Source organism: Bifidobacterium sp. UTBIF-68 (assembly GCF_006408855.1).
GTDB lineage: Bacteria > Actinomycetota > Actinomycetes > Actinomycetales > Bifidobacteriaceae > Bifidobacterium > Bifidobacterium reuteri.
Genome location: NZ_JFAN01000030.1, coordinates 1 through 55,449 on the forward strand (window position 1 = coordinate 1; position 55,449 = coordinate 55,449).

General features: G+C 60.9%; 42 protein-coding genes, 4 tRNA genes and 1 pseudogene. 40 read left to right on the forward strand and 7 right to left on the reverse strand.

Features of this window, described 5'->3' with window-relative positions; translation table 11 throughout:
* Positions 1 to 45 precede the first annotated feature (45 nt).
* Complete coding sequence (gene rsmD / locus BW14_RS08940; protein ID WP_181162363.1) at positions 46 to 672, forward strand: 16S rRNA (guanine(966)-N(2))-methyltransferase RsmD; 627 nt, start codon at positions 46 to 48, stop codon at positions 670 to 672.
* 18 nt (positions 673 to 690) lie between these two features.
* Here rsmD and BW14_RS08945 read toward each other — a convergent pair whose 3' ends face one another.
* The gene (locus tag BW14_RS08945) at positions 691 to 1,695 is read right to left on the reverse strand and encodes a tRNA (guanine(37)-N(1))-methyltransferase (RefSeq protein ID WP_044089182.1); all 1,005 of its coding nucleotides are present in this window, start codon (positions 1,693 to 1,695) and stop codon (positions 691 to 693) included.
* An 84-nt stretch (positions 1,696 to 1,779) separates the two neighbouring features.
* Between BW14_RS08945 and BW14_RS08950 the strand changes: the two genes are divergently transcribed.
* The 17 genes and pseudogenes from BW14_RS08950 to BW14_RS09030 all read left to right on the forward strand — a co-directional run bounded on the left by BW14_RS08950 (position 1,780) and on the right by BW14_RS09030 (position 23,795).
* Positions 1,780 to 3,405 carry a U32 family peptidase gene (locus BW14_RS08950; RefSeq protein ID WP_181162365.1) on the forward strand — a complete coding sequence of 542 codons (1,626 nt, stop codon included), beginning with the start codon at positions 1,780 to 1,782 and terminating at the stop codon, positions 3,403 to 3,405.
* A 2-nt stretch (positions 3,406 to 3,407) separates the two neighbouring features.
* Positions 3,408 to 4,445 carry a polyphenol oxidase family protein gene (locus BW14_RS08955; protein WP_140462816.1) on the forward strand — a complete coding sequence of 346 codons (1,038 nt, stop codon included), beginning with the start codon at positions 3,408 to 3,410 and terminating at the stop codon, positions 4,443 to 4,445.
* A 164-nt stretch (positions 4,446 to 4,609) separates the two neighbouring features.
* Positions 4,610 to 5,476, forward strand: a complete 867-nt coding sequence (locus BW14_RS08960) for an IspD/TarI family cytidylyltransferase (protein ID WP_140464595.1) — start codon at positions 4,610 to 4,612, stop codon at positions 5,474 to 5,476.
* A 24-nt stretch (positions 5,477 to 5,500) separates the two neighbouring features.
* Positions 5,501 to 6,178: a pyroglutamyl-peptidase I gene (locus BW14_RS08965; protein WP_140464589.1), complete on the forward strand. Its 678-nt coding sequence runs from the start codon at positions 5,501 to 5,503 to the stop codon at positions 6,176 to 6,178.
* Between the two features lie 178 nt (positions 6,179 to 6,356).
* Positions 6,357 to 7,829, forward strand: a complete 1,473-nt coding sequence (locus BW14_RS08970; protein WP_140464587.1) for a cell division protein — start codon at positions 6,357 to 6,359, stop codon at positions 7,827 to 7,829.
* A 545-nt stretch (positions 7,830 to 8,374) separates the two neighbouring features.
* The gene (locus BW14_RS08975) at positions 8,375 to 9,724 is read left to right on the forward strand and encodes a C1 family peptidase (RefSeq protein WP_140464585.1); all 1,350 of its coding nucleotides are present in this window, start codon (positions 8,375 to 8,377) and stop codon (positions 9,722 to 9,724) included.
* 720 nt (positions 9,725 to 10,444) lie between these two features.
* Complete coding sequence (locus tag BW14_RS08980; protein WP_044089156.1) at positions 10,445 to 11,581, forward strand: 3-deoxy-7-phosphoheptulonate synthase; 1,137 nt, start codon at positions 10,445 to 10,447, stop codon at positions 11,579 to 11,581.
* Between the two features lie 162 nt (positions 11,582 to 11,743).
* The gene (locus tag BW14_RS08985) at positions 11,744 to 12,976 is read left to right on the forward strand and encodes a 3-deoxy-7-phosphoheptulonate synthase (protein ID WP_044089155.1); all 1,233 of its coding nucleotides are present in this window, start codon (positions 11,744 to 11,746) and stop codon (positions 12,974 to 12,976) included.
* 101 nt (positions 12,977 to 13,077) lie between these two features.
* Complete coding sequence (gene mtnN / locus BW14_RS08990) at positions 13,078 to 13,791, forward strand: 5'-methylthioadenosine/S-adenosylhomocysteine nucleosidase (RefSeq protein WP_081886464.1); 714 nt, start codon at positions 13,078 to 13,080, stop codon at positions 13,789 to 13,791.
* Between the two features lie 373 nt (positions 13,792 to 14,164).
* Positions 14,165 to 15,478: an MFS transporter gene (locus BW14_RS08995; protein ID WP_044089154.1), complete on the forward strand. Its 1,314-nt coding sequence runs from the start codon at positions 14,165 to 14,167 to the stop codon at positions 15,476 to 15,478.
* Positions 15,479 to 15,780: 302 nt separating this feature from the next.
* Positions 15,781 to 17,079, forward strand: a pseudogene (locus tag BW14_RS09000) (sensor histidine kinase); the annotation flags it as partial.
* A gap of 490 nt (positions 17,080 to 17,569) precedes the next feature.
* On the forward strand, positions 17,570 to 18,274 hold the full coding sequence (locus tag BW14_RS09005; protein ID WP_044089153.1) for a response regulator transcription factor: 705 nt from the start codon (positions 17,570 to 17,572) through the stop codon (positions 18,272 to 18,274).
* A 178-nt stretch (positions 18,275 to 18,452) separates the two neighbouring features.
* On the forward strand, positions 18,453 to 19,586 hold the full coding sequence (gene pstS, locus BW14_RS09010; RefSeq protein ID WP_140490349.1) for a phosphate ABC transporter substrate-binding protein PstS: 1,134 nt from the start codon (positions 18,453 to 18,455) through the stop codon (positions 19,584 to 19,586).
* 187 nt (positions 19,587 to 19,773) lie between these two features.
* Positions 19,774 to 20,727 carry a phosphate ABC transporter permease subunit PstC gene (pstC, locus tag BW14_RS09015; protein ID WP_044089151.1) on the forward strand — a complete coding sequence of 318 codons (954 nt, stop codon included), beginning with the start codon at positions 19,774 to 19,776 and terminating at the stop codon, positions 20,725 to 20,727.
* A complete protein-coding gene (gene pstA, locus BW14_RS09020) occupies positions 20,727 to 21,719 on the forward strand; it encodes a phosphate ABC transporter permease PstA (RefSeq protein WP_140490352.1) in 993 nt (330 codons plus the stop codon). The genes pstC and pstA overlap by 1 nt, the downstream gene beginning before the upstream one ends.
* A 31-nt stretch (positions 21,720 to 21,750) precedes the next feature.
* Entirely contained in the window at positions 21,751 to 22,530 is a 780-nt protein-coding gene (gene pstB, locus BW14_RS09025) for a phosphate ABC transporter ATP-binding protein PstB (RefSeq protein ID WP_044089148.1), read from the forward strand.
* A 431-nt stretch (positions 22,531 to 22,961) separates the two neighbouring features.
* Positions 22,962 to 23,795, forward strand: coding sequence for a hypothetical protein (locus BW14_RS09030; protein WP_140490355.1), 834 nt, complete (start codon positions 22,962 to 22,964; stop codon positions 23,793 to 23,795).
* Between the two features lie 396 nt (positions 23,796 to 24,191).
* Here BW14_RS09030 and BW14_RS09035 read toward each other — a convergent pair whose 3' ends face one another.
* On the reverse strand, positions 24,192 to 24,947 hold the full coding sequence (locus BW14_RS09035) for a hypothetical protein (RefSeq protein ID WP_140490357.1): 756 nt from the start codon (positions 24,945 to 24,947) through the stop codon (positions 24,192 to 24,194).
* A 327-nt stretch (positions 24,948 to 25,274) separates the two neighbouring features.
* On the opposite strand from BW14_RS09035, the gene BW14_RS09040 reads away from it, so the two are divergent.
* The 6 genes from BW14_RS09040 (at position 25,275) to BW14_RS09070 (ending at position 34,151) form a co-directional block, all read left to right on the forward strand.
* Complete coding sequence (locus tag BW14_RS09040; RefSeq protein ID WP_140490359.1) at positions 25,275 to 26,669, forward strand: NCS2 family permease; 1,395 nt, start codon at positions 25,275 to 25,277, stop codon at positions 26,667 to 26,669.
* 520 nt (positions 26,670 to 27,189) lie between these two features.
* Complete coding sequence (rplJ, locus tag BW14_RS09050; RefSeq protein WP_044089145.1) at positions 27,190 to 27,711, forward strand: 50S ribosomal protein L10; 522 nt, start codon at positions 27,190 to 27,192, stop codon at positions 27,709 to 27,711.
* Positions 27,712 to 27,816: 105 nt separating this feature from the next.
* Positions 27,817 to 28,200 carry a 50S ribosomal protein L7/L12 gene (rplL, locus tag BW14_RS09055; RefSeq protein WP_044089143.1) on the forward strand — a complete coding sequence of 128 codons (384 nt, stop codon included), beginning with the start codon at positions 27,817 to 27,819 and terminating at the stop codon, positions 28,198 to 28,200.
* A gap of 433 nt (positions 28,201 to 28,633) precedes the next feature.
* Positions 28,634 to 30,250 (forward strand): FHA domain-containing protein, encoded by a 1,617-nt coding sequence (locus BW14_RS09060; RefSeq protein ID WP_044089170.1) that lies wholly within the window; start codon positions 28,634 to 28,636, stop codon positions 30,248 to 30,250.
* Between the two features lie 107 nt (positions 30,251 to 30,357).
* Positions 30,358 to 33,948 (forward strand): helicase, encoded by a 3,591-nt coding sequence (locus tag BW14_RS09065; protein ID WP_140490367.1) that lies wholly within the window; start codon positions 30,358 to 30,360, stop codon positions 33,946 to 33,948.
* Positions 33,949 to 33,950: 2 nt separating this feature from the next.
* Positions 33,951 to 34,151: a hypothetical protein gene (locus BW14_RS09070; protein WP_140462812.1), complete on the forward strand. Its 201-nt coding sequence runs from the start codon at positions 33,951 to 33,953 to the stop codon at positions 34,149 to 34,151.
* Between the two features lie 52 nt (positions 34,152 to 34,203).
* Here the strand turns inward: BW14_RS09070 and BW14_RS09075 are convergent, their stop codons facing one another.
* From BW14_RS09075 to BW14_RS09085, 3 genes are all read right to left on the reverse strand, one after another.
* Entirely contained in the window at positions 34,204 to 34,920 is a 717-nt protein-coding gene (locus BW14_RS09075; protein WP_081886467.1) for an SAF domain-containing protein, read from the reverse strand.
* A 98-nt stretch (positions 34,921 to 35,018) separates the two neighbouring features.
* On the reverse strand, positions 35,019 to 35,204 hold the full coding sequence (locus BW14_RS09080; RefSeq protein WP_044089141.1) for an FmdB family zinc ribbon protein: 186 nt from the start codon (positions 35,202 to 35,204) through the stop codon (positions 35,019 to 35,021).
* Positions 35,205 to 35,394: 190 nt separating this feature from the next.
* The gene (locus BW14_RS09085) at positions 35,395 to 36,036 is read right to left on the reverse strand and encodes a 5-formyltetrahydrofolate cyclo-ligase (protein WP_258186104.1); all 642 of its coding nucleotides are present in this window, start codon (positions 36,034 to 36,036) and stop codon (positions 35,395 to 35,397) included.
* 36 nt (positions 36,037 to 36,072) lie between these two features.
* Between BW14_RS09085 and BW14_RS09090 the strand changes: the two genes are divergently transcribed.
* From BW14_RS09090 to BW14_RS09110, 5 genes are all read left to right on the forward strand, one after another.
* Positions 36,073 to 36,774, forward strand: a complete 702-nt coding sequence (locus tag BW14_RS09090; protein ID WP_140490363.1) for a GNAT family N-acetyltransferase — start codon at positions 36,073 to 36,075, stop codon at positions 36,772 to 36,774.
* A 43-nt stretch (positions 36,775 to 36,817) separates the two neighbouring features.
* Positions 36,818 to 38,215 (forward strand): magnesium transporter, encoded by a 1,398-nt coding sequence (locus tag BW14_RS09095; RefSeq protein ID WP_140462810.1) that lies wholly within the window; start codon positions 36,818 to 36,820, stop codon positions 38,213 to 38,215.
* Between the two features lie 168 nt (positions 38,216 to 38,383).
* Positions 38,384 to 38,677, forward strand: coding sequence for a co-chaperone GroES (groES, locus tag BW14_RS09100; protein WP_044089138.1), 294 nt, complete (start codon positions 38,384 to 38,386; stop codon positions 38,675 to 38,677).
* Positions 38,678 to 38,961: 284 nt separating this feature from the next.
* Positions 38,962 to 39,918, forward strand: coding sequence for a MoxR family ATPase (locus tag BW14_RS09105; RefSeq protein ID WP_044089166.1), 957 nt, complete (start codon positions 38,962 to 38,964; stop codon positions 39,916 to 39,918).
* A 20-nt stretch (positions 39,919 to 39,938) separates the two neighbouring features.
* Positions 39,939 to 44,270: a transglutaminase domain-containing protein gene (locus tag BW14_RS09110; RefSeq protein WP_181161724.1), complete on the forward strand. Its 4,332-nt coding sequence runs from the start codon at positions 39,939 to 39,941 to the stop codon at positions 44,268 to 44,270.
* A gap of 136 nt (positions 44,271 to 44,406) precedes the next feature.
* Here BW14_RS09110 and BW14_RS09115 read toward each other — a convergent pair whose 3' ends face one another.
* Entirely contained in the window at positions 44,407 to 45,654 is a 1,248-nt protein-coding gene (locus BW14_RS09115) for a PLP-dependent aspartate aminotransferase family protein (RefSeq protein ID WP_044089135.1), read from the reverse strand.
* 112 nt (positions 45,655 to 45,766) lie between these two features.
* Between BW14_RS09115 and BW14_RS09120 the strand changes: the two genes are divergently transcribed.
* The 9 genes from BW14_RS09120 to dapC all read left to right on the forward strand — a co-directional run bounded on the left by BW14_RS09120 (position 45,767) and on the right by dapC (position 52,414).
* Positions 45,767 to 46,846, forward strand: a complete 1,080-nt coding sequence (locus tag BW14_RS09120; RefSeq protein WP_044089134.1) for a histidinol-phosphate transaminase — start codon at positions 45,767 to 45,769, stop codon at positions 46,844 to 46,846.
* Between the two features lie 275 nt (positions 46,847 to 47,121).
* Positions 47,122 to 47,203: transfer RNA gene (locus BW14_RS09125), tRNA-Tyr, on the forward strand.
* 1 nt (position 47,204) lies between these two features.
* A tRNA-Thr gene (locus BW14_RS09130) sits at positions 47,205 to 47,276 on the forward strand.
* Positions 47,277 to 47,280: 4 nt separating this feature from the next.
* Positions 47,281 to 47,354, forward strand: a tRNA-Met gene (locus BW14_RS09135).
* 61 nt (positions 47,355 to 47,415) lie between these two features.
* Positions 47,416 to 47,583, forward strand: a complete 168-nt coding sequence (gene rpmG / locus BW14_RS09140; protein ID WP_007053013.1) for a 50S ribosomal protein L33 — start codon at positions 47,416 to 47,418, stop codon at positions 47,581 to 47,583.
* A gap of 141 nt (positions 47,584 to 47,724) precedes the next feature.
* Positions 47,725 to 48,951: a UDP-N-acetylmuramate dehydrogenase gene (locus tag BW14_RS09145; protein ID WP_044089133.1), complete on the forward strand. Its 1,227-nt coding sequence runs from the start codon at positions 47,725 to 47,727 to the stop codon at positions 48,949 to 48,951.
* A 178-nt stretch (positions 48,952 to 49,129) separates the two neighbouring features.
* Positions 49,130 to 50,656 carry an amino acid permease gene (locus BW14_RS09150; protein WP_044089132.1) on the forward strand — a complete coding sequence of 509 codons (1,527 nt, stop codon included), beginning with the start codon at positions 49,130 to 49,132 and terminating at the stop codon, positions 50,654 to 50,656.
* A 93-nt stretch (positions 50,657 to 50,749) separates the two neighbouring features.
* Positions 50,750 to 51,070 (forward strand): ferredoxin, encoded by a 321-nt coding sequence (fdxA, locus tag BW14_RS09155; protein WP_044089131.1) that lies wholly within the window; start codon positions 50,750 to 50,752, stop codon positions 51,068 to 51,070.
* A gap of 141 nt (positions 51,071 to 51,211) precedes the next feature.
* Complete coding sequence (dapC, locus tag BW14_RS09160) at positions 51,212 to 52,414, forward strand: succinyldiaminopimelate transaminase (protein ID WP_044089130.1); 1,203 nt, start codon at positions 51,212 to 51,214, stop codon at positions 52,412 to 52,414.
* A 243-nt stretch (positions 52,415 to 52,657) separates the two neighbouring features.
* On the opposite strand, the gene dinB is transcribed toward dapC, so the two are convergent.
* Positions 52,658 to 53,932: a DNA polymerase IV gene (gene dinB / locus BW14_RS09165; RefSeq protein WP_044089129.1), complete on the reverse strand. Its 1,275-nt coding sequence runs from the start codon at positions 53,930 to 53,932 to the stop codon at positions 52,658 to 52,660.
* Between the two features lie 143 nt (positions 53,933 to 54,075).
* Between dinB and BW14_RS09170 the strand changes: the two genes are divergently transcribed.
* Both BW14_RS09170 and BW14_RS09175 read left to right on the forward strand, forming a co-directional pair.
* Entirely contained in the window at positions 54,076 to 55,023 is a 948-nt protein-coding gene (locus tag BW14_RS09170; RefSeq protein WP_044089128.1) for a DMT family transporter, read from the forward strand.
* A gap of 84 nt (positions 55,024 to 55,107) precedes the next feature.
* Positions 55,108 to 55,197 (forward strand) — tRNA-Ser (locus tag BW14_RS09175).
* The last annotated feature ends 252 nt before the right edge of the window (positions 55,198 to 55,449 follow it).

The window sequence follows — 55,449 nt, forward strand, 5'->3', positions numbered from 1 at the left end:
TTGTTTCACCTGCAGCTTGTTGTTGACTGGGCTAAGCTGGTGAACATGCGCGTAATTTCAGGACGATTCAAAGGCGTGGCCCTGGCCACCCCGAAAACCGGCACCCGCCCCACCACCGATCGGACCAAGGAGGCCATCTTCTCCCATCTCGACTCGTGGGGAGTTCTGGATGACGCCCGCGTGCTCGACCTGTTCGCCGGTACGGGCGCGCTCGGCATCGAGGCGCTGAGCCGCGGCGCTCGCGAACTGGTGGCGGTGGAAAGCTCGCGCCCGGCTGCCGCGCTGATCTCGAAGACCCTCGCCGACCTGAAGCGCAACCGTTCGTGGAGCGCCGATCTGAACGCCCGTGTGCTGGTGAAGAAGGCCGAAACGGTGGCCGGAGGCTTCGGGGAGCCGTTCGGTGTGATTTTCATCGACCCGCCCTACGCCTATGGAACCGACGAATGCAACCAGTTGCTCGCCGATCTGGCCACCGGAGATGCCACCAACGAGCGCACGGTCATCATGCTGGAACGTTCGATCCGCTCCGACGATCCCGCAGCGCCTGAGGGCTGGGCGATCACCGAGCGCCGCAACTACGGCGAAACCGCCGTGTTCTACATCGAGCCGATCGCAGAGTCCGCCGACACCGCCGAGCAAGCTACTGAGGCCTCGGTGGTCGCCGAATCCTAGACGCGGTTCGCCAGACAATCAGCCCAGTCGCCGCGGGTGGGCGGCGGAAACCTCCCAGCCCAGCGACATCAGTGTTTTACGGTCGGCCTTGTCCAGCGCCTTGCAATCCAGGGCTTCGATAAGGTCCGGCCGTATGTCGTTGGTGCGGGCCAGCGCCTCATCGCGACGGAACCGGTCGACTTTGCCGTGGTCGCCGGACAGTAGGATCTCCGGTACGGATATGCCTCGCCACACCGCGGGCTTCGTGTACTGATGGTGCTCCAGCAGTGCGCCTTCGCCGGTATAGGATTCCTCCACAATCGATTCGGGGTTGCCCATGAACCCCGGCATCAGGCGGGTGATCGCCTCCAGCATCACGGAGACGGCCACCTCGCCGCCGTTCAGCACATAGTCGCCGATCGAATACTCGCGCACATCGATGCCCTGCGCGCGGTAGTACTCGGGGATGCGGGCATCATAGCCTTCATAGCGTCCGCAGCCGAACAGCAGATGGCCGGCATGGCTGAGCTCGGTGGCATCACGCTGGGTAAACAGCGGAGCGGACGGATTCGGGAAGATCAGCACTGGGGCGGATTCCTGAGTCGGTGCCATGTCGGTGCCGTTCGTTGCGCCATTGTCACTGCCTCCGTCGGGCTCGACGGTGGCATCACGATCCATCACATCCGCAGCGTCCTCATCCAGAAGCGCATCGTCGCGAATTTCCGAGAAGTCAAGTATCGCTTCATCAGGTGAATCCTCGGCTTCCGAGGAGGGGAATGCGAGTTCCTCCGCCGGGCCGTTTTCCGAGGGAGGCTCCAGTTCCAGCAGGTCGTCCAGGCATTCCGCCCATACCTCGGGCTTCATCACCATGCCGGCACCGCCGCCCACCGGGGTGTCGTCCACCGAATGATGCACGTCATGCGTCCAGTCGCGCAGGTTATGGGCGGTGATCTCCAGAAGGCCCTTGCTTTGCGCCTTGCCCATCAGGCTCAAGTTCAGTACCTCGAAGTACTCGGGGAATACGCTCACGATATCAATCTTCATGTCACACAGCCTATCGGTACCCGTCCATAAGAAGCTCGCGCATTACAGACCCGTCGTTACACTATTGCGATGATGAACACGACGATGACCATTCCCACACGCAAGAAGCCCGAAGTGCTGGCGCCAGCCGGCAATCTGAGGGGGCTCAAGACCGCGGTCGATTACGGTGCCGACGCCGTCTACTGCGGCGGCAAGGCGTTCGGCATGCGCTCCGCCCCCAAGAACCTGAGCCTCGAGGACTTTGAGGAGGGCTCGCGCTACGCCCATGCGCGCGGCGCCCGCGTGTACGTGACCTGCAACGTACTGCCGCGCAACAACGAGATCGAGGCGATGCGCGAGTACGTGGGCCAGCTCAAGGACACCGGTGTGGACGCGTTGATCGTCTCCGACATCGGCGTGATGATGATGGCCCGTCAGGTGGCGCCGAACCTGGAGCTGCACGTCTCCACGCAGGCTGGCGTGACCAATTATCAGGCTGCGAACGCCTTCTATGAGCTGGGTGCCCGCCGTGTGGTGCTGGCCCGCGAGATGGATCTGCAGGCCGTGCGCGACATCCGCGCCAACATCCCCGACGACCTCGACATCGAGTGCTTCGTCCATGGCGCGATGTGCATGGCCTTCTCCGGCCGCTGCCTGTTCTCCAACTATCTGACCGGGCGCGACGGCAATCATGGCGAATGCGCGCAGCCATGCCGTTGGAAGTATTCGATCGTGGAGGAGAAGCGCCCCGGCAAGTACTATCCGATCGAGCAGACCAAGGACGGCGCCTACCTGTTCAATTCGCAGGACATGAACATGCTCGATCACCTGGATGACCTGATCGACTCCGGCGCCACCAGCCTCAAGATCGAAGGCCGCGCCAAAAGCGCGTATTACATCGCCGCGATGACCAACGCCTATAAGACCGCGGTCAACGAATACATGGTGCAGCGCGGGTTCGAATCGGCGGACGGCACGGTTTTGCAGCCGTTCCACGACCGCGTGGTCCGCCCGTCCGATCCCGATTATGCCGAGGTGATGGCCGCGTTCGGCTCGGATGATGCCGGCGATCAGGTGATGCGCAACGCCGACAAGGCGTTCGCCGGTGTGGCGGACGACGGCTACGAGCGTCCGGGCATCACCGTGATAGGACAGTCCGGTGCCGGTGCCGGTGCCGGTGCCGGTGCAGATGTCGTCGCCGTCGCCGAGCCCGACGGCATGAGCGCGCACGCCCGCTCCACCCGGCGCAAATCCAACACGGCGGTGGAAGTCATCGAGAGCGATTGGAAGCATGCCGCGGTCCGTCCCGCCCCGCACGTGACGTTGCCCGGATGGCTGCTTGAGGAGACCGACAAAGTCGCCCATCGCGACTACTCCACTGGGTTCTACTATCCCGAACACAAGGTGACGCAGAACATCGACCGCTCCGCCTACTTCCGCTCGTGGATGGTGGTAGGCGAGGTGCTGAGCTGGAGCGCCGACGAAGGCGGTCGCGTCACGCTGATGAGCCGCAACAAGATCGAGCCGGGCCAGGAAGTCGAATTCCTGCTGCCCGGTGAACAGCCGCTGGTGTTCACCGTGCCGGACGCAGGTCTGCGGGATGCCGATGGCCAGCCCGTCCCCGCCATCAACAATCCCGCGCACGTGTTCTCGATGCCCTGCCCGCACCAGGTGCCGATTAACGCCGCCATCCGCTCCCGCACCAAGAAACCCACGTTGAAAGCCGAATGACCATGACCGAATACAGTGACGAAATCCTTGACTCCAACGCCATCAGCTCCACCGACCGTGAAGGGCGTCCGATTCCGGTGACCATCCCGATTGCATTGGCGCCCGGCGTCAAGGTGGTCTACACCACCAGGCTCGGCGGCCTCAGTACAGGCGATTGGGGCAACCTCAACCTCGGTGGCAAATCCGGCGACGAGCCGGAGGCCGTGCTGTCCAACCGCATCGCGCTCGCCGAAGCGGTCGGCGCGCCGCTGTCCTTGGTGTCCCAAGTGCATTCCGGCGTCGCGGTGGACGTCGATACCGACGAATACGCCGTGAACACCGATTTCGGTTTCGACGGTTCCGGTACGCGTCATGCGCTGTCTGCCGCGGGACTTGTTGCCGACGAGGCGACCGGAAACACCGATGCCGAACACGGCGGTGCCGTGGTCATTGACGCCGACGGTCAGGTCTCCGCCCGGCGAGGCATCGCGTTGGGCATGTTCGCCGCTGACTGCCTGCCGGTATTGATGGCCGACCCGGTGGCCGGCATCATCGGCGCCGCGCATTGCGGACGCCGCGGTCTGGAACGCGGCATCATCGGCGCCACGGTGGAATTGATGAAGCTCAAAGGTGCCGAGCCGAGCCGCATCGTGGCCACATTGGGCCCGCGCATCTGCGGCGACTGCTATGAGGTGGGCGATGACATCGCCGATCAGTTCGTCAAGAGATTCCCCCTGACCAAGACCCAAACCCGCTTCGGTGGAGCGGGCATCGACATAGCCGAGGCCGCGATGATCGATCTGGCGTTCGCGGGCGTTCATCAGGTCGTCGATTCGATGCCGCGCGTGCACGCCGCCACCGAATATCTGGAAGAAGACACCGAACTGGCCGAACTGTGCCGTACTGATGGCGAGGGACCGGCGGCGCTCGCCGAACGCATCGCCCATATCAACCGCAGCATGTGCACGCTCGAAAACCCGCTCTGGTATTCGCATCGCCGCGCCTCGCTGGCGGGCAAGTCCCACGAAGGCCGCATGCTTGCTCTCGTCGTGCGCGAATAGTGCACGGACGATGCACGAATAGCACATGCGCAATGTGTGGATAGTGCACGAATCACGAGCACATTCGGTAAAGAATGTAAAGAATAGAGTGACGCAGGTCACGAACGGGTATCCCTCACCCTACGGTGGTGCCTATGACTGAGAGAGAAATCGATACTTCCACCATGCGCGCGTCTGCGCACGCGACTGTGCAGACGTCTGCGCAATCATCGTCTGCCGGCCAAGCCGCGACCCCGCAATCCGCGCCGGTGGTGGCCGTGGTGCTCGCCGCGGGATTCGGCACGCGATTCGACCCTGACAATCCCAAGCAATTGGTATCTGTGGGTGGCAAGCCTATCGTGTGCTGGAGCATTGAGGCGTTCGAGCGATGCGCACGCGTGAGCGATATCGTCGTGGTGGTCAACAGCAGAGTGCGCTCCCAAGTCGAATCGCTGATCGACCAGCGGAGATACGCCAAGGTGCGTGTGGTGATCGACGGCGGTGCCGAACGTGTGGATTCCACTGCTGCGGCCCTGGACATGTTGGCTCAGGCCGGAATCCCGGATGACGCCAAGATTCTCATCCATGACGCCGTGCGTCCGTTCGTCCAGCAGTCGGCGATCGACGGATCCATCGACGCCCTCGACCAGTTCAAGGCCGCCACCGTGGCCTATGCGTCCACGGACACCGTGCTGCTCACCGAGGATCTGGGCGATCTCAAAGTGGTCAGGTCCGTGCCGGACCGTCCGAACACGTTCCGCGCGCAGACGCCGCAGTCCTTCCGGTTCTCCACGATCCGCAAGGCCTATGAGCTCGCCGCCGCCGACCCGGACTTCCATCCCACCGACGATACGCGCGTGGTGGTGGACTACCTGCCGAACGAACCGGTGGCCATCGTCTCCGGCGCGGAGACCAACCTCAAGATCACCACGCTGGAGGACATCCCCACCGCCGAGCGCATCGCCGAGGAGATCGAGGGCCGCGACCCGAAGGAGGAGGCCCGCGCGCGCATGCATGCGCTGCTTGCCCAGGCCGCGGGCCAGATGCGGTAGTCGCAGGCGGCTACACTGTGTGATATGCGTGAACTTAATGTGGTGATATCCGGATTCGACCATTATGCTGACGTGGACATCAACCCTGCATACGAGGTGCCCAAGGCGATCGCCGAACGAGGCCTTGGAGAGCCGTCCGGACCGGACGACGTGCTCAACGAAGTTCAAGTCAAGTTTCACGCGGTCAGCCTTCCGGTGAGTTTCGCCAAGGCCTGGCCCATGCTGAAGGAAGGCATCGAAGCCACCCATCCGGATATCGTCATCGCCACAGGGCTCAAGCATTCCGCCCGCAGCGTGATGCTTGAGCGTTGCGCCACGAATCTGATGGATACGGAGCGCCCGGATGCCGACAATGTGATTCCGCGCCGCAAGCCCATTGACCCGAACGGTCCTGCGGCCTATTGGACCCGGCTGCCGTTGCGCTCGATTCTGCAGGATTTCACTGATGACTCCATCGCCGCATCGCTGAGCTCCGATGCCGGCACATTCGTATGCAATTCGCTGTTCTACAACCTGCTCAATTGGATGGATACGCAAGACCGCGTGCTGGGCGGATTCGTCAGCTTCCCGCCGGTACGTCCCGAGCAGTCGTCGCAGCATGGTCTGCCGCTCGAGCAGCAGATCGAAGCCGGGCGTGACGTGGTGCGCGAAACCGTGCGCTACTATCTCAACCCCTCCAGTTCGGACATTCTCATCGCCTGAACGCGCAGGACCGCCGCGGTGTCGCCATGGTCGTCATGACTTTGCTGCCGCGGGAAACTAGAACATCGTTCGCACGCATTGTAACGATTGCATATCGATGGCTGTATCCATCATCCGTATGCGGTACAGTGCATCAAGGACAAGCCAAAGGCTATTGGATGTGAAAGGATAATCAGCCATGGTGGATCGTTTCCCGGTGGTGCTGCGAGGATATGACAAAGAGAAGGTCGACTTGGCGTTCGACGCCGCCCAGAACAGCCTGAACCAGGCTCAGAAGACGTTGGCCAGCATGCGTGAGCAGATTGCCGCGGACGATGATCGCATCTTGCAGTTGCAGGCGCAGTTGCAGGAGGAACGCAACAAGAAGCCACAGAAGAACAGCTTCGCATCGCTCGGCGCCAACGCGCAGCAGATGCTCGCCTCCGCCGAACAGACCAGCACCGAGCTGCTGAACCGCGCCAAGCAGGACGCCTCCGCCACTCGTATGGCCGCCCAGGCCCAGGCGGAAACGCTGCTCAACAATGCCAAACTGGATGCACAGCACATCCTCGACGACGCCAACGCCAAGGCATCCTCCATCCTGCAGAACGCCACCACCCAGGCCGACTCCCTGACCTCTTCGGCCAAGCAGGAGACCGATCAGCTGCGTTCCGAGACCACCAAGAACATCACCGAGCAGCGTCAGGCCGTGGAACTTGAGCTGAGCAACGCACGCGAGGAGCACAACAAGAAGCTGTCCTCCGAGCGCGCCTCCCAGGAACGCGAGCTGGCGGACATGAAGGCCGAGGCCACCGCCAAGATCGCCGCGCAGCGCAAGGCCGCGAACGAGGAGATCTCCAAGCTCAAGTCCGATTCCAACGATCAGATCGAGGCCGCGCTTGCGGAGGCGAACAAGAAGCTCGCCGATGTGCGTGAACAGGTCTCCAAGATGATGACCGAGGCGCAGCGCAAGGCCGGTGAGATCATTGATGCCGCCAAGTCCAAGGCCCAGGAGATCACCGACGAGGCCGAGGTCAGCCGTACGAATACCATCAGCCAAGTCAGCGCCGAAGTCGAGCAGATCCGCAACGATATCGCCGCCCAGCAGGACGAGGCCACCAAGAAGGTCAATGAACTGTTGCAGCACTTGGAGGAGCGTCGCGAGGCAGCCAAGAAGGAGGCCGACGAGCTGGTGGGGCAGGCCAAGACCACCCGCGAAGAAGCCGATTCCTATGCAGCGAACAAGCGTCAGGAAGCGGATGCCCAGGCTGCCGCCATCGTGCATAAGGCCGGTGCGGACGCTGACGCCCAGGTGGCGGAGCGTCGCGCTGCCGCCCAGAGCGAGCTGGACAGCCTGACCAAGCACATCGCCGATCTTCAGGAGCGTGAGGCCACGATCACCCAGCGCGTTTCCGAACTGCGCTCTATGTTCGCCCAGGCCTTCTCCGGATTCGCGTTCGAGGCCACCAAGAACGCGGCCGAAACGTCGCTGCCGGTGGTCAATCCGGTGCCGGCACCGGTGGAAGGCGAAACCGTGACCGAGCCGGCCAAGGCCGTCGCCGAGGAGTCAGATGCTGCGCCTGCCGAGCAGTCGAACGAGGCCGAGGCTGCGAACGAGGCCGCTGTGTCCGCCGACGAACAGCCCACCGTGGCCATCGCGGAACAGCAGTGAGCGTGGTTACGGTCCTCGAAGAGTGCCTCACCGAGGCTCTTACCGAGTGCTGCATAGCCGTTGACAGCCATTGATGACTACTGATATGGTTCGTTGATCATGCCAAGCCCGGCCAGGTGCCGGGCTTTTGCATATCTATACACAAAATACCTGCAAACCTCCATCGTGGATCGTGTTGCAGGTCGTGCTGCAGGTATTTTGTGTCTATTTATGGCCTATTACGGGGACATGATATGCGCTGTTCCGCTGAATGCAGGTAAAACAGAGACATTTCAGCAGAATGTTGCAGGTAATACAGGTACATGAAAAGGGGGTGCAGGTAATTTGTGTCTCGATAGAGCCGGTTGTTGAGCGTACGGAAGCACAAAATACCTGCAGCTGGTTGTACAGGTACACAAAATACCTGCAGCTGATGTGCGGAAGCCTTTTACGGTCGGCCGGCTACACTGCTAGAGACAAGAACTTGCGGCACCTGTGCGTTGAGCCGGGTGCCGCAATCGTTGTAACACGCGCCACAAGCGCACCAATCCGAAGAAGGAGTAGACATGAGTGAACTCTCGCCTCTGACCGGCGAAGCGTTGCACGCCCTGCGTGACGAATTCGACGCCGACGGCACCAACCGTCTGGCCATGAACGCGGTGACCGCCGCCGGCATCGAGAAGGTGGCGCGCAACTACGACCGCGCACGTCTGCTGCAGCGTCGTTTCTCCACCGTGGTCGACAACGGCGAAGCCACCCATCAGGACCGTTCCGGCCGTTGCTGGCTGTTCAGCTCGTTGAACGTGGCCCGTTTCATCGCCAAGAAGAACATGAACCTCAAGGAGTTCGAGTTCTCCCAGAACTATGCGATGTACTACGATAAGCTCGAGCGCGTCAACTACTTCCTCAAGGATGTGGCCGCACTGGTGGCAGCCGGCGAACCTGCCGACTCCCGTCTGATGCAGCATCTGCTCGCCGACGTGATGGGCGACGGTGGCCAGTGGACGATGGCCATGAATGTGTACAAGAAGTATGGTGCCGTGCCGAAGGACCTGTTCCCGGAGACCGAATCCTCCAAGAACACCGGTGCGATGAACACCCAGCTGCGCCACCTGCTGCACACCGCCGTGGCACACCTGTATGCGGCGGCCGGCGATCAGGCCAAGACCGACGAGATCGTGGCCGAGACCACCGCTGCCGGACACCGCATCCTGACCATTCACCTCGGTGAGCCGCCGGTCTCCTTCGACTGGGAGTGGACCGACGCCGACGGCGAGTTCCACCGTGACGGCGAGATCACGCCGGTCGAATTCTGGCAGAAGTACGTGGGGCCTGCCGGCCTTGAGGACTACGTGTGCCTCGTGGACGACCCGCGCGCCGAACACGCCAAGGGCAAGAAGATTGGCATCGAGCATCTGGGCAATGTGGCCGGTGGAGACGCGACCGAATACCTGAACGTGCCGAACCAGTTCATGAAGGACTGCGTGCGCAAGATCCTGGTCGAACAGGGCATCCCGGTCTGGTTCGGCGCCGATTGCCACCCGTTCATGGACCGCGAGAACGGCTCTTGGGCCACCGATTTGTTCGAGTATGGCAAGGTGTACGACGTGGACTTCGACCTCGACAAGGAGGCCCGCGTGCGCTTCGCCGATTCGGCGATGAACCACGCCATGGCCTTCGCCGGCGTGGACGTCGCCGATGACGGCACCACGACCCGCCGCTGGCGCGTCGAGAATTCCTGGGGTTCGAAGATTGCGGACAAGGGCTACTTCACCATGTCCGACGACTGGTTCACCGAGTACGTCTACGAGGTGGCGGTTCCGAAGGCCATGCTCCCCGAGGAGTATCAGAAGGCCCTAGAAGAGCCTGCCACCATGCTCCCCGCATGGGATCCGATGGGCGCATTGGCTAAGTAGCGCGCGAAGCGCGCATCAGCCAATGCGAAAAGCCGGGAATAGAAAACAACCCAGTGGGTTGTTTTCCCGGCTTCCGGCCGACAGGCCGGCGGTGGGCGCGGAGCGCGCTTGCGTGAAACGCAAGCGCGCCTGAGCCGACGCGCCGTTGAGTGGAAAGCCCGGTGGGCTTTCCACAGGCGCGGCTCGGGGCCGATAGGCCACGAGGAACGGCGAAGGTAATGCTGAGTGCCGCCGTAGGCGGCTCCGTTCTTGCAGGGCGCGGAGCGCATTGGCTAACAAGTGGTCCGTCTCGTAATTGTCTGAGTGGTGTTGGCCCCTCTGACGACTACCCCTCAGTCGGCTACGCCGACAGCTCGTCCTGCAAATTCGGACGCGCTACGCGCGCATTCAACTGGCTCGCCTGTCGGCTCGCACAGCACCTACAAACAGCTTCGCTGTTTGCTTCACGGTGCTGTCCTGACAAGGGGAGCCATACAAGCCGTATCGGCCCCCTCTGACGAGGGGGCTGTCAGCGAAGCTGACTGGGGGAGAGACACGAGAAGAGTGCTCAATTATTAGTGAGACAGACCGCTAGTATGCCTAAGCCGCCGGCCCGCCACCCAACCCGCAAACGTCCGGCCGTCCACAAAACGGCCGGACGTTTCCATATCGGCAGACGCACAGGTAGACTTACGTTTTCGCATGCTTGAATCATTCGGAGAGCAAGAGAGGAGAGTCGGCATGGCAGCACTTCGTGGTCCGGACAGTTCCGAAGACGAGCGTCGTTTGGGGGAGCAGGCCGTCTTTCCGGAGACCGTGGACATCAACATCCGCCAGCTTGACCCGATTCCCGCGCCTCGCGCGTTCCTCAAGGAGCAGCCGCTTACCGACGCGATGAGCGAGCTGGTGCTTCACTCCCGTCAGGAGATCCGAGACGTGCTGAACGGCCGTGACGACCGCTTGCTGGTTATCGTGGGCCCGTGCTCCATCCATGATCCGAAGGCCGCCCATGAATACGCCGAAAAACTGGCCGCCGTCAAGCGCGAGCTTGAAGACCGCTTGGTCATCGTGATGCGCGTCTACTTCGAGAAGCCGCGTACCACCATCGGCTGGAAGGGCCTGATCAACGACCCTGACCTGGACGGCCGTTTCAACATCCGCAAGGGCATGTGGCTCGCCCGCAAGGTGCTGACCGACGTGCTGAGCCTCGGCCTTCCCGCCGCCACCGAATGGCTTGACCCCATCACTCCGCAGTACATTTGCGATGCGATCAGCTGGGGTGCCATCGGTGCGCGCAACACGGAAAGCCAGGTTCACCGCGAGCTGGCCAGCGGCCTGTCGATGCCGGTCGGCTTCAAGAACGCCACCGACGGTTCGATCAAGCCTGCCGCCGATTCCTGCTACACGGCCGGGTTCGAACATCATTTCCTGTCCATCAACCTCGATGGGCGCGTCATCTCCGCTGAGACCAAGGGCAATCCGGATTGCCATCTCATTCTGCGCGGCTCCAATACCGGTCCGAATTATGATGCCGAATCGGTGCGTCAGGCTATTGCCGCGCTGAAGGCTTCCAAGGCGTCCGGTCCGAGCGAACATGGTCTGGTCATCGACGCCGCACACGGCAATTGCGGCAAGGATGAGAACCGCGAAGCCGAAGTGGTCGAGGAGCTGGCCGAGCGCATCGCCGCCGGCGAGCCTGGCATCACCGGCATCATGATGGAAAGCTTCCTCGTAGGCGGCCATCAGAAGCCCGCGCCGCTCGACCAGCTCGTCTACGGACAGTCCGTCACCGATGCCTGCGTGCCGTGGGACCGCACCAACGAGCTGCTGCATACGCTGGCCGACGCGGTCACCGCCCGTCGCAACCTTCAGCGATAAGGTACTTTGTTGCAAGAAACGCTCACTGAACAGTGCTCAGTGAGCGTTTTGCAGCAGAAGGGCGCACTGCAGGCGCGCTGAGGCGCTGAAGTGTGTTTGAGGGTTTGTTTGTTCCTGTGACACTTTATTCTTGGGGAAGATAGTGCACAAGGAGAAGAGAACATGCAGCAGCAGCAAGGCCAGAACCTGGCTGAGCAGACATCACCGGTCCATCCCCAGCCGTTGAACACGCCGGAGGAGCTTCGGGCCATCCGGCAGGCGATGGATGAGGGGAAGAATCCGCTTGTCGCCACCGATGTGCCGCGTTGGGAGGATCAGGTCGGCGTCAGCCGTATCGTCAACCGACGGGTGCTGGAGCTTGAGCCGCTTCCTACGCCGGCCCAAGTGCTAGCGGAACTGCCGCTCAGCGCGCATGCTCAGGAGATCGTCGCCTACTCGCGTGACGAGATCCGCGCCTGCCTCTATGGGCAGGATGATCGTCTATTGGTGATTGTGGGTCCGTGCTCGGTGCATGACCCGGCAGCTGCGCTTGATTACGCCCACAGACTGGCGAAAGTCATGAACGAGCTCGACGGCGAGCTGCTCATCGTCATGCGGGTGTACTTCGAGAAGCCGCGTACCACGGTCGGCTGGAAGGGGCTCATCAACGACCCGGACATCGACGGCACCCACAACATCCGCAAAGGCCTGTTGCTGGCACGCAAGACGTTGCTCGGTGTGCTTGATGAAGGTCTGGCTGCCGCAACGGAATTCCTTGAGCCGACGAGCCCGCAGTTCATCGCCGATGCGGTGAGCTGGGGTGCCATCGGTGCGCGCAACACGGAAAGCCAGGTGCATCGTCAGCTCGCCAGTGGCATGTCGATGCCGATCGGTTTCAAGAACGCCACTGATGGCTCGGTCAAGGCGGCGGTGAACGGCTGTTTCGCGGCGTCCCAGCAGCATACCTTCTTCGGCATCGACCATATGGGCCGTGCCTGTGCCGTGGAGACACTCGGCAATCCGGACTGCCATGTGGTGCTGCGTGGCTCCATTCACGGCCCCAATTACGATGCCACGTCCGTGGCCAAGGCCATGGAGACGATCCGCGACGAAATGCCGGCGGATTCCGCCGCGTCACATGGATTGATCGTGGATTGCTCGCATGGCAACTCCGGCAAAGACGAGCATCGTCAGGCTGAAGTGGTGCGGGACATCGCGCGGCGCATCGCGGCAGGTGAGCGCGGCATCACCGGAATCATGATGGAAAGCTTCCTCGTAGGCGGCAATCAGCCGGCCGCTCCTCTCGACCAGCTGGTCTACGGCAAATCCATCACCGACCGTTGCATCAGCTGGCCGGATACCGAGGCACTGCTGCGCGAGCTGGCCGACGCCGTCGCCACCCGTCGCTGGCACTGACCTTCCTTCTGGCTCCCTTTGTCAAGGGAGCTGTCGAACGTAGTGAGACTGAGGGGTAGTTCTTCTAGTCTGAGATGTAATAACGTGAAAGGAACTTATATATGGGTATGAAAACGGTAGCCATCATTGGCGCATTGGATGAGGAAGTGGCGCTGATCGCCAAGTCGCTCACCCACGTCACCCACATCGCCAAGGGCAGTCTGGACATCGCGGTGGGTACCGTGGACTCGTTCGGTTCGGACGTCATCAAGGTCGCCGCCACGGTGGGTGGCATGGGCTTGGTGAATGCCGCGGCCACCACCCAGCTGCTCATCGATGAATTTGCGCCGGATGCCGTGATTTTCTCCGGAATCGCCGGCAATCTCAACACCCATCTGCATATCAACGATGTGGTGCTCGGTGGTACGTTGCGTTACCTCGATACCGATATGCGTCTGGTGGGACAGTGGAAGCCCGGCACCGAAGACAAGCCGGTCGAGGAATTCTTCTCCGACCCGCACCTGCTGCAGGTCGCCGATCAGGCGCTCGCCAATGCCGGCATCACCCACATCACCGGTATCATCGCCTCCGGCAATTACTTCGTGGACACCCCCGAAAAGGTCGAGGAGGTCATTCGCCGAACCGGTGCCGACGCTGTGGAGATGGAAGGTGCCGCCGTGGCGCAGGTCGCCGCCCGCAACGATGTGCCTGCTCTGGTGATTCGTGCGCTCTCCGACAATGCCGATACCGATTACGAGGTGTTCAAGGAGTTCGATATCTCCGAATACGCCGACACTGCCGCCCGCCTTGCCGTGGACATCGTCAAGCGACTGTGATTCTCTTGGCTTCGGCTGCCCTGATGATGGACTGATGACGCTCTGATGACGCCCCTCTTCATGAGGGGCGTCATCATATGGCGACGGATTGTGTGCTCACAGGTCTTTCCCATAGGCCTATAGGCCCGTAGGTTCACAATGTGAACGATTCAGGCTCTCGTCCGCAGCCAAGGTCCATACTCGAACATCAGGCACAGCGATGTGTGGGGACGTCGTTGTGGCCACAAGCCGATTCACGCCTCTCCGCATGCCTGTCGTTGTGCTTTGAATTGTGAGCCATGGCATGCCAACCGCAGCCATGGCACATGCTGCATAAGTATGTACGGACAGCGTATGCAAACGCTGATTCGCAGCATGAGGAGAGAGAACCATAATGTCTGCAACTGCAACCGCAGCCGTTCAGGAACCCGTGAAGAAGGATTCGGTTCCTGAGATCATCGCTGCTTCCATGGTCGGTACGGCCATCGAATTCTACGACAACTACTGTTATTCCATCGCCGCGGCAAGCTACTTCGGCATGATCTTCTTCACGAGCGTCGCCAAGTCCAACCCGGCGCTCGCCACCCTGATGGCGTTCGTCACGTTCGCCGTGTCCTTCCTTGCTCGCCCGTTCGGCTCCATGCTGTTCGGCCACTTCGGCGACAAGATGGGCCGCAAGAAGACGCTGGTCATCGCGCTGATGACGATGGGCATCGCCACCTTCCTGGTCGGCTGCCTGCCTGGCTATGACCAGATCGGCCCGTGGTCCGTGGTCATCCTGTGCATCTGCCGCGCATGCCAGGGTGTCGGCCTCGCCGGTGAATGGTCCGGTGCCGCCCTCGTGGCCACCGAAAACGCCCCGGCCGACAAGCGTGCGCTCTACGGCTCCTTCCCGAACCTTGGCGCCCCGATCGGCTTCTTCTGCGCCTATGGCCTGAACCTGCTGCTCGAGTCCAACCTGAGCCAGGAGCAGATGATCGCCTTCGGTTGGCGTATCCCGTTCCTGTGCTCCGCGGTGCTGGTCATCATCGGCCTGTATGTGCGCGCCCGCATGTCCGAGACCCCGGTGTTCCGCAAGGCGCACACTGAGAAGCGCACCTCCAAGCACCCGCTGCGTGACCTCCTGCCGTACTGGAAGGAAGTCCTGCTGGGTACGGTCGCCATGGGCATCACCTACACCCTGTTCTATGTGCTCGGCACCTGGTCCCTTTCCTACGGCGTCAAGGGCCTGAAGTTCAGCCAGAGCGATTACCTGCTCATGCAGATGTGCTCGGTGGTGTTCTTCGCCATCTTCATCGTGGTCTCCTGCGTCTACGCCGACAAGGTGGGCCGCAAGAAGGTCCTGTTCGTGGTGACTGCTGGCACGCTGGTCTTCAGCTTCTTCACCCCGCTGCTGCTCGTGCACTCCGCCGCCCACATCATGATCTTCCTGTGCGTCGGCTTCGTGCTCATGGGCGGCCTGTTCGGCCCATGCGGCGCTTACTTGCCTGAGCTCTTCCCGGTGCATGTTCGTTACTCCGGCGCAGGGCTGAGCTACAACCTCGCCGCCATCTTCGGTGGCGCGTTCGCCCCGACCATCGCCCAGGCTCTGGTCTCCTCCAAGTTCGGCGTGGCCGGTGTGGGCTGGTACATGGCCATCATGGCCGCGCTCGCCCTGCTCGCCCTGTTCCTCATCAAGGAAAGCAAGGATAAGGATTACGAGCTGTGATCGTATGGTTGAGGTCGTTCTGACCTTGACCGTCGAATGAACGGCGTCGCCATTCGTGGCGGCGCCGTTTTTTCGTACCTGTGCCGATGTGGTTTGTGTCGATGTGGTTTGTGCTGGCCCGGTATTGCTGATGCGAGCGCGATGCATCGAGCAGTCGGATGGGTTGCGCGGCATATGGCGTCGCCTGCAGCCAGTGCCTGGCGTCCGTGGTCCTGGCGCTGCACGTCTCCTCAAATGAACAGTAGGCGAACTTACGTAGTCGGCTTCGTGTGCTACATGAGAGACGTTTTACTCTAGGAATCATGAGTTTCTGGCAGATTATCGTGATTCTGGTGCTGGTCGCATTGTGCATGGCGTGGGCCATCGTCATCTCGTACGGCAAAGGGCGTGCCTCCGGGCGGGCCGCGGCCGAGGAGGCCCTCGCCTCCGATAAGGACGCCAAATCACTGTTCGGCGAGGACGTACCCGTTCGCCCCACCGAGCGTCGTCTCATAGAGGTCATGCCGGAAGCCTTGATCATTACCGACCGGAACGGACAGGTGCAGTACGCCAGCCCCGGATCTGCGCCGTTCGGACTCGTCTCGGGCAAGCGCATCAATTCGCGCGAAGTCGAAGACATTCTTACCCAGGCCGCCTCGGACGGGGGTGTGCGCGAGCGTGAAGTCCAGCTGCCAGTGGACCGTAGCCCGTTCCCTTCGACCATCACCGGCAAAGGTATTGAAGCCGGGCAGCTCAGGCCATCGAACACCCTGTATCTGCGTGTGCGCATCGGCGATATCGGCGACGATCTGTATGCCATTTTCATCAGCGACATGTCCGAGCAGCGTCGTTTCGAGGCTGTCAGGCGTGATTTTGTGACCAACGTCTCCCATGAATTGAAGACTCCGGCAGGAGCGATCGCGCTGCTTGCCGAGACCATCACCGATGCCGCCGATGATCCGGATGCCGTACGGTACTTCTCCGGCCGCATATCCAAGGAGTCGGCGCGACTGACCGAGCTGGTGCATCACCTGATCGATCTGCAGCGGGCGCAAAGCTCTCAGGGGGTGGTCAATGCGAAGCGCATCTCCGCGTTGGACATAGCCCGTGCTGCGATCGCCGACAATCAGGTGCAGGCGGAGGCTCACCATGTGGATATCCGTCTCAACGCCAACGGGCATTCGACGCCGCTTGATGCCACCGACGCTTCCGCGGCTGATGCCGAGTCGGCGCGGAATCTCTACATCAAGGCGGATGCCGATGCCATGCAGACGGCGGTCAAGAATCTGGTGGAGAACGCCATTCACTATTCGCCCGAGCACACCACGGTGGCCGTGGATGTCGCGGAGCGCAATGGCAAGGTCACCATTCGCGTGGTCGATCAGGGCATCGGCATTCCCGAAGAGTCCTTGGACCGTATCTTCGAGCGTTTCTACCGCGTCGACCCTGCGCGTTCGCGCCAGACCGGTGGTTCGGGGCTGGGACTCGCCATCACCAAGCACTGCGTGCAGGAAAATGGCGGACGCATCTCCGTGTGGTCCCGTGAAGGCGAGGGGTCGACGTTCACCATCGAATTGCCCGCTGCCGAGCTCGACCCTGAGCCCGCTGCCGAGCCTGAGTCCGACCCCGTCGTTGAGCAGGAGCCTGCCCCCGAGGAGGAGTCGGTGCAGCAGGGGAGTCTTTCAACTGTCTCCGCTGTGGATTCCATCGCTGTGGATTCCTCCGCTTCCGGGCCCGCATCGCCGGTGCCCGATGATGATGCCGGCGGAAAGATGACGGAATCGGCGTCCTGAACGGCTGGTCTCGCTTTTCTGACAGATCTCAGTCGGAAGGCCGGCTCACAGGCAGAATCTTCCAAGCGCTGAAGAAGCGTCGATTTGTCAGGAACCCCGCTCATGGCGAGGCCCGGCGAACGCCACAGTCCGATGTGCGCGGGCGGCGATTGCGGAGATCATGACTTGGCAGGGTGTTTTCGCAAATTCTCTTCATGTAGCGCATACTAATAAATTACGTACTTTAGGCAAACGGCAGGAGAACGAAGAGGGGATGGCTACGATGGTATCTGAGAATTTTGCGCTTACCCGACCGGGTACATACCCGAGAAAGGCCACTATGACACGTATTCTTATCGTCGAAGACGAGGAATCCTATCGCGAACCATTGGTCTATCAACTTACACGCGAGGGGTATGACGTGTCTGCTGCGGCCACCGGTGAGGAGGGCTTGGAACTGTTCACCAAGGGTGGCATCGACATGGTGTTGCTTGATCTGATGCTGCCGGGCATTGACGGCACTGCGCTGTGCCGTCGTATCCGCGAACAAAGCCGTGTGCCGATTATCATGCTCACGGCCAAGAGCGCGGAGATCGACAAGGTGGTCGGACTGGAGATCGGTGCCGACGATTATGTGACCAAGCCGTACTCGTTCCGCGAGCTGTTGGCGCGCATCCGTGCCGTGTTGCGCCGCAATCAGTCCACCGCCCAGTCCACCGGTGCCGTGGATGATGATATTCCGCTGGTATGCGGGGACATTTCCATGCAGGTCGGCCAGCATCAGGTCACCGTGCGCGGCGAGACCGTGTTCTTCCCGCTCAAGGAGTTCGAGCTGCTCGAGTACCTGATGCAGAACAAGGGACGTGTGATGACCCGCCATCAGCTCATCGATCGCATCTGGGGCTCCGATTACGTCGGCGATACGAAGACGCTTGACGTGCACGTCAAGCGTGTGCGCTCCAAGATCGAAGAGGACCCGGCTCATCCCAAGTATCTGACGACCGTGCGCGGACTCGGCTACAAAATCGACAAGCCCACGGAGTGAAACAAAGTACGGAAACTACACATGCTTCGTGTAGTTTCAAATATGCTCGAGTGTTCATCTTCTGTTTACTGATTTCGGTTTTGGCCCCTCTCAATGGCTAATACTCTAGTAAATGTCATGAGTTGACCGGGTGGGTTTTCCTGCCCGAGATTTACTGATAGAGGGAATAAGAAACATCATGCAGAAGAACATTCTCGTTCGCTCCCTTGCCGCTCTGTCCGGCATCGCGATGCTCGCTACTGTCGCTGCCTGCGGCGACAACACTGCCTCCACTGGCAACAACTCTTCTTCCACCGATTCCGCTACCAAGGCCGAGCCGGTCTCCGGCGACTTCCAGGGCGCTGGCGCTAGCTCCCAGCAGGCTGCCGTCGAAGCTTGGATCGCCGGCTTCCAGGGCACCAACCCTGACGCCAAGATCGCCTACAACCCGACCGGTTCCGGCGCTGGCGTGACCACCTTCCTGACCGGTGCCACCGCTTGGGCCGGCTCCGACAAGGCCCTGTCCGATGACGACATCGAGAAGTCCAAGGCTGTCTGCGCCTCCGGCCAGGCCTTCGACGTCCCGGTCTACATCTCCCCGATTGCCATCGTCTTCAACCTGAAGGGCATCTCCGACGCCGGCAAGCACATCAACCTCGATGCTGCTACCGCCGCCAAGATCTTCGACGGCAAGATCACCACTTGGAACGACCCGGCCATCCAGGACCAGAACGAGGACCTCAAGCTGCCGAGCACCCCGATCACCGTTGTGCACCGCTCCGACAAGTCCGGCACCACCCAGAACTTCGTCTCCTACTTCAAGGATCAGGCTCCTGACGCTTGGACCTACGACCTCTCCGAGAACTGGCCGAACGAGGTTGGCCAGGGCGCCAAGGGCACTTCCGGTGTGATTTCCACCGTCAAGCAGGCCGACGGCACCATCGGTTACGCTGACTTCTCCCAGGTTGGCGACCTCGGCACCGCCGCCATCAAGGTCGGCGACTCCTACAACGAGATCTCCGCTGAGGCTGGCTCCAAGGTCATCGGCGACTCCGAGCTTGACGACACCGCCAAGGGCGACAACCGTGTGGTTGTGAAGATTAACCACGCCACCGAAGCCGAGGGTGCCTACCCGATCGTGCTGGTCTCCTACGACATCGTTTGCCCGGCCTACAAGGACGCCAAGCAGGGCGAGTTCGCTAAGGCATGGCTGACCTACGTCACCTCTGAGGAAGGCCAGAAGGCCGCTCAGGATGCCGCTGGCTCCGCTCCGCTGCCGTCCAGCCTGACCTCCCAGATCAGCAAGTCCATCGAGGCCATCAAGACCAAGTGACTCACGGCGGTTGCACAACCGCATGATTCATTGATTCAGGATAACTGAAAAACGACCAATTCATTGGTCTGAAACTTTGAGCCGCAGTCGTAGTAAACGGCTGCGGCTCAAAGCGGGTAAAGGACATGTTTCCCACATGGCTCAGCTCGCAATCGTTTTTGTCAATTCCTTCATATAAGGAGAATCCGTGAGTTCGCAAGACAAAACGGCTCTCGCACCCACAGGCGGAAAAACCGCCGATAAGGTGTTCCGCGGTGTGGCGTATGGCTGCGGCATCCTGATTCTTGTGGTGCTTGCCGCCGTATTCCTCTTCCTCTTCTTCCGCGCATGGCCGCTCATCGGTGGCGATCAGGCCGCGAACAATGAGACTGTTTCCAACTTCACCGGTGGCAAGGCGAACAATTTCTGGGGTTATGTGCTCCCGCTGTTGTTCGGCACCGTGCTGGTCTCCATCCTCGCCCTGATCATCGCCTTCTTCGTTTCCATCGGCATCGCACTGTTCATCTCGCACTATGCGCCTAAGAACATCGCCACTGGTCTGAGCTATGTGGTGGATTTGCTCGCCGCAATTCCTTCCGTAATCTACGGTCTGTGGGGCGGCCTGATTCTGGTTCCCGCCATTTACCCGTTCTGGGACTGGGTGGCCAACCACCTTGGCTGGATTCCGATTTTCGCAGGTCCTGCCGCCAACCCGCAGCGTACCGTGGGTACGGTCGCCGTGGTGCTCGCCGTCATGGTGCTGCCGATTATCACCTCCATGTCGCGTGATATCTTCCTCCAGACGCCGTCCCTGCAGCAGGAAGCTGCATATGGCCTCGGCGCCACCAAGTGGGAGATGATCAAGCTCGCCGTGATTCCGTTCGGCAAGTCCGGTATCGTGTCCGCCTCCATGCTGGCTCTCGGTCGTGCACTCGGTGAGACCATGGCCGTCTTGATGATTCTGTCTCCTGGCCTCAGCTACTCCATCAAGCTGCTGCAGGCTTCCCAGAGCCAGACCATCGCAGCCAACATCGCCGCGCAGTACCCTGAAGCCAACGACCTCGGCGTGTCCGTGCTGATTGGAACCGGTTTGATCCTGTTCCTCATCACCTTCGTCGTGAACTTCGTGGCTCGTAAGATCACTGAGAAAGCGGGTGCCTGATGGCTGAAGCAACCAAGAAGAAGAACCTTGACGGCGCGCCCGTCATTGACTTCGACAAGTTCCGCCCGACCCGTTCCTCCGAGCAGGCTCGTAAGATCAAGGACTACGTGATGACCGGTATCATCGCGCTGGCCTTCGTCATCGCCTGCATCCCGCTGGTTTCCGTGCTGTGGACCACCATTGTCAACGGTGCGAAGCGTCTGAACCTGAACTTCCTCGGTTACAACATGACCGGTGTGGTCGGTGGTAACCCGACCCCGTCCGGTGGCTACGGTGGTGTTCTCCACGCCATCATCGGTACGCTTGAGATCACTGCTGGTGCAATGGTCATCTCCATCCCGATCGGCATCATGTGCGCCGTATACCTGGTTGAGTACGCGCACGGCGGCAAGCTGGCCATGACCATCTCGCTGCTTGTCGATGTGATGAGTGGTATTCCTTCCATCGTCGCTGGTTTGTTCGCATTCTCGATGTTCACCATCGTGTTCGGACCTGGTACCATCAACGGTTTTGAAGGTTCTGTGGCATTGTCCCTGCTGATGCTGCCGACCGTGGTCAAATCCTGTGAAGAGATGCTGAAGATCGTTCCGAACGATCTTCGTGAGGCTTCCTTGGCTCTGGGTGTCACCAAGCAGCGCACGATCACCAAGATCGTTCTGCGTACCGCTCTGCCAGGCATCGTCTCCGGCTGCATCCTCGCCATCGCACGTGTGATTGGTGAGACTGCACCGTTGCTGATGACCGCAGGTTACATCGCCAGCACCAACGTGAACCTCTTCTCCGGCCAGATGACCACCCTTCCTGTGTACGTCTATCAGGAATACTCAAAGCTCAACGCCAACTGCCCGGCTGGTGCCGACGCCACCTGCGTCACCACCATTCCTATGGAACGTTCCTGGGCCGCCGCACTTGTGCTGATCATCATCGTGCTGCTCTTGAACTTGATCGGCCGTCTGGTCGCCAAGGTCTTCGCAGTCAAGACCGAGCGCTAAACCGTTCAACAATAAGGAATAAGGAAACATCATGGGACAACGTATTGACGTCAACCACGAGAACATCTACTACGGTGACTTCCTTGCTGTGGAAGATGTGAACATCAACATCGAGGCCAACAAGGTCACCGCGTTCATCGGCCCCTCTGGCTGCGGCAAGTCCACCGTGCTGCGCACCCTGGATCGTATGCACGAGCTCATCCCCGGCGCTCACGTTGAGGGCGAGGTCCTGCTCGAAGGCAAGAACCTGTACGACAAGGACGTGGATCCTGTGTCCGTGCGTCGTGACGTCGGCATGGTCTTCCAGCGCCCGAACCCGTTCCCGACCATGTCCATCCGCGAGAACGTGCTCGCCGGTGTCCGTCTGAACAACAAGCACCTGAGCAAGTCCGACGCTGATGACCTGGTTGAGTGGGCTCTGCGCGGCGCCAACCTGTGGAACGAAGTCAAGGATCGTCTGGACAACCCGGGCATCGGCCTTTCCGGTGGTCAGCAGCAGCGTCTGTGCATCGCCCGCGCTGTAGCTGTGCACCCGCAGGTCGTGCTGATGGATGAGCCTTGCTCCGCCCTTGACCCGATCTCCACTCTGGCCGTTGAGGATCTGATCAACGAGCTCAAGGACGATTACACCATCGTGATCGTGACCCACAACATGCAGCAGGCCGCCCGTATCGCCGACTACACCGCCTTCTTCAACCTGAAGGCCGTTGGCCAGCCCGGTCACCTCGAATACTTCGCCGACACCACGACGATGTTCAACAACCCGCAGAACGAAGAGGCCGAGCGTTACATCTCCGGCCGCTTCGGCTGATCGATCCTGCGCGCGGCCCACGCGGCTGTACGCAGGATGTGCCTGAGCGTGGCGTTGACCGCGTAAAGCCGATAAAGACCGCCCGTGAGGCGGTCTTTTTGTTTCTAACCCGCAACGATTCTGCCGATCCTCGCCTTAGTCTGGCGCAATTATGCCGTTGATACAGTTTTGTTGGCAGAATCGTTGCTTTTGGGGCTTCACTAAGCGCAACGATTCTGCCTATTACCGACCCATTCTGCTGCAATTAAGCCATTCCGTTCGTCAACGTGGGAGAATCGTTGCTTCAACTCGCAGGCAAATCGCAGATAACATAGCCCACAGCTGAACCTGCCGTCCTCGTATGCGAGGACAATCAGCATATGTATGAGTTTTTCAGCGAGCCTAGCCGCAGTAACATCATGCGCCACGACGCATGGGAGGTTAATCAAGATATGCTGGCGCGCTGCCGCGAGCTCAACAAGCGCGTCGGTCGGAGTCTGGTATATTGCCTGACCACAGCGCTGGCGCTTATGGGGCGTCAGGCTCCGCAAACTTGCACTGTCGACGCCAACGTGCTGCATATCGTATTCCCGGAGCCGAAGCAGGTGCGCAATTATGCCGGTGCTGTGAGCCACTCCTGGAAACCGCTGAATAATGCCGGTGCGATAATCACCATCGCTGGCGTGCGATGTACCTCTCCTGCGGCCACATTCGTGCATATCGCCTCATGCTGTTCGCTGGAGGATCGTATTCTTCTTGCCGATTCGCTGATGTGCCGCGATCAGAAACTCAGACGAGCCACGCCTCAGGATTTGGAAGCTTTTGTCGCGTCTGCCAAGGGCGCGTCCGGTGTCCGCGAGGCGCAATGGGCGCTGAAACTTGCCTGCCCTAATACTGATTCGCCCGCTGAAGGACGTATGAGGCTGAAGGGCAGGGCGTACGGCTTGCCCGAGTGCGTGGCGAATTCCGCAATCGACCATGACGGTCCCGAGGCATGTTTCATTGACATGGGTTGGCCCGAATATCGCGTAGGCATGGAGTATCAGGGCATGCACCATCAATACCAACACGTGCAAGACACGATGCGCAATAATGTGATGCTCGCGCATGATTGGAAAGTGTTCCAAGCGTACGCGCAGACGCTTGACGGCGCTGTCGCTGAATCGAGGTTCTTCGGCCAGGTATCTTCGGCGTTGCACCGTGCGGGTTCAGATCATGTGTTTACGTGGGATCCTGTGCCATTGGAGAAGCTGGCAGGTCCGCGCCCGCGCTCGAACCGAAGCTAATTTGGACTTATTAGTTTGTGCAACAGCAACGATTCTGCCATGACGGACGATGATGTACTGCAATGAAGCCGATTCGCTCGTTAGTTTGGCAGAATCATTGCGGTTGTTGCTGTATCGCCCGCAACGATTCTGCCGTGCAGGCTGATTGATTAACACAATCATGCCGATTCATAGGATTCGTCGGTAGAATCGTTGTTTTTGATGGGATATGACAGCAACGATTCTGCCAATCCTCGCCCAGTCTGGCGCAATTATGCCGATTGGCTTGGTTGCCTGGCAGAATCGTTGCTGTTGATGCATTATGAAGTGCAACGATTCTGCCATGGCGGGTTATGACTTACTCTGATTAAGCCAATCTGCCAGCTGCTTTGGCAGAATCGTTGCGGTGCGATTACATCACAGCGTGGCGGCGTACTGCGCCACCGAAGCGGTGACTTCCTTGAGATAGTCGAGCGAACGACGCCAATGGCCGGGGACTTCGATCGAGTGGTTGGCATCCGGATACTCATGCACGTGCGGGGTCAGTGCATTCGCGCGCGTACGGTCGTAGAACGGGTCTGCAGTGCCGGCGCAAATCAGCGGCGCAGGGCCGTTGTAACGGCTGACTCGGGCATGTGAATCGCCGGCATGTTCGGAGCGAATCGCCTGCGCTGCCTCTTCCACGCTCGGCGCTTCGGGCTCGCCAACGATGTCATCGCCGACGGCGGGCACAGGAATCACACGCGCCGACGGGTCAAAGTCGGCGTGATGCAGCACCGGAGTAAGCAATACAAACGGCAGACCATAGTGAGATGCCACATGCGGATAGGTCATCGTCGTCAGCGATTTGCCGATCAGCAGCAGTCGCGGCGCGCGGGCAGGCGAGGCAGGGCCATCGGCGCCGGATGCATTGCGCACTGATGCGACCCAAACGTCGATGGCATCATTGAGTACAGGAATTACGGTGGACAGGTCGTCCGAAGCATTGCGCACATTCATGCGATCGATGCGCCAGCCGTTCTCCGCCAATGCCTGGGCAGCCCAATACAATAGCGGACGATCGCAGTTGTAACCAGTGCCGGGCATCAGCAGCACGCGCCCGTGCTCGTGCCCCGGTTTGACTGTGTTCTTTCTCCATGAAGTGATGCTGACTTCCACCGGTGTCTGTGCCATGTTCCCCTTCTTTCGGCCGCTTATCTGCGATTGTCAGTCTACGCTTTTCCGCTAACTGCATTCGCTGAATCCGACGGCAGTGTTTTCGCGATATATGCACCGGTTATAATCGACGATGGTTCTGATCGGGTGACTGCGTCGAACGCGCGCGGACAGGTCGATCAGGGCGAGTCGCAATTCTCGCCGGGGTGACCATGTCCAGCACGACAAGCAAATCAGACGATTGGCCGTATTGACGTTTATGCGTCTGTGTCGGCGCCACGCATCGACGTCTCTCGCTTGCCGGCGAACGGCGAAACCCCGCACAACCCAAGGAAGTAGAGAGTAATGGAGAAGTTCTTCCATTTGAAGGAGAACGGCACGACCGTCTCGACTGAGATCCTGGCCGGCCTCACCACCTTCTTCGCGATGGCGTACATCATCGTCGTCAATCCGCAGATTCTGTCCCAGACCGGTATGCCGTGGGGAGGCGTGTTCCTCGCCACCATCATCGCGGCCATCATCGGCACCTTGGTCATGGGCCTGTTCGCCAACGTGCCGTACGCGCAGGCGGCCGGCATGGGCCTCAACGCATTCTTCACCTATACCGTGTGCTTCGGCCTGGGCTTCACCTGGCAGCAGACCATGTGCATGGTGTTCCTGTGCGGTCTGATCAACATCATCATCACGGTCACCAAGATTCGCAAGATGATCATCCTGGCCATCCCGGTGGTGTTGCAGCAGGCCATCGGCGGCGGCATCGGCCTGTTCGTGGCATACGTGGGCATGCTGAACGTCGGCCTGATCAAGTTCACGCCCGGCGATCCGAAAGCCGCCGCCGCTGGCGGTGCCGTGGCCGCCACGCCTGGTCTTGCCACCTTCAACGACAAGGTGCTGTGGGTGTTCCTCATCGGCCTGCTGCTGGCCGTCGTATTCACGGTGATGAAGGTCAAGGGCGGTCTTCTGCTGGCCATCGCCATCACCACCGTGGTGGGCATCCCGTTCGGCGTGACCAACTTCGGTTCCTCGATGTCCATCTCCGAGACCTTCTCCCAGCTGCCGCAGACCTTCGGCGCGATCTTCTCCGCCGATGGCTTCCCGGCGCTGTTCTCCGATCCCGCCAAGCTGCCGCTGGTGATCGTGACCATCTTCGCGTTCTCCATGTCCGATACGTTCGACACGCTCGGCACCTTCATCGGCACCGGTCGCCGCACCGGCATCTTCTCCCTGGAGGACGAGAAGGCGCTGGAGAACGGCCATGGCTTCTCCTCCAAGATGGACAAGGCCCTGTTCGCCGACTCCATCGCCACCTCGATCGGTGCCATCTGCGGTACCTCCAACACCACCACCTACGTGGAGTCCTCGGCTGGCATCGCGGCCGGTGGCCGTACCGGCCTGACTTCGGTGGTCGTGGCGGTCTGCTTCGCGCTGTCCGCGTTCCTAGCCCCGGTGGTCTCCGCTGTGCCGTCCGCCGCCACCGCCGGTGTACTGGTGCTGGTGGGCTGCATGATGGCCGCTTCGCTCAAGGAGATCAACTGGGCGGACATCGACGAGGCCATCCCGGCGTTCTTCGCGGCCGTGTTCATGGCCTTCTCCTACTCCATCTCCTACGGCATCGCCGGCGGCTTCATCATGTACTGCATCGTGAAGACCTGCAAGGGCAAGGCCAAGGAGGTCCATCCGATGCTCTGGATCGTCTCCGCGCTGTTCATCCTGGACTTCGTGTGCATGGCGATTCTGTGACGGGCTTGGCAAGCCTATGATTCGGGCAGGTCGATCCGCTGGGTCGGCCTGCCCGTTTGTTTTGGCGGCACATCCGCAACGATTCCGCCATTGCCGAGCGGAGATTGGCGGTATTGCGTCAATCAATCGGCCTGCATGGCAGAATCGTTGCACTGTATGATGGGTCAGCCGCAACGATTGTGCCAAGCGTTCGGCTGGATTGGCTTGACTCCGTAGATTATTGGGATTCGATGGCAGAATCGTTGCTATTGCGACACGCCGATGTGATGGGCGACGGCTGCTTTGTCCGCGACCGACCGTAGTCTATCCACTCGTAAACCACAGACCGTTGGTTGAGGTGCGCGCAAACGCACTTCCGAAGTTTGGTTCGCCAAGCCAGCGCAGGTTGAGAGATATGCGTCCGATAAGGACCGAAGCGGATACGCTTCATGATGTATTGCTCTGCCTGTGCGCAGGGCTTTTTTATTGCCCAGCCGAGTGTTCCGATTTCAGATCAATGGCCGATTTAGGAAGGAACGCCATGAAGAGGCCCGAAAAGGAAGCGGTGGTCGCTCAGCTTACGGAACAGTTCCGTAACGCTGATGCTGTCTACCTGACCGAGTACCGCGGGCTTACCGTTCCGCAGGTTTCCGAACTGCGCGAAAAGCTAGGCCGCGATACTTCCTACACTGTGGCTAAGAACACGCTGGCGCGCATCGCCGCCAAGGAAGCGGGCATTGAGGGTCTCGACGACCTGCTCAAGGGCCCGACCGCCATCACCTTCGTGAAGGGCGACTTCATCGAGGCTGCGAAGACGCTGCGTGATTTTGCCAAGACCAACAAGGCTCTCGTGATCTCGGGCGGCTATGCCGATGGCACCGTCTACGACGCCGAGGGTGCCAAGAAGCTTGCCGACCTTATGTCTCGCCCGCAGCTGCTCTCCAAGTTCGCTGGAGACCTCAAGGCCACGACTGCCAAGGCCGCATACCTGTTCGTCGCTCTGCCTACCAAGGCCGTGCGTACGATCGATGCTCTGCGCGAGAAGCAGGAAAAGGCAGCTTGATTCCCATGCGGCTCGCCGCATGAACAATTCGGAAAACAAATACAACATTGAGACGGTAAGGCCGCCGAGTCGTGCAGGCCGCCGCCAGAATGAAAGGAAGCCATCATGGCTAAGTACACCAACGAAGAGCTCCTGGAAGCTTTTGGTGAAATGACCCTCGTCGAGCTCTCCGAGTTCGTCAAGGCCTTCGAAGAGAAGTTCGACGTCGAGGCCGCTGCCCCGGTCGCCGCTGTCGCTGCCGCTCCGGCTGCTGGCGCTGCTGCTGAGGAAGAGGAGAAGACCGAGTTCGACGTCGTCCTGACCGCTGTCGGCGACAAGAAGATCCAGGTCATCAAGGCTGTCAAGGCCATCACCAACGCTGGCCTGGCTGACGCCAAGGCTATGGTTGACGGCGCTCCGAAGGCCATCCTCGAGAAGGCCAAGAAGGAAGACGCCGAGAAGGCCAAGGCTCAGCTGGAAGAGGCTGGCGCCACCGTCGAGCTCAAGTGATTTGTGCGGCTTGAGCCGCGAATCAACAGCTTGTGAAACCCCGCATCTGAGCAATCAGGATGCGGGGTTTCTTGTATTTCTTGATTTGTGCGCGATGAAACTATCGGCCTATTGGCCTGGCGGTTTGGGCACTGTCGGTTTGGACACTGAGGGGAATACGCTGCGGGTCAGACGCTAGTCTGACTAGACGCTGTGGATTTCCCCGTTGACTGACGGAAATACAACGGAATTATGTGGTCTCTCCATCAGCTAACGTCTTATTCCCCGTCAGCAACGTTATATCTCCGTCAGTCAGTCTCCGTCAGTTGACGAGGGGAATAGAGCCTTTCGACAAAACCGGGCGATTCTTCTCGTTATAATTCGCGGAAAATCAGCACAAGATGACACAATTGCACGTAATGTGGTCAGTAGTGTGTTTAGGAAGGCGGTCATGGTGAGCGAGTGGACGGTGCGGATCAATGGAGTTGATCAGGTCAGCGTCAAACCTGGCGAGAGCTTGGAGATTGGTCGTAAGCCATTGCGCCCGCTTGCCGCCAATGGCCGCACCCGTCTGGATGTGGTCGACCAGACCAAGTCGATGTCGAAACGTCACGCATTGTTCTCGGTGCAGGAGAATGGTTCGGCATGCGTGCGCGATCTTGGTTCCACCAACGGTTCATATGTGGTGCGTGACAACGGGGATTTGCTCCGTCTGCCGGCGAATGCCGATTTTCTCCTGCCTGTCTCACCGATGCGTATGCAGTTCGGTGATGTTCCTGCCGACTTCATCCGTATCGACGAGCCTGTTGACGCGGAATCCAGCCAGCCGGTGCCGGATCTCTTCGGCTATGCCACGTCCGATGCACCGCAGGAGCCGGATGCCGCGGACATGTCGGTGGACGATATTCTCGATTTGCGCGCAGGGGAGCCTACCGCCATATTCAGCGCGGATAGTGTGAAGCGCAAAGTCAACGAGTTGGAGCTGGGCAGTCTCAATATCGTGCAACTCAACCATCAGCCCGAAGAACCACTCTCGCCGCGTGATTTGTTTGCCGATGCCGAAGCGCAGCAGCAAGCCGCTGCACAGGAGCCCGTGGAGCCGGAGACGCCCGCTGAGAGCGAACAGCCCAAGTCCGCGTTGCGTCCGGGTATCCGCATCTCCGGGTTGGTTCCGGTGGATGCGATCGCCCATCCTGCGCATTTGGCGGAACAGTCCTCATCGGACCATACTGAATCGGTCCATGCCGAACCAAACAATGCCGAGCCAGTGGACCAGACGACGATCGTACCGGACCCGTCGCCCGAATCAACGGCAACGCAGTCTGCGGAACAGGGGAGCGGCCCCGCCCAGGATGCCACGTTGAGCGCATCCGCAAGCGAGAGTGACAGTGACACAGCAGTGCCGGAATCGACTCCCGCAGACGGGGAGTCTGCCGAACGGTCCGCGCAAACCAGTGCTGAGCAGACCAGTACTGCACAGGCCTACACTGAGCAGTCCAGTGCCGCGCAGTCCAGCGATGAGCAGACCAGCAATCCGCAGGCAGGCGATGGCCAGACCACGAATGCCACGGAGACCACGGATGGCGCGACGCACGCTACCAATCCGTCGCTGGTGTTCGAGCCTATTGTCATGCCGGGCGACGATACCGCTGGCGATGGCGCGACCCATGCGGATGGCTCTGGTACTGTGAGCGCCGCCGGGCAGACGGGTACGGATACCGCATTTGCCGGAGCCGCAGCAGGTGCCTCGGAATATGCCGCAGCCAACACGTACACCCCCGCATTCGAGCCGGGGTCGGTGTTCGACAAGGTGGCGAAGGGTGAGCTGAAGGCACAGGAGCCGGTGGTGGAAGTCGATGGGTACAATTCCAACGATGCCCAAACCACGCAGGACTTCTCGGTGCAATTCGAGATCGCACGCCGTCCCGAATTGCTGGCGTTTCTCGCGATGAACCCATATCTGTACGATGACATGTACGCTTGGCTTGCCGCCCGCGGCGAAGCTGATATCGATGAAGCTCTGGCCAACAACAAGGGCTATCAGGAATACCGCGAAGCGGTCGGAAAGTGAGCCGGGAGATGACTCAAACGCAGGATCAGCAGAATCCACAGAATCAGCAGAATCCACAGAATCAGCAGGAACATCAGGCACAGCAGAACGAGCGGACGGCCAGCACCATGATCGGACTGAACCGTATCCGCGGTTGGCGGGACAAGTACCGTGCCATGCTCGCACCGTCGCCGCTGGAGGACGTGAACCAGCTGGTGGCCAAACTGGACATGACCCATGCCCATCCGTCCGGAATCGCCCAGCTGTTCGCATCAGGCCACGTCCGCCTGGATTCCTTGTTCCGTGATACCGGCATGCTCAAGGCGGCGGAACGCCATCTCACCCGAGTGCTCGACGATCAGACGGCCAAGCGCCGAATCTCCGGCGTGGCGGAGCTGTCGATGGCGGTGGGCGTAGCCACATGGAACGGCAACGCGCTGCCGGTGCTGCTGTATCCAGTGACCGTCTTCCTACCCAAAGAAGGCTCCGCGCCCTCCATCCAGTTCGCCGGTCGCGTCACGCTGAACAGCACATTCGTCAATGTGCTGCGCGAGCAGCGCGTGTATCTGGACGAGGATGCGCTGTTCGACGGATCCAGCTATGACAGCGGTACGCCTGAGACCTCCGCGATGTTCTCCCGGATTGCCGCCGAGGCGCATGAGGCTATCGCCGATTTCGCCATCGAACGCCATATCGTGCTGGGCTGCTTCATGGATCCCAACTCATTGATCGTGTCAGAAAGCCAGCAGTTCATCGACCAGCTGGAGAACGGTGCAACCGGCAATGTGCTGTTGGATGCGCTCGCTGGTGACGAGCAGGCGCAGGCGTCGCTCAGAGATGCGAATCCGCCACAGTACAGTCCGTTCGATTCCGATCCGCATGCCGAATTCGCGGTCGGGGATGTGGACAACACCGTACGGTACGCGGCGGATCTGGCAGCTGCCGGTCACAGCATCGTAATCGATGGCAGCTTCCCCAAGGGGGCTGCCGAGCAGGCCGTGGCTATCGCGTCCCGCTGCCTGATGAGCGGACGCTCCGTGCTGTACGTGCCCGGAGTCACCGAGCAGAAGCGTCGCTTCATCCAGGCCGCATCGGCTCATGAGCTCAAGGCGCAGCTGCTTGACGTCTCGGATGAGCACGCCAATGCGGCCATCGACAAGCAGCTCATCGCAGCGGTCGGCTTCCAGCCGGGCGTGGCAACCCAGCGTTTCGACCAGCTGGCCGACGAGCTGGTGGGGGTACGCTCCCGACTGACCCGATACCTTGGCGATCTTCACGGCGTCAGCGACAAGTGGAACGTCTCCGCATATGAGACCATCCAGAATCTGGCGCGTATCTCCGTACTGCCCACGCATCCCGCCACCCATGTGCGCCTGCGCGAGCAAAGCGCGCTTACCGTCGGCTCCGACATGGAGGCGTGGATCAGCAAGCTTGAGCGTGCGGGAGAACTCGGCGAATTCGCCATCGGCCCCGAAGACACGGCCTGGTACAAGGCGAATCTGACCACTGAGGATCAGGCCATCGATGCGTATCGGCGTGTGGATGACCTGCTGCGCCGCTATCTGCCTGCCACGCGCGAGCAGGTGAAGCGCACGGTGCAGACGTGCGGATTCCCTGTACCCGCCACCGCACGTGAGTGGGAGCGTCAGGTGACGGTGCTCAAGAACCTCAGGCGTGTGCTTGATGTCTTCCAGCCGGAGATTTTCGAGCGGGACATCGATGCGATGATTCAGGCCACGATGTCCAAGGCGCAGCGCAAGTCCGAGGGGAGCGGCATGGGCTTCTGGGAGCGTCGCCGCCATATCAAGGAAGCAAAGTCCCTGTTGCGGGTCGGCGCCCAGGTGGAGGATCTGCATGAGGCGCTGAAGGTCGTGGCCAAGCAGGGGGAGCAGTGGCGCCAGTTCGTGCCTCACGGCGGCTGGCCGGTGCTGCCCACCAAGCTGGACGACATCATCACCACGCTTGATGGGCTGCTGGGCAACATGACCTCCCTGGACACCGTGCTGGCCACCACGCCTACCGGCGGCAATCTGGAGACCGTCGATTTCAACACGGTCGAAGCGCGCCTGAAAGCGCTGCTCGACGATCGCAAGGCATTGGATACCCTGCCCGAACGTTGCCGTCTGGAACAGGACCTCGCAGCGGCTGGCCTGACTGAATTGGTCAATGACCTGACCATTCGGCATGTCGGCGTCGATCAGGTTCGCGGCGAACTGCAGCTGGCATGGTGGACCACGGTGTTCGACGACATCGTTCGCTCGTCCGCAATCATCTCGAATCAGGATGGGTCTGCGTTGCAGACAGCATCCGACCGGTTCGCGCAAGTCGATGTGGAGCACGTGCGCTCCATCGGGCCGATGGTGGCGCAGGAATCGATGCGCCGGCTGTGCGACATGCTGTTCTCCCGCACGCAGGAAGCCAATCAGCTGCACACCGTGCTCGCGGGACGCGGGCATGTGACGCTCAGCCGAATCCGCCGCGACCATCCGGAGATCCTGGCTGCGGCCAAGCCGATCATGGTGGCGGCGCCGGGTACCCTGGCCGCTCTCACGGAGCCGGGCGTGCTCGCCGACGTGGCCATTCTCGATGCATGCGCGCATATCCCGTCAATCGAACTACTGTCCATCCTGGGACGTGTGCGCCAGGTGGTGGTGATCGCCCATTGTGCAACGGTCACCAGCGAATCGGTCAAGGAACTGATTGGCATGCTGCCACATGTCACAGTGGTGGCTCAGCCATGCTGCCGTGCGCCACGGTTGGCTGCATTTCTGGAATCCGAGGGATACGGGCCCGTCGATTACGACGTGGCTACGGAGCCGGCCACCGGTTCGGTCCGGTTCCACCGCATCGAGGCCAATGGCGTACCCGTGATGTCAACCGGTCTCGTGGAGTCCAGTCAGCAGGAGATCGACGAAGTCGTGCGTCTCATCACCGAGCGCGCCTCCAGCTTCACCGTGGTGCCTTCCCGCTACATCCTCGCCGTCGTGGTGATGACGGACGTGTTCCGTACGCGTCTGGGAGCCGAACTCAAGTCGCTCGCTTCCAAGAACAAGCCGATGGGGCGCTTCCTGCGTCATGTGCGGTTGGTGCCGTTGCGCGATGTATCGGGTACGCAGGCCACGGACGTGATCATTTCGATGTGCTACGCCAAGACCGTGCACGGCCGTCTGCTGCAGCAATTCGGAGTGTTGGAAAGCGACGGGGGTCGCGGCATGCTCTTGGACGCTCTGGCGCTTGCCGACCGCAATCTTGACATCGTTTCCGCCTTCGGCCCGGAGGACATGGATGACGAGCGCCTGCATCAGGCAGGCCCGAGATTCCTGAAAACGGTGCTGTCGTGGGCAGGTCAGATGGATGAGCGTCCGGTGCTGCCGGTGCGCTCCGTGGCTGGCGGCAATGTGCTGTTCAACGATCTTGCCGATCGTCTGCGTGCACGTGGCCTTGATGCTGTGGTGGATTACGGTTTTGACAAGGGCGTGAAGATCCCGCTCGTCGTAGGCTTGAAGGACAAGCCGTTCGCGTTGGCTGTGCAGACCGATGACGCCAATTTCATGTCGGTGCAATCCACTCGCCGCCGTCACCGTCTGAGCAGCCAGGACCTGATGTCGTTGGGTTGGAACGTCATGACGGTGTGGAGTGTGGCTGCCTTCGTCAATCCCGATAAGGAAGTCGAGCGTATCGTGACTCGTCTCGGCGAGATCTACCGCGAGGTGGCATAGGCATGGCTGAGTATTCGGCGAGCCGCCGAACCCCGCGTCAGCATAGGCGTGTGATCATGAAAGGCACTGAGCGGTTCGACGCCGATGGCGTCAAACTCGAGCCCGGTGACATGCAGACCGAGCAACAGCGCGACGCCGACGACGACAAGCGCATCCTGGGGGAGCTGCCGCCTCACTGGGCTGTGTTCAACGACAAGCGTTGAACTTCGCCCAGTGAGGCGGCCTTCGCGGGCGCTTGTGGTGCGCCCGCTCACTTCAGCGCATCACGGCTACGATCGCGCCGGCCTCCTGTGATTGCATGACGCGTACTGCTGCATCGGCCGGCATCGCGAATGATGCCTTGCGCTGCACTGTGCCATATCCGGATTCGGCATCCGGGTCCGCCTCGTTGACGCCCATCACCAGAGCGTCGTCGGCAAGCACGCATGTGGCGGCGGTGCCATACGACGGCGAAGTGTCCGTCTGAGTACCGTTCTCGTTGCTGCCCCCGTCGCTGGAATGGCCGCCGTCGGCGCATCCCAATGCTGACACCAGTTTCACACGATCGCCGGTTGCCAATTCGTCCAAGGCGCTGGCCAATCGCACTTCCACCACGGTGTTCCCCGGCGGCACCAGCGGAGCAGCCCTAGTCATCGATGTCAGCACCGGATCGCCGCCGCCGATATCGATATATGCGACATTTCCGATCAACTCGTCAATGGAGTCGGTCATGGATGCCGTCACTGCGACAACAGGGAACCGGATGACTTCCACATCGTCCGCTCCGATGATCTCGCCGCGCGCGATCGGCCGTGCGGCCACCGCCACCGGTGCCGTGCCGGTCTGTGACACCACCGCTTCAATCGCGAACAACAATGCCAAACCGGCGCACAGTGCGGCGGTGAGGCGCCGTGCTGCAAAAGAGGCCCGTCGGCGCCGCAATGAGCCGGTGGGCGGAATCCTGAATTTCGGCAATACAGAAAAGGTCACCATGCGAACATGGTGACCGTAGTGTCAGCGTCTTGGCAAGCCAAACCGACCTATGTGGTTCTAGCTTGCCGAGTTATCCACATAGTTTCACATCGTGGACATTACTTGGATGATTTGTCGGTACGGTAGAAACCGTGGCCTTTGAATTCGATCGGCACGGCCGAATACACCTTATGCACCTGCTCCTGAGAGCACTTCGGGCACACTGTGATCGGATCGTCGGAGAACGACTGCTGTTCGGTGAAATCGTAGCCGCAGTTCTTGCAGCGGTAATGATAAGTAGGCAACGGATTCCTCCACACACATACACAAGTTTTTTCCCGCATGACCCAGCGCCATGCCAAGCAACCGTTCATATCCTAGTCATTGCCCTGACACTTCGCCTTGGGAGCGCTGACGCTTCGTCTTGAGAGCACTGACACTTCGCTTCGGTGGGTCAGCCCCGGCAGCCGGTGGTCTCAAGGCCAATGCCGGGAATCAGTCGTCTGCGCGACGCCGAAGCCGCCGATATCCCGCCGGTGTGAGGACAGCGTCAGCCGGCACGTCATGCGGCTGGGTGGGCAGACGGCCGCCGGTCACCTCCCACGGCCAGCACACCGCGATCAGCAGGCAATCCTGCCGGCGTGCGGCCAGTGCACGGTCGTACCATCCGGCTCCGCGGCCAAGGCGGACGCCCTGCGAGTCCACGCCGAGGGCGGGCGCGATGACGACATCCGCCTGCTTGAGGGCGTCGGGAGGCAGCACGTCCGAACTCGGCTCGTCGGGCCGAAGATGGCCGGTGCCGCTCACTTCCTGCAGATCGTCCAGCGAACGGACAACGCTCCAGCCGATGTCGAGGCCGGAACCCAATCGCGGTACCAGAACCGTGCAGTCCTGCGTCAGCAGCCATGCCAGCAGCGGCCGTGTCTCGATCTCCGTGCCCATGGACACGTATGCCGCCACCGTCATATGCGGCCGGACCGTCAGTTCGGGCAGCTCGCGCACCAGGGCGCGTCCGGCGATGAGGCGCTCGTGGGAAGTGGTGCGCTTGCGCAGCGCCAGCGCGCGATGGCGCAATTCGCTCTTGGACGGTTCGCCGGCCGCCTGCGGATCCTCACGTGCGGAATTGTTGTCGCTCATATCGCACAACATATCGCACCTGGGGCATCATTCGTCATGCATCATTCGTCATGTCGATACGTGGCTACAATAAGGGCCGTGTCAGTTTTCCGATCCATCAAAGAAGCGCTTCACCCCGACAACCAGATTCGCATGCCCCGCCTGACCCATGCCGGTTGCCCTATCGTGCTGCGCCCGCTGACCATGGATGACGAGGATGCCTGGGATGAGGTCCGCTGGCGCAACAACGCATGGCTGGCGCCTTGGGAGTCGGGCGATCCGATGCATGGCGGATCCATCACGTTCAACCAATGGATTCAACGCCAGCGTCGCAACGAGCAGCATGGCATAGGCGCTTTGTTCGCCATCGAATACCAGATGCGCATCGTCGGGCAGATCTCCTTGGGTGCGATCTCCTACGGCTCGATGCGCACCGGTGTGGTCGGATACTGGGTCGACCAACGCTACGCGGGCCACGGCTTCGCCCCTATGGCGCTCGCCATGCTTGCCGACTGGGCGTTGACCGATCCGTTCGGTCCGGCTCTGCATCGTCTGGAAATCGCCATTCTGCCCGATAACGCGCGCTCGCTGGCGGTGGTGCGCAAAGTGGGTGCGCATCATGAGGGATTGCGCGAACGATACATTTATGTCAACGGTCAGTGGCGTGACCATGTGACCTTCGCGATGTTGGCCGAGGACGCCGGACAAGGGTTCACTGAGCGATTGCTGCATGGGTCGTCTGGTTCGACACGCCCGTAGCTGAACCTGCCAGTTCGTCGGTGGGTCTCCTATTCTTGACTCTATGGGTTACGAGTCACTAAGCACAGTTATCGTGCTGGTGATAGCGGTGATCGTAGTCGCCGTATGGCTGCCTGCGCGTACGGCCAACGGTATGAAGCGTGCAGCCGAACACCGGCAGGATCGCTACTCTCCCTCGCTGCGCATAGTGGAGGCGGCGGACGGCAGACGATTCGGCGATGTCAAGCCGCGTGAGGCGAAAGGGGCAGCAATGCCAGTATCTACAACGTCAGGAAAACTGACACCGGCGCATATCGCGCATGTGCGTGAACTGCGCAGGCAGTCCATCAGACGCCGTCAGATTCTTGTCGGTGCATTGCTTGCCTTAACGGTACTGGTGGTGGTGCTGGGTCTGGCGTTGCATTTCAGCCCGCTGTTCGCGTTGATTCCGTTCGCCCTGACGGTTGTGGTATTGGCTTTGGGCGCCAATGCGGCGCGTCAGGCCCGTGAATGGGAGCGTAAGGTGCGGCGCTATGAGCGCACGCATGCGCGTGCCCGTACGCCTCAGGTGACGCAGGACTCCAAGCGCGATCAGGCGACTGCCGAAGTGGCTGGCTCTCGGTCGGAATCCGCTGACCGCAGTGATGCCGGTGATTCCAAGGCCGCAGTCGTCGTGGATAAGGGTGTTCGGCGTCAGATGCCCGATGAGACCTCTACCGAAGTGATGGAACAACGCCAGATTCGTCGTGTGCTGCGTGCGGCGGAGGTCGAGCAGGCCAAAGCCAAGGCGGAGCGCGAACGTCAGCGCCGCGAGAACCAGTCCGAAGCGGTGGCCGAGGTGGCTTCGCTGCAGTCCTCGCCGTCAGCGGATTCGATTCATGCCGAGACGCCGGACCAAGCCGATGCACAGTCCAGCCGGCACACTCCAGCCGAAGAGGATACGAAGCGTGCTTCTGCCACCGAACCATCCCTCACCGTGCGCGACGAGCGTGACCAAGAGATGAGTGACGCCACATCCGAATTGGCGTCGGTCACGCCGGCCCGTGCGTTGGACGTATTCGACATGGCCACCTCGCAGGATCTTATTTCGTTCTCGCTCGGCGAACCGCGCAACGAGGGCAATGCGCCGGAAAGCCTGGAGATCAAGTCCACTCGTCAGGTGTCCAAGGCTGAGCCCGTGGCGCCGGAAGTGGCTGAGCGATTGATCGATGAGGCGCGTGCCGCCAAGGCTGCGGATGATGCGCAGGCGGCGGAGAAGGCTGAATCGTCTGCCGAGTCCAAGATTGGTTCGGATGATGGGGCTGGCGCGGATGAGGCGAGCGGTGCGGATGCAGCCGCCCAGGCCGAACAGGCGGAATCCTTCCGGGAGCGCGAGGAGCATGCCGAAGTGGAGGCTCCGGCGGCGACTTCCGATTCGCTGAGCGTGGGGCTTGATTCCATCCTCGCCCGTCGGGGTAACTGATTGGCATCGTTTTTCTCTCACAGCGTTAGCACTCGAGTTGGCAGAGTGCTAATAATCGCGCTACCATAAGTCCTAGCGCAAAGGGACAACGCAAGTGATCGTCAGCCTCTTGAGACGTTCTGGCGCGGTATTATCGAACTGAACTATAGAGATACGAGGTGACCCACAGTGTCGATTAAGCTCACACCGTTGGAAGACAAGATCATCGTCAAGCAGGCGGAAGCCCAGACCCAGACCGCATCCGGCCTCTACATTCCGGACAACGCCAAGGAGAAGCCGCAGCAGGGCGAAGTGCTGGCTGTCGGCCCCGGCCGTCGCGATGACAAGGGCGAGCGCATCCCGATGGATGTCAAGGTCGGCGACAAGATTCTGTACTCCAAGTACGGCGGCACCGAGGTGCACTACGAGGGTGAGGATTACCTCATCGTCAGCTCTCGCGATGTGCTCGCCATCCTTGGCTGAGTGACGCTGGCTGAGTAACGTCCACAGTTGGTCGTTATCGCTGCATGAGACCCCGGTTGTTCATCCGAACAGCCGGGGTCTTGTCATTCCGCCCTCTCCTGCGCATTCCGTCCCGTCATCCTCTCGCCTTACCGCACTAAACGTACGCTGAGGCCGGCGTAGTGTACGTTTGCTGAGGGTAGTTGGGTGAGGGAAACCTGTGCTCGCTCATAGCGTAGTTGAGGCTTCCGGCGCGCTGCACGTACACTGGGTAGCGGATTGAAGTCGCTATGAAAGAGGCTGTCATGAGCGCCAGTGCCACCGTTTCCGCAGACCAGCTTGTCCGCATCGCCGATACCTTGGAGTCTGCACTGTCCAGTTCGCGCGAGGTCATCGATCTGGTGGTCACCACGTTTGCTGCTGGCGGACATCTGCTGCTTGAGGATGTGCCGGGAGTCGGCAAGACCACATTGGCTCGTGCCATGGGGCAGGCTATAGGCGGCCAAGCCAGCCGCATCCAGTTCACACCTGATCTTCTGCCCAGTGATCTGACCGGTGTCAGCATCTATGCGCGGGATGCGCATGATTTCGAATTCCATCCCGGCCCGCTGTTCGCCAACATCGTCATCGCCGACGAGATCAATCGCGCCAACCCTAAAACCCAATCCGCCATGCTGGAAGCCATGAACGAAGGGCAGGTCAGTGTGGACGGGGTCAGTCATCCGTTGCCAGACCCGTATCTGGTGATCGCCACACAGAATCCGATTGAATTGGAGGGCACATATCCGTTGCCGGAAGCCCAGCTCGACCGTTTCATGGCTTGCACGAGCTTTGGATATCCGTCAGCCGAGGCTGAGGCAGCCATGCTCATAGCGACCGACTGGTCGAATCCGCTGGACCGGGTGAGTCAGGTATGCAGCGCCGAACAGGCGGCCGATATGCGTTCCGCGGTCCGCGACGTGCGGCTTGCCGGGCCCGTGGCCGATTATCTGGTGACGCTCACCAGGGCCACGCGCTCCCATGATGGTGTGCGCTATGGTGCCTCGCCGCGTGCCAGCCTGCATCTGGCGGCGATGGCTCGCGCGCGTGCGTTCATCGCCAGACGTGATTATGTGCTGCCCGATGATGTGCGGGAACTCGCCGTGCCGGTGCTCGCACATCGTCTGGTGCTGGATGATGCCGGAATCGATGCCGGGGCGATGTCTCGCGCCCGCTCTGTCGTCGAAGACATCGTAGCCTCCACCGCAGTGCCGCGCGTGTGAGGGGCATGGGAGGGCGTCTGATGGCCATGGGCACACGATTCCACCGTCACGGGCTCATCCGTCCGACGTTGGCCGGGCTGATGCTGACGGCAGCCGGTGCGGTCTGCTGCTTCGCCGGTCTGCTGCTCGATGACCGGACACTGATGGATGCCGTCGTCGCCATCGCCGTCGTCATGGTTTGTTCGCTGGGATTCATCATCGCGCAATGGTTCGGATGGCTTGCGCTGGGCTCGCCCGAAGCAGTCCGCCAGATCGAGCAACGTGACCAGAACGGCAAGGTGACGGCACGTCTGACGGGCAAGGTGCCCGAGCGCCGCGGACTGTATTTGACAGTCGGTGTGGAGGTGAGATGGCGCTCACCATTGGGCCTGTTCGCTGCGCGGAAGATACTGCCCGCGCAAGGGGAGACGCTGCGGTTGCCTGATGTGCAGGAGCGGACAGCGCACGGGGCCTCAGGTGTGGACAGACACCGGGCGGGAGCCAGTCAATCCGAGCTCTCGGGTGGTGTGCGAGCCTACGTGCCCGGCGACCCGCTCAAGCTCATTTCCTGGCGTCATACCGCGCATCGTGGCGAGCTGATGACACGGGAGTCCAGCCGTGATACTCGCGCCACCGCGGTGTTCGTGATCAATACCATTGACGCGACCCCCGAACAGCTGGATGCTGAAGTCAACGCCCTGATGCCATGGGTGCATGCCGTGCGACAGCACGGGACGCGGACGACATCCGAGCGGCTTATCATCTCGGATGGCGTGCACAGCCATGAAGGCATCGAAGCGGTCGAACGATTCCTTGCCGCAGTGCAGGTGATGCCGCCCGCGGTAAAGCCGCATGATCATGCGGCCGATGCGGCCGATGACCCGTCAGCCGATGCCCCGTCAGCCGCAGCCCGGGCTGCGACTATTGGCAGACTGGCCATGAACAGCCATGGGCTGGTCCGTATCATCGCATGTGATGCGTCCGATGATCAGGCTCTGGCAAGTGCGTTGCGCCGCTTGCCGACCGCCGACGACACGACCATGCTCGATGCTCCAGTGCTCCGGCAGGACGAGACCGCCACGTATCGAACCATCGACCTGACGCCGGTGAGGAGCGCATTCGACCTACATGCCGGTCGGACTGCATCTCGTGTGGAGACCCGCGCGCCGCGCGGAATACGCCATCGGCTGGCTGCCATCATGCCTGGAATCGCAGGGGCCGTGGCGTTGATGTTCTTCTTCGGCGCGGCGCTCAAGGGCGTCTCCGGCCTTATGTCTCCACCGCGCATGTGGATGTGGTTCGCGGCGGCGTTGTTCGCGCTGATCGCCGTGGATACGGCTGTCGGATATGCGCTGGGCGTGCTGTGGCCCAAACCGCGCGTCTCCTCTTCTTCTTCGCAGACGCAGCCGCGCAGCTCTGTGGTGCGTTTGCGCGACACTCGACCGGTCGCAAGGCTTGCCGGGTTCGCCGCCATCACGCTGATCGCTGCGGCGCTGCTTACAGTCATTCAGTTGCGAACCCAGCTTGGGGCCATCTGGCAATCGACCCAGTACGGTGATGCGCCCAGCACCGTGCCGGGTAAGCTGTCCGCGTCATTCAACGCCTTCACAGTCGACTTCGAGACCGGGTTCGACGAGCTCAACCTGCAGTTGCCGCCACTGAACGTGTCCGAGCGATCCGATCTGTTCCTGACCGTGCTGATCGCCGCCATCGCCATGGTGATCCGTGTGATTCTGGTCTGGCGTGCGTCCATTCCCGTTATGGCGGTACTGCCCGTCGTCGCGCTTGCCGCCGACTATGCGCTCGCAGGACATACGGCACCGTTATGGGCCATAGGGCTCGTCGTCGGGGCTTTCCCGTGTGCGTTGTGGGCGGCCTTTCCGCAGCAGATGCATGGCGGTGCAGGATTTGCCGTGCCGTCGGGGGCGCGAACGCAGATGGGCGGCGCGCATCAACCCGGCCGTGTCGCAGCGTCTCGCCGATTCGCGATGCCGGCTGTCGCGCTCGACGCCTCGCCGCTTCTCGCCGCTGCGCTTGCGGTCGCCGTCACCCTGCCTCTGACCGGTCCGGCGTACGAACTCGCCTACCGGGTGCCGCTATCCATTGGGGAGGGCGGTGGCATGTTCACATCGAACACCGTCAGCCCGATGATCGACCTCAAACGCAACATCACAGCCGGTTCAAGCGCCACCGTGCTCACCTACCAGGCCTACAAACGCCTGTACCTGCGTCTGACCTCGCTCGACGATTTCAACGGTGACACCTGGGGCTATGACCAGGATTTCGCATTGGATGCGGGTCTGTACGGCTCTGGCATTCAGCTTGGACGGGACAGCGACAACGAGCTCACCCGCCGGCAACGTTTCAGCTTCAGCCCGCTTGCCGCCTACATGGACGTATATGGCTATAGAGGCTATAACGTGGCGACCACAAGCTCCGATACGATGGAACGGTTCATGGTCAATGCCAATATCCGCATCGGCGCGTTCAAATCCCGATTCCTTCCGGTGCCAAGCGGCGTCACCTATGTCGAGGGCGCGGGAGGGGATTGGCTGCAGTATCAGGACGGCACCATCTACAATCGTGAGAACGGCACTTCGACGGATACGCGATATATGGCGTATGGCACGGTAATAGACCCCATCACCAACGCTCAGGGCTTCAGCCAGCTGTCGACCATTGTCGATGCGCGCGACGGCATCATGGGCGATGACGCGCAGGTCTCCGATGCCCAGCGTGAGGCATGGAGCCGGGCGCGACGCAATCTGCCGAACACAGGATTGGGGGAGATCGATGGCGATTTCCTGCTGGTACGGGTCCGTATAGGTACTGATGGCGCGGTCACCGGTCCTTCGGGGTGGGACCTTGGCTCGGTCAGCGGCAAGGACAGCGGCGAGGTGACCACCGCGCAGGGGCAACGGTATACCATGCCCGGCAGTATCGCGTTCAACAAAACGGTCATCAGCCAGCTCGGATTGGGCAAGGATGATTATTACCTTGGCGACGGCTCGGGGGGTGACTCCTCGGTGCTGGCATTCCCGCTGGATGTAGAGGACACCGATACCGATTTCGAGGATGGCATCTCCACATTCCATACACACGATATGCAGTGGGACCGGCAGGCGTTCGGTGTGCTGCAGCAGGCCATCCCCAACCTGAGCTCCATGACGACGATTCCGGGCAGCACCACCTCGTACAACCCTGAATATCGCGAACGCGTGCAACGGCTTGTGGAGTACAGCGACAGCCGTGCCCACGAGGACCGGTATACGTCGCTGCCCAAGGAGCTGCCGGACAACATCCGATCAGTCATCGCGCAGGCGCAGGCCGCAGGCATACCCATCACCGGCAGCACCTATGACGACCAGTTGCGCGCCATGCGGTGGCTTGTGGACTACTTCACCAAACCGGAGAACAAGTTCACCTATTCGCTGGACGCCCCGGACGGCGACGGTCGGGACAATCTTCACATCATCGACGATTTCCTCAATCCAGACGGTGGCCATTCCGGATACTGCCAGCATTATGCCTCCGCACTCGCCGTGCTCGGCCGTGCGCTCGGCGTGCCGACGCGCATCGCCATCGGCTACAACGCAGGCGTCGAACCGCGCGATGATGACGGCTACTTCGCCGTGCAGTCCAAGCAACTGCACGCTTGGGTGGAAGCCTATCTGGATGGTGTGGGCTGGGTGCCGTTCGATGTGACGCCCGCCACCACCGAAAACGGTTCGGCATCATCCGATGAGGCTTCAGCTGACTCCTCGGACACCGGTGATTCCAGTGATACCACCACGGCGCCCGAGACGACGGTGACACCCGATTCGTCTCAGGATGACGCCTCGGCGGGCGAGGATGCCGAAAGCCAGGACCAGTCCTCCGATGCCGCCGATTCGACCGAGGACCAGCAGGCCGCCGCTACCGGCTCCGGTACATCTGGCAGCCTTTGGACCCTGGCAGTCGATCGGTTCATGGCCTGGCCGATATGGCTGCGCATTCTGGCTGCGGTTCTTCTGGCTCTGGTGCTGGCTGGCGCCGGTGTCGGCTCGCCGAAACTCTGGCGGTATCTGCGGCGCAGACGTGTGCTGGGCGTCATCTCCCGCGCTGCGGCCGACGATGGCGATCGGAAGCTTGCGGCCGAGGCATGGCGTGCGGCATGGCGAGAGATGCGGAGGGTGGTCCGCCACGCCAAGCCGACCGACACGGATATGGACATAGCCAATGAGATGGCCAGCCGATACCCTGATTGCGCCGACATCGCGACAACCGTCGCGCGCAATGTCACGGCCCTCGCCTTCGGAGGCACGCCTGAACCGGTGAAAGACCTAGCCGAAAGGCTTCAATCCTTCTGGATGCTGACGAAGCGCAAGGACTAATGCCAGCGTGCCATTTGCTGCGCTGGAAACGACGGTGTTATTTTGGCCCCCTCTGACGAGGGGGCTGTCAGCGTAGCTGACTGGGGGAGAGACAGAATATGAGCGAGACAGACCACTAGATATTGTCCGTGGACCTTCACTGAACCGCGAAGCCGGATTCGGACAGCGCGTGGTCGATGTCGCGGATCAGATCATCCGTATCCTCAAGGCCCACGGCCAGACGGAAGAAGCCGCGGTGGAATTCCGGCGGATACAGGTACTGGCGCTCGTCATCCTCGCCGAGGAACACGATTAGAGACTCATCATGGCCCAACGACACGGCTGAGGTGATCACGTTGAGCTTCGAGACGAACCGGTTATGTCCGTCATGGTCAGTATCCAGCCCGAACGCCAGCACGCCGCCGAACCCGGAGTCGGGTCGGGCCAGTTCGCTGACCGCCACGTCGTGATGCGGGTGCGATTCCAATCCCGGATACGCTACGAAGCGCACTGACGGAATGGATTCGAGATGCTTGGCAATGGCCAGTGCCGAAGCATTGTGCTGGCGGATGCGCAACGGCAGCGTCACCGAGCCGCGGTTGATGAGCCAGGCGTTGAACGGGGAGATGATGCCGCCGAAATTCACCTGCGCGGTGAAGCGGATTGCATTGGTGCGCTCCTTGGTGGTGGCGATTACGCCGCCGAGGGCATCGCCGTGGCCATTGATGTATTTGGTCAGCGATTCGATGACGATGTCCGCGCCCAAGTCGATGGGACGAACGTTGTATGGCGTGTTGAACGTGTTGTCCACGCTCACCAGCGTTTCGGTGCCGGTGTGCTCGCCATGCTCATGCACCAGCGCGGCGATGGCCTTGATGTCGGACACCTTGAGTGTCGGGTTGGCCGGTGTCTCTATATGCACCAGTTTGGTGTTCGGGCGGAGAGCATCGGCCACGTTCTGTGGGTCCGAGGTGTCCACGATGGTGGTTTCGATGCCATACTTCTCCGGCAGGATCTGGTTGAGCAGGCGGTAGGCGGCGATATACGTGGTGTCGGAGAAGATCGCGTGGTCGCCACGATTGAGGAATGTGGTGAATGTGGCGGCGAGGACGGCGACTCCGGAGGCCAGCACCACTGCGTCTTCGGTGCCTTCGAGCCTGGCGAGCTTTTCTTCGAGATAGCGCTGGTTCGGATGCCCGTTGCGGGTGTAGAGGTTCACGTCCGAGCTGGACCAGTTGATGTCGGATGGGTCATAGGGCAACGCATAGGCGTTGGCCAGCGTGATGGGTCGACGAATCGCGCCGGTTTCGGCGTCGACACCGTTGCCGAGATGGATGGACAGCGTGCCGAACCCCAATGGCTTGCCGTCGAACGATGTGCCGTGATGTACAAGATCTGAAGTCATGTGCCCAGCATGCCAGCGGACATCATTGCGCGCAAGGGATGCCCAATGCCCGCAAACCGCTATAATTCGGGCCTTTTGAGCGGCATATAGGAAAACGGTATAGGATGGTGTCATGAGTTTCAAACATCGCAGTATCATCGATACCATTCCCTCGTACAAACAGGGGAAGCCGGCTCCCAAGGTGGAGGGCCAGCGCTCCTTCAAGGTTTCCAGCAACGAAAACGCTTTCGACCCGCTGCCCAGCGTGGTCAAGGCCATCGAAAGCCACGCGTTGCCGCATCTCAACCGCTATCCGGACATGCGCGGTTGGGCCGTGGTGGAGCGCCTCGGTGAGGAGATCGGCGTCAAGCCGGAGAACATCGTGCTCGGTTGCGGCTCCACCGAAGTCATTACGCAGCTGGTGCAGCTTGTAGCCGGTCCGGGTGATGAAGTCGTTTACCCGTGGCGCAGCTTCGAGGCGTATCCGATCATCGTGGCCGGTGCCGGCGCCACCAGCGTGCAGGTGCCCAACCTGCCGGACGGCTCGCATGACATCGACGGGCTCATCGATGCCGTGAATGAGAAGACTCGCCTGGTCATCGTCAACAATCCGAACAATCCGACCTCCACGTCGGTGGCCGCGGAAGACGCCCGCCGCCTGATGGAAGCGGTACCCTCAGATGTGCTGGTGCTGTTCGACGAGGCCTACTTCCAATTCAACACAGATCCCAACACGTCGGTGGCAATGGACCTGTTCCGCGAATTCCCGAATGTGGTGGTCGCCCACACCTTCTCCAAGGCCTACGGTCTGGCCGGCCTGCGCATCGGTTACGGCATCGCGCCCGAGGATGTGATCGACGGCATGCGCAAGGTGGCGCTTCCGTTCGGCGTGACCGACGTGGCGCAGACCGCCGCGCTTGCCAGCCTGGATGCATACGACGAGTTGACCGACAGGGTCAAGTCGATTATTTCCGAGCGCAACCGTGTGGTGGCCGCACTGAAGAAGCAGGGATGGGATTTCCCGGAGCCGTATGCCAACTTCTTCTGGCTGCCTCTGGGTGAGAAGACCGATGCCGCCGCCGCCCAGTTCCTGGCTGCTGGCCTGTCCACACGCGTCTTTTCCGGTGAGGGCATCCGTATCTCCATCGGCGAGGCGGAGGCCAACGACTTGGTCATCGACGTGTGCTCCAAGCTCAAGGCGGCCGGCTTTTAGTATCCCGCATAAATTGGAGGCTCCCCTTGTCAGGGGAGCTGGCCCGCGAAGCGGGACTGAGGGGTAGTGAATTCGTCAACGAATTCCTGACTCAGGATATAGTATCCCGCGCCGTTAGTTCGAAAGGCCGGTTTCCCTTGGAATTGCAAGGGGAGCCGGCCTTCTGGCAAGGTGGCGACACGCCGAGGCGCGCCCTAAAGTTGCGTCCGTCCGCCAGATGTGTTTATATATCCGAGTTGCCTGTTGAGGTCAAACACCGCGGCGGGAAACAGACTGGCGGATTTCCCAAGCGGTCAAAGGGAGCTGACTGTAAATCAGCCGCTTCGTGCTTCAGTGGTTCGAATCCACTATCCGCCACGCCCCGATAGCTCAGTGGTAGAGCACTTCCTTGGTAAGGAAGAGGTCGTGAGTCCAATTCTCACTCGGGGCTCTCTGGCGGGGTAGCTCAGCTGGCTAGAGCGTACGACTCATAATCGTAAGGTCAAGAGTTCGAGCCTCTTCCTCGCTACAAACTGCGCCCGCTAACCGGTGGGCGCTTACTATACCTAGTAACACAGAGGTGAATGAGAATGGCTAAGAGCGCCGACATCCGTCCGGGCATCACGCTGGCCTGCACCGAGTGCAAGGAGCGCAACTACATCACGACCAAGAACCGTCGTAACACCCCGGATCGTCTTGAACTCAAGAAGTTCTGCCCTCGTTGCGGCAAGCAGACCGTGCACCGCGAGACTCGTTGATTCGAGACTCTGCCTGCAAAGCATCACGCTTCAAACCCGACCCCAACCGGTCGGGTTTTTCGTATGCCCTTTCGTGCGGCACCCCCATTGTGATGCGTCAGACGGACAGACGAGCATCGGCACGCACTAGGATAAGGAACCATGACCAGTTTTGCAGACATCACCACTATGGGCGTGGGCGGCGAAATCGCTCACTTTGTTGAACCGACCACACGCGTCGGACTGATCGAAGCCGTCGAAGATGCCGACTCCAAAGGACTGCCTCTGGTGGTCATCGGTGGAGGCTCGAACATGCTTATCGCCGATGAACCGTTCAATGGCGTAGTGGTTCGTGACGCCCGTCGTCAGATCACCGTGCCTGACGAGGCGGCTCCTGTGGAGGGACAAGACCGCACCGTGCATGTCAATGCCGAGGCCGGTGCCAACTGGGATGACTTCGTGGCGTTCACCGTGGAGCTTGGCCTTGAGGGCGTGGAAGGGCTTTCCGGCATCCCCGGCACTGTGGGTGCCTCGGTGGTGCAGAACATCGGCGCATACGGGCAGGAGGTCGCCACATCGGTCGAATCGGTGGAAGTGTGGGACCGCAAGACCAAGACGACGCGCGACCTCACCCCATCCGATCTTCATTTCGGCTACCGTTATTCCGCACTCAAGGCGAGCATGTACGAGAGCCCGGGCCATCCGGCGGCCGAATTCTTCCCTACGCCACGGTTTGTGGTGCTGTCCGTGACCTTTGCGTTGACCCACTCGTCGCAAGGCACTGTGGGCTATGGGCAGTTGGCCAAGGCGCTCGGCGTCGAAGTGGGCGACCGCATGGCCACGCGCGATATTCGCGAAGCCGTGATCAAGGTGCGTGCTACCAAAGGCATGCTCGAGGACCCCAACCGCTATGCGTCGCCTCAGATGGCGGGCACCAAGCGGGAATCCAATGTATTGCTTGACCTCAAGCGATTGGCTGATACGAATGCCGCCGCCGGCATCGCTCAGGATGACGAAGGTCTGCCGGCTCCCGATTACAACCGGCACAGCTGCGGATCGTTCTTCATGAATCCGATCCTCACCGCAGACCAGGCCGCCGCTCTTCCCGAAGACGCCCCGAGGTTCAGCGCCACATTCCCCAATGGCGACCCTGGTGTAAAGACTTCCGCCGCATGGCTCATCGACCATGCCGGATGTCATAAGGGCTTCGCCGTCGAACCGGATGCTCCCGCCAGCCTGTCGACTCTGCATACATTGGCGCTGACCAATCGCGGACATGCCACGGCCAAGGACATCGAGCGTCTGGCCCGTGCCGTGCAGCAGGCCGTGAAGCATGCGTTCGGCATCGATCTGGTGCCCGAGCCCGTATGTGTGGGCGTGCTTGATTGAGCGACCTGTCTGAGTTGACCTGTCTTGCCTAATCCTGTCGCATGCGGTCTTGCTCGTCGGCGAAAACGGATAACAGGCAGCAAACGGTAATAGACAAGTCACACAGCCTCTTCTATACTCGGATTTCGTTATTTTTGCGTGCACCTGCCGTGTACTCGAGAGAAAAGAGAAGGCTGTTATGCAACTGTTCCGAACGAAATCCGTCGAACAGACCATTGCCGAAACAGGTGAAGAGGGCCGCAAGCTCAAGCGCAACCTGACGTGGTGGGATCTGTCCATTATGGGTGTGGCCGTGGCCGTTGGTGCCGGCATCTTCTCCGTGGGCGCACAGGCCGCCGCGTTCCATGCCGGTCCGGCGGTGATCATCAGCTTCCTGATCGCTGGCATTGTCTGCGGTGCCGCTGTGATGTGCTATGCGGAATTCGCCTCGATGATTCCGGTGGCAGGTTCCGCCTACACCTTCACCTATACCACGGTCGGTGAGATCATGGCATGGATCATCGGCTGGGATCTGATCCTGGAGATGCTGATGGCCGGTTCGGTGATCTCCAAATACTGGGGTGTGTATCTCAATGATTTCATGCGCCTGATGGGTTGGGGCCTCAACACCAACATCACAATCGGCGGTTTTGCCGTCGACGTCGCGCCCATCATCATCGTGGCGTTCTTCACCGTCCTGCTCGTGTTCGGCACCAAGATCGGCGCTCGTGTGGACGGCGCGATGACCGTGCTCAAGATCGCCATCGTGTTCTTCGTGGTGATTGTCGGCTTCTTCTACGTCAAGGCCTCGAACTTCACGCCGTTCGTTCCGCCGAGCCAGCCTGCGGACAGCGTGCAGAGCTCCGCCGCCGTCGCTGGTGCCATGGGACAGCCGTTGTGGCAGTGGGCCACAGGCATGACGCCATCCATCTACGGTGTGCCCGGCATCCTGTCCGGTGCCGCCCTTGTGTTCTTCGCGTTCATCGGCTTCGATGTGGTGGCCACCGCCTCCGAGGAAACCAAGGACCCGCATAGGAACGTGCCGCTGGGCATCGGTGTGGGCATGGCCCTGATCATCGTGATGTACATGCTTGTGGCCATTGTGACCACCGGTATGGTTTCCTACACGGACCTCGCCAAGCAGGACAGCCCCTCGCTCGCCACCGCATTTGAGCTGGTGGGGGCCAACTGGGCTGCCAAGATCATCAGCTTCGGCATCGTGCTGGGGCTCGCCACCGTGGTCATGGTGCTGCTGCTGGGCTTGACCCGCATCGTGTTCGCCATGAGCCGTGACGGCCTGCTGCCGCGAGGCCTGTCCAAGACCGGCAAGCATGGCACTCCTGCCGGTTTGCAGATCGGTGTGGGCGTAGTGGTGGCGCTTGTCGCCGCGTTCTTCGACATCGGCGTGCTCTCCGACATGGTGAACATCGGCACGCTCTCCGCGTTCACGCTGGTGGCCATCTCCATCCCGATCATGCGCGCCAAGCGCCCCGATCTGCCGCGAGCCTTCAAGATGCCGGGCAATCCTTGGATTCCTATCCTGATCGCGTTGGCCAACTTCTGGCTGATGCTGAACCTTACCGTGCTCACGTGGATTCGTTTCGTGGTGTGGCTGGCGGTCGGTTTCGCCATCTACTTCGGCTATGGCTATTGGCATGCGCGCCTGGGCAAGGGCGATCTGACTGAGCAGCTCTCCGCCGAGACCGATAAGGCAGTCAACGGCTGACGCTCTGCCGAGGTACCCGGGATGCCGAGGATCGCCGGGCGCGTCCGGTCGCGAGCCTAGAATTGACACAGCGTTATTTCCAAGGAGGATTCCATGCCATATGTTGTTGCCCAGCCTTGCGTGGATGTCAAGGACAAGGCATGTGTGGACGAGTGCCCGGTCGACTGCATCTATGAGGGTTCCCGCTCGCTGTACATCAATCCCAACGAGTGCGTCGATTGCGGCGCGTGTGAACCCGTGTGTCCCACCGAGGCCATCTTCTACGAGGACGACCTGCCGGATGAGTGGGCTTGGTACAAGGATGCCGCAGTGAGCTTCTTCAACGAGGTCGGTGACATGGGCGGTGCTTCCGCCGCTGGCCCGATCGGCAAGGATCCCGAGCAGGTGGCTGCCCTGCCTCCGCAGAATCAATGAGATTCTGTGGCTCCCCTCAGTGAGGGAGCGTTGCCAGCGAAGCTGACTGAGGAGAAGTAGGCCGACACATCTCGAACCCCCGACCATTGAGGCCGGGGGTTCGTCATATCGTGAATACAGTACGCTGAAGAAAGGGTTCCGATGGGTTTCCATGCATATTCCTCCCCCTACGATTGGTCCCGTATCGCCGGGTACAAAGCCACTGCCAAAGCCGCCCCGGGAGGCATGGTCGACCTTTCCGTCGGCTCGCCCGTCGATCCGGTGCCGGCCAGCGTGCAGCAGGCACTGGTTGCGTCCGCCGATGCGGCCAATGCGCATGGCTATCCGGTGACTGCCGGTTCCACAGATCTCAAAGAAGCCATGGATGCATGGTTCAGGCGGATACGAGGCGTGGATCTCAAGTCCATTAACGCGGCCGTGGTGCCCACGGTCGGGTCCAAGGAGGCAGTGGCCTTGATGGCCAGTCTGCTGCATTTGGGGCCTGGAGATGTGGTGGTGCAGCCCAAGGTCTCGTATCCGACGTATGAAATCGGCACTCAACTTGCCGGGGCCACGGTGCTCAAGGTCGATGATGTGGCCGATGTGGAGTCATGGGTCGATGAGCCGAACATCAAGGCCATATGGGTGAACTCGCCGTGCAATCCCACCGGCGAGGTCATCGGTGCCGATTGGCTGGCGGAAATCGTCGCTGCGGCTCGTCGTATCGGTGCAGTGGTGCTTTCCGACGAATGCTATGCCCTGATGGATTGGCGTTCCGGGCGCGCCAAGATGCCCGGTGCCGGAGCGCAGTCGGACGACGGCGGGTCCAACGAGCCTGCCGCAGCCGAGTCGTTCAGCCTGTCCGCCACACCATGCGCGCTGAACCCGCAGGTGTGCGAGGGGTCCGCCGACGGCATTCTGGTGCTGTATTCGCTGTCCAAACAGTCGAACATGGCTGGATATCGCACGGCATTGATCGCAGGCGACTACCGTCTGGTCCGTGAGATGAGCGAATACCGCAAGCAGATCGGTGAGATCATTCCCGGGCCGGTCCAGGCGGCCATGGCCGCAGGGTTGCGCGATACAGCCGCCGTGCATGAGCAGTGGGGACGTTATCATCGTCGTCTGACCTGGTTGGTCGACGCCTTGGGAGCATACGGCTATCAGGTGCGGATGCCTGCCGGAGCGCTATACGTCTGGGTCAAGGCCAAGTCCGGCGATTGCTGGACGGACATGGCCGAGCTCGCCAAGATCGGTATCATTCCCAGCCCGGGTGAATTCTACGGGGCTCCCGCATACCTGCGGTTTTCCGCCACCGCCACTGACGAAGCCATCCAATCCGCCTGCAGGCGTCTAGTCGCGTAGCGTCAGAAATAAGTTGTATTCTCGGCTCCCCTTGTCAGGGGAGCTGGCCCCGTGAAGTGTCGGACTGTTCTTCTGTGTACATCGGCTCCCCTTGTCAGGGGAGCTGTCCCGCGAAGCGGGACTGAGGGGTAGTCATTGTCAACGAACTGTTGAGGCAGTACACCAGTCGCGTAGCGTCAGTGCCATCGCGCTTTGTGGTTCGAGTCGCATTCGCATCGATATGTGAACCGTCAAAGTGGGAAGTCATACGCCGAGTCTTGCGGCTTGGTTTCCGAATCTGCGGCGCACGGCGTCCAAAGCCGCTTCAGCGTCATGACGGCGGGTTTGGGCAGTTCGGTTGCGCGAGTCATCGGCCTCTTCGAGCATGTCGTCCAAGGAGGGTTGCACAGCGGTGGACGCTGTCTCGCTGAGCGAAGAGACGCTCATGCCCGCTAGGCGTATGGTTTTGGGCAGCGGCACATCGGTAGGAGCATCAGCCGGGATGCCCAGCATGATGCGCAGCTGCCGCACGCACACGGGATACAGCACGCCGGCGGTGTCGGTCGGGCGTTCCATGGTGAATGAACGGGTCTGATAGCTCAGATCGGCAAACCGCAGCTTCACCGTGACCGTGCGCGCCAGCAAGCGCTTGCGTCGAAGCGTGCCGGCAACCTCGTCGCACGCCGAGCGCAACAGTCCGCACACCATGGCCATATCCTTGGTGTCCTGCATCAGCGTGCGTTCCGATCCGATGGATTTCTCCTCACGCACCGGCGTGACCTGTCTGGCATCCAGCCCGTGGGAAGCCGCCCACAGGCCACGTGCCGCAGCGGTAGACCCGGTGGCGCGCACCAATGCCGTTTCATCCATATCCGCCAGCTGCGCCACTGAGGTCACGCCCCACGCGTTAAGACGTTTCTCCAAGGATGGACCGATGCCCGGAATGCCACGCAACGGCATCATCTGCACGAATTCGGCGGATCTGGCCGCCGGAATAAGCAGCATGCCATCCGGCTTGGCGTTGGTCGAGGCCATTTTGGCCACGAGCTTGTTGGCTGCGATGCCCACCGAACAGGTCACAAGGAAGCGTTTCTGTACCTGCTGCCGTATCCACGAGCCGATGGCGCTGGGTCTTTCCCATGCGAGTAGCGCCGCAGAGACGTCCATGTACCCCTCATCCACCGACACCTGCTCGAAACGGTCCGTGACCGTGAGGAACACCTCGTGCATGATGCGATGCGACATCATGCGGTAATACCGCATATCCACCGGCAGGAAAACACCGTTCGGGCACAGTTGCCGGGCCCGTGCCGAAGGCATCGCCGAATTGATGCCGTAGCGTCGCGCCTCGTAGCTTGCGGCGGACACCACCGATCGCGGGCCGGTGCCGATGATCACCGGCTTGCCGGCAAGCTCGGGGTGGCGCGCCACCTCAAGCGAGGCATAGAACGCGTCCATATCGATATGCAGCACCGTGCAACCGGTCTCATCATGACCCCAATCGCGTTTGGCTGCGGCCAGCCTCGGTGCATTGCTCATAGACACCATTGTAGGAACCGGATGCGTGATGAATCCTTCCATAAACGAAAGGTGTCTCATGGCGAGGTCCGCATGATGTCGCCGTCCGCGCCTGAGATGCGCCCGGTTGGTGGTGTCCCGGCAAACCGAGTAGCGTGAACCGCATGAAGAAGATAGTGGTCGAAATCCTCAATCGTGTTCCTGTGGCGCTGATCGTGATCGGTGAGGCGCTCATCATCTACACGGCGACGGCCATCGCCAAACTCGCCTTCACCCAGCTGGACCCGCTCTACTCGGTGTGGTATCGCGTGGGATTCATGGTGCTGATGCTGTTGCTGTGGCGCAGGCCGTGGCAACGCGCCAAGCGCGGGCGATTGTTCCGCCGTAGCGCCCGCAGCTGGGGATTGCTGGTCTTGCTGGGTGTTTCCTTGGTCCTGATGAACACGATGTTCTATGTGGCCATCAGCAATATGGACATGGGCATCGCCGTGGCCATCGAGTTCATCGGGCCGTTGTCGGTGGCGGTGATCACCGGACGCAGCTGGCGTGAAAGGCTGGGCATCGGCATCGCGGCGGTCGGCGTGGTGCTGCTCGCCGGCATATCGTTGTCCGATCCTTCGGGCGGCGGACATTTTCTCATCGGCCTGATTGCCATTCTGATCGGCGGATCGATGTGGGGCGTCTATATCGTCACCGGACGGAAGGTCGCCGCAGGCGGCAACTCGTTGGACAACCTCTGCATCGCCGTGACCATAGGATGGGCGGCGCAATCGATGGTTCTCGGCGTGCCGGCGGTACAGCATGTGATTCATCCCAAAGCCGATGCCACATGGGCTCTTGAGCCATTCGGCCCGCTGAAACTGCTGCTGTTGCTGTTCGTGATCTCGTTGCTGGCGTCGTTCATCCCGTATGTGGTGGAGCAGATCACGCTGCGTCGCACATCCTCCGGTACGTTCTCCGTCATGCAGTCCATCAATCCGGCTGTGGCAGTGGGAGTCGGTCTGGTGTTCGGCGAGGTTCCGGGAATCGGCGAACTGATCGGTGTTGCACTGGTGATTCTCGCCGTAATCGTCACCTTCTCCGGCGACGCTTCGCCGGCTAAGGGTGACTGATGTGACTTTATATGTCCGCCACGCGGCACGCCGCATCCACGACTCGTGGTACAGTAGTTTGCTGTTGCGCTCGATGCGTAACATGGAGTCATGCCTGAGTGGCCGATAGGGGCACCCTGCTAAGGTGTTAGTCGCGTAAGCGGCTCGAGGGTTCGAATCCCTCTGACTCCGCCACCAAGGGTTTCGGGCAATCGCCCGGAACCCTTTTTTCATGCCGAAAACGGCGGTATTCCAACGGTTTCAAGCCGTTTCCGCGCTTGCCGGCCATTCGCGCGAAGGTGCGTAGTGGCGCGTTCTTATGGGCGTGATAGACGGTAAACAGAGTGGTAACAGATAACGGATACGGCGCCAGCGAATTGTCCACTACATATGCGGTATGTAGCGGAGCCGGAGGTACGCCATTGTCCGCCGTCTCCGGGTTTTATT

Excerpts from the sequence above, each read along its gene's own strand:
- BW14_RS09120 (WP_044089134.1), top strand. The coding sequence starts at position 45,767 with ATGAGTTTCAAACATCGCAGTATCATCGATACCATTCCCTCGTACAAA.
- BW14_RS08995 (WP_044089154.1), top strand. The coding sequence starts at position 14,165 with ATGTCTGCAACTGCAACCGCAGCCGTTCAGGAACCCGTGAAGAAGGAT.
- BW14_RS09115 (WP_044089135.1), bottom strand. The coding sequence starts at position 45,654 with ATGACTTCAGATCTTGTACATCACGGCACATCGTTCGACGGCAAGCCA.
- rsmD (WP_181162363.1), top strand. The coding sequence starts at position 46 with ATGCGCGTAATTTCAGGACGATTCAAAGGCGTGGCCCTGGCCACCCCG.
- pstS (WP_140490349.1), top strand. The coding sequence starts at position 18,453 with ATGCAGAAGAACATTCTCGTTCGCTCCCTTGCCGCTCTGTCCGGCATC.
- BW14_RS09145 (WP_044089133.1), top strand. The coding sequence starts at position 47,725 with ATGACCAGTTTTGCAGACATCACCACTATGGGCGTGGGCGGCGAAATC.
- dinB (WP_044089129.1), bottom strand. The coding sequence starts at position 53,932 with ATGAGCAATGCACCGAGGCTGGCCGCAGCCAAACGCGATTGGGGTCAT.
- BW14_RS09040 (WP_140490359.1), top strand. The coding sequence starts at position 25,275 with ATGGAGAAGTTCTTCCATTTGAAGGAGAACGGCACGACCGTCTCGACT.
- BW14_RS08955 (WP_140462816.1), top strand. The coding sequence starts at position 3,408 with ATGACCGAATACAGTGACGAAATCCTTGACTCCAACGCCATCAGCTCC.
- BW14_RS09150 (WP_044089132.1), top strand. The coding sequence starts at position 49,130 with ATGCAACTGTTCCGAACGAAATCCGTCGAACAGACCATTGCCGAAACA.
- BW14_RS09065 (WP_140490367.1), top strand. The coding sequence starts at position 30,358 with ATGATCGGACTGAACCGTATCCGCGGTTGGCGGGACAAGTACCGTGCC.
- BW14_RS09005 (WP_044089153.1), top strand. The coding sequence starts at position 17,570 with ATGACACGTATTCTTATCGTCGAAGACGAGGAATCCTATCGCGAACCA.
- pstA (WP_140490352.1), top strand. The coding sequence starts at position 20,727 with ATGGCTGAAGCAACCAAGAAGAAGAACCTTGACGGCGCGCCCGTCATT.
- BW14_RS08965 (WP_140464589.1), top strand. The coding sequence starts at position 5,501 with ATGCGTGAACTTAATGTGGTGATATCCGGATTCGACCATTATGCTGAC.
- BW14_RS09070 (WP_140462812.1), top strand. The coding sequence starts at position 33,951 with ATGGCTGAGTATTCGGCGAGCCGCCGAACCCCGCGTCAGCATAGGCGT.
- BW14_RS09075 (WP_081886467.1), bottom strand. The coding sequence starts at position 34,920 with ATGGTGACCTTTTCTGTATTGCCGAAATTCAGGATTCCGCCCACCGGC.
- rplJ (WP_044089145.1), top strand. The coding sequence starts at position 27,190 with ATGAAGAGGCCCGAAAAGGAAGCGGTGGTCGCTCAGCTTACGGAACAG.
- BW14_RS08975 (WP_140464585.1), top strand. The coding sequence starts at position 8,375 with ATGAGTGAACTCTCGCCTCTGACCGGCGAAGCGTTGCACGCCCTGCGT.
- BW14_RS09110 (WP_181161724.1), top strand. The coding sequence starts at position 39,939 with ATGGCCATGGGCACACGATTCCACCGTCACGGGCTCATCCGTCCGACG.
- BW14_RS09035 (WP_140490357.1), bottom strand. The coding sequence starts at position 24,947 with ATGGCACAGACACCGGTGGAAGTCAGCATCACTTCATGGAGAAAGAAC.
- rpmG (WP_007053013.1), top strand. The coding sequence starts at position 47,416 with ATGGCTAAGAGCGCCGACATCCGTCCGGGCATCACGCTGGCCTGCACC.
- pstB (WP_044089148.1), top strand. The coding sequence starts at position 21,751 with ATGGGACAACGTATTGACGTCAACCACGAGAACATCTACTACGGTGAC.
- BW14_RS09090 (WP_140490363.1), top strand. The coding sequence starts at position 36,073 with ATGCATCATTCGTCATGTCGATACGTGGCTACAATAAGGGCCGTGTCA.
- rplL (WP_044089143.1), top strand. The coding sequence starts at position 27,817 with ATGGCTAAGTACACCAACGAAGAGCTCCTGGAAGCTTTTGGTGAAATG.
- dapC (WP_044089130.1), top strand. The coding sequence starts at position 51,212 with ATGGGTTTCCATGCATATTCCTCCCCCTACGATTGGTCCCGTATCGCC.
- BW14_RS09095 (WP_140462810.1), top strand. The coding sequence starts at position 36,818 with ATGGGTTACGAGTCACTAAGCACAGTTATCGTGCTGGTGATAGCGGTG.
- fdxA (WP_044089131.1), top strand. The coding sequence starts at position 50,750 with ATGCCATATGTTGTTGCCCAGCCTTGCGTGGATGTCAAGGACAAGGCA.
- BW14_RS09030 (WP_140490355.1), top strand. The coding sequence starts at position 22,962 with ATGCTGGCGCGCTGCCGCGAGCTCAACAAGCGCGTCGGTCGGAGTCTG.
- BW14_RS08985 (WP_044089155.1), top strand. The coding sequence starts at position 11,744 with ATGCAGCAGCAGCAAGGCCAGAACCTGGCTGAGCAGACATCACCGGTC.
- BW14_RS08960 (WP_140464595.1), top strand. The coding sequence starts at position 4,610 with ATGCGCGCGTCTGCGCACGCGACTGTGCAGACGTCTGCGCAATCATCG.
- BW14_RS09085 (WP_258186104.1), bottom strand. The coding sequence starts at position 36,036 with ATGAGCGACAACAATTCCGCACGTGAGGATCCGCAGGCGGCCGGCGAA.
- BW14_RS08980 (WP_044089156.1), top strand. The coding sequence starts at position 10,445 with ATGGCAGCACTTCGTGGTCCGGACAGTTCCGAAGACGAGCGTCGTTTG.
- BW14_RS09170 (WP_044089128.1), top strand. The coding sequence starts at position 54,076 with ATGAAGAAGATAGTGGTCGAAATCCTCAATCGTGTTCCTGTGGCGCTG.
- BW14_RS08945 (WP_044089182.1), bottom strand. The coding sequence starts at position 1,695 with ATGAAGATTGATATCGTGAGCGTATTCCCCGAGTACTTCGAGGTACTG.
- mtnN (WP_081886464.1), top strand. The coding sequence starts at position 13,078 with ATGGGTATGAAAACGGTAGCCATCATTGGCGCATTGGATGAGGAAGTG.
- BW14_RS09105 (WP_044089166.1), top strand. The coding sequence starts at position 38,962 with ATGAGCGCCAGTGCCACCGTTTCCGCAGACCAGCTTGTCCGCATCGCC.
- BW14_RS08970 (WP_140464587.1), top strand. The coding sequence starts at position 6,357 with ATGGTGGATCGTTTCCCGGTGGTGCTGCGAGGATATGACAAAGAGAAG.
- BW14_RS08950 (WP_181162365.1), top strand. The coding sequence starts at position 1,780 with ATGACCATTCCCACACGCAAGAAGCCCGAAGTGCTGGCGCCAGCCGGC.